The 57,671-nt window shown below is 61.9% G+C and carries 47 protein-coding genes and 1 pseudogene (1 of these 48 running past the window's edge); 24 read left to right on the top strand and 24 right to left on the bottom strand.

The window, feature by feature from the left end:
• On the bottom strand, positions 1-679 hold the 5' portion of the coding sequence (locus tag KBI52_RS30420) for an extracellular solute-binding protein (protein ID WP_371823229.1). Its footprint begins 587 nt before the window's first position; 679 of the gene's 1,266 nt are visible here — the first part of the coding sequence; it begins with the start codon at positions 677-679; its stop codon lies beyond the left edge, outside the window.
• 157 nt (positions 680-836) lie between these two features.
• Between KBI52_RS30420 and KBI52_RS30415 the strand changes: the two genes are divergently transcribed.
• Genes KBI52_RS30415 through KBI52_RS30405 form a run of 3 tightly spaced genes read left to right on the top strand, consistent with a single transcriptional unit; the run spans position 837 to position 5,382 of the window.
• Entirely contained in the window at positions 837-2,090 is a 1,254-nt protein-coding gene (locus KBI52_RS30415) for an ROK family transcriptional regulator (protein ID WP_173949352.1), read from the top strand.
• Positions 2,080-4,476 carry a PIG-L family deacetylase gene (locus KBI52_RS30410; protein WP_247654734.1) on the top strand — a complete coding sequence of 799 codons (2,397 nt, stop codon included), beginning with the start codon at positions 2,080-2,082 and terminating at the stop codon, positions 4,474-4,476. The genes KBI52_RS30415 and KBI52_RS30410 overlap by 11 nt, the downstream gene beginning before the upstream one ends.
• 6 nt (positions 4,477-4,482) lie before the next feature.
• Entirely contained in the window at positions 4,483-5,382 is a 900-nt protein-coding gene (locus KBI52_RS30405) for a DMT family transporter (protein ID WP_210812667.1), read from the top strand.
• 100 nt (positions 5,383-5,482) lie between these two features.
• Here KBI52_RS30405 and KBI52_RS30400 read toward each other — a convergent pair whose 3' ends face one another.
• Both KBI52_RS30400 and KBI52_RS30395 read right to left on the bottom strand, forming a co-directional pair.
• Complete coding sequence (locus KBI52_RS30400; protein WP_210812666.1) at positions 5,483-6,499, bottom strand: LLM class flavin-dependent oxidoreductase; 1,017 nt, start codon at positions 6,497-6,499, stop codon at positions 5,483-5,485.
• A 188-nt stretch (positions 6,500-6,687) separates the two neighbouring features.
• Positions 6,688-7,440, bottom strand: a complete 753-nt coding sequence (locus KBI52_RS30395) for an SDR family NAD(P)-dependent oxidoreductase (protein WP_210812665.1) — start codon at positions 7,438-7,440, stop codon at positions 6,688-6,690.
• Positions 7,441-7,551: 111 nt separating this feature from the next.
• Here KBI52_RS30395 and KBI52_RS30390 point away from each other — a divergent pair, with 111 nt between their 5' ends.
• The 3 genes from KBI52_RS30390 (at position 7,552) to zwf (ending at position 11,356) form a co-directional block, all read left to right on the top strand.
• A complete protein-coding gene (locus tag KBI52_RS30390) occupies positions 7,552-8,460 on the top strand; it encodes a LysR substrate-binding domain-containing protein (RefSeq protein WP_173949348.1) in 909 nt (302 codons plus the stop codon).
• Between the two features lie 389 nt (positions 8,461-8,849).
• On the top strand, positions 8,850-9,845 hold the full coding sequence (gnd, locus tag KBI52_RS30385; protein ID WP_210812664.1) for a phosphogluconate dehydrogenase (NAD(+)-dependent, decarboxylating): 996 nt from the start codon (positions 8,850-8,852) through the stop codon (positions 9,843-9,845).
• Positions 9,842-11,356 (top strand): glucose-6-phosphate dehydrogenase, encoded by a 1,515-nt coding sequence (gene zwf, locus KBI52_RS30380; protein ID WP_210812663.1) that lies wholly within the window; start codon positions 9,842-9,844, stop codon positions 11,354-11,356. Before gnd ends, zwf begins: the two co-directional genes overlap by 4 nt.
• Before the next feature lie 132 nt (positions 11,357-11,488).
• Here zwf and KBI52_RS30375 read toward each other — a convergent pair whose 3' ends face one another.
• Entirely contained in the window at positions 11,489-11,890 is a 402-nt protein-coding gene (locus KBI52_RS30375) for a hypothetical protein (protein WP_173949345.1), read from the bottom strand.
• Positions 11,891-12,024: 134 nt separating this feature from the next.
• On the bottom strand, positions 12,025-15,363 hold the full coding sequence (locus KBI52_RS30370) for a M10 family metallopeptidase C-terminal domain-containing protein (RefSeq protein ID WP_210812662.1): 3,339 nt from the start codon (positions 15,361-15,363) through the stop codon (positions 12,025-12,027).
• Positions 15,364-16,296: 933 nt separating this feature from the next.
• Here KBI52_RS30370 and KBI52_RS30365 point away from each other — a divergent pair.
• The 11 genes from KBI52_RS30365 (at position 16,297) to KBI52_RS30315 (ending at position 27,833) form a co-directional block, all read left to right on the top strand.
• A complete protein-coding gene (locus KBI52_RS30365; protein WP_173949461.1) occupies positions 16,297-16,944 on the top strand; it encodes a FadR/GntR family transcriptional regulator in 648 nt (215 codons plus the stop codon).
• Positions 16,941-18,113: a PLP-dependent transferase gene (locus KBI52_RS30360; protein ID WP_210812661.1), complete on the top strand. Its 1,173-nt coding sequence runs from the start codon at positions 16,941-16,943 to the stop codon at positions 18,111-18,113. The genes KBI52_RS30365 and KBI52_RS30360 overlap by 4 nt, the downstream gene beginning before the upstream one ends.
• Before the next feature lie 64 nt (positions 18,114-18,177).
• Positions 18,178-19,440: a sugar ABC transporter substrate-binding protein gene (locus KBI52_RS30355; protein ID WP_210812719.1), complete on the top strand. Its 1,263-nt coding sequence runs from the start codon at positions 18,178-18,180 to the stop codon at positions 19,438-19,440.
• Positions 19,441-19,503: 63 nt separating this feature from the next.
• Positions 19,504-20,436: a carbohydrate ABC transporter permease gene (locus tag KBI52_RS30350; protein WP_173949342.1), complete on the top strand. Its 933-nt coding sequence runs from the start codon at positions 19,504-19,506 to the stop codon at positions 20,434-20,436.
• A gap of 10 nt (positions 20,437-20,446) precedes the next feature.
• Complete coding sequence (locus tag KBI52_RS30345) at positions 20,447-21,286, top strand: carbohydrate ABC transporter permease (protein ID WP_173949341.1); 840 nt, start codon at positions 20,447-20,449, stop codon at positions 21,284-21,286.
• A gap of 11 nt (positions 21,287-21,297) precedes the next feature.
• A complete protein-coding gene (locus KBI52_RS30340; RefSeq protein ID WP_173949340.1) occupies positions 21,298-22,392 on the top strand; it encodes an ABC transporter ATP-binding protein in 1,095 nt (364 codons plus the stop codon).
• 77 nt (positions 22,393-22,469) lie between these two features.
• Entirely contained in the window at positions 22,470-23,576 is a 1,107-nt protein-coding gene (locus KBI52_RS30335; RefSeq protein ID WP_173949339.1) for a branched-chain amino acid ABC transporter substrate-binding protein, read from the top strand.
• A 169-nt stretch (positions 23,577-23,745) separates the two neighbouring features.
• Complete coding sequence (locus tag KBI52_RS30330; protein WP_210812660.1) at positions 23,746-24,777, top strand: proline racemase family protein; 1,032 nt, start codon at positions 23,746-23,748, stop codon at positions 24,775-24,777.
• Positions 24,778-24,905: 128 nt separating this feature from the next.
• Positions 24,906-25,304 (top strand): HigA family addiction module antitoxin, encoded by a 399-nt coding sequence (locus tag KBI52_RS30325; protein WP_210812659.1) that lies wholly within the window; start codon positions 24,906-24,908, stop codon positions 25,302-25,304.
• Positions 25,246-26,742, top strand: a complete 1,497-nt coding sequence (locus tag KBI52_RS30320; RefSeq protein WP_210812658.1) for an ATPase domain-containing protein — start codon at positions 25,246-25,248, stop codon at positions 26,740-26,742. Before KBI52_RS30325 ends, KBI52_RS30320 begins: the two co-directional genes overlap by 59 nt.
• A 2-nt stretch (positions 26,743-26,744) precedes the next feature.
• Entirely contained in the window at positions 26,745-27,833 is a 1,089-nt protein-coding gene (locus KBI52_RS30315; RefSeq protein ID WP_210812657.1) for a sensor histidine kinase, read from the top strand.
• Positions 27,834-28,368: 535 nt separating this feature from the next.
• On the opposite strand, the gene hydA is transcribed toward KBI52_RS30315, so the two are convergent.
• The 6 genes from hydA to KBI52_RS30285 form a co-directional block, all read right to left on the bottom strand.
• On the bottom strand, positions 28,369-29,787 hold the full coding sequence (gene hydA / locus KBI52_RS30310; protein WP_210812656.1) for a dihydropyrimidinase: 1,419 nt from the start codon (positions 29,785-29,787) through the stop codon (positions 28,369-28,371).
• An 11-nt stretch (positions 29,788-29,798) separates the two neighbouring features.
• Positions 29,799-31,013, bottom strand: coding sequence for a cysteine desulfurase-like protein (locus tag KBI52_RS30305; protein ID WP_210812655.1), 1,215 nt, complete (start codon positions 31,011-31,013; stop codon positions 29,799-29,801).
• Between the two features lie 8 nt (positions 31,014-31,021).
• Entirely contained in the window at positions 31,022-31,540 is a 519-nt protein-coding gene (locus tag KBI52_RS30300) for an ureidoglycolate lyase (RefSeq protein ID WP_210812654.1), read from the bottom strand.
• Positions 31,541-31,552: 12 nt separating this feature from the next.
• A complete protein-coding gene (locus tag KBI52_RS30295; protein ID WP_247654731.1) occupies positions 31,553-32,287 on the bottom strand; it encodes an amino acid ABC transporter ATP-binding protein in 735 nt (244 codons plus the stop codon).
• Positions 32,284-32,955, bottom strand: coding sequence for an amino acid ABC transporter permease (locus tag KBI52_RS30290; protein ID WP_210812717.1), 672 nt, complete (start codon positions 32,953-32,955; stop codon positions 32,284-32,286). Before KBI52_RS30290 ends, KBI52_RS30295 begins: the two co-directional genes overlap by 4 nt.
• Before the next feature lie 75 nt (positions 32,956-33,030).
• Entirely contained in the window at positions 33,031-33,834 is an 804-nt protein-coding gene (locus tag KBI52_RS30285; protein WP_173945815.1) for a transporter substrate-binding domain-containing protein, read from the bottom strand.
• A gap of 279 nt (positions 33,835-34,113) precedes the next feature.
• Between KBI52_RS30285 and KBI52_RS30280 the strand changes: the two genes are divergently transcribed.
• The gene (locus KBI52_RS30280; RefSeq protein WP_210812653.1) at positions 34,114-34,821 is read left to right on the top strand and encodes a FadR/GntR family transcriptional regulator; all 708 of its coding nucleotides are present in this window, start codon (positions 34,114-34,116) and stop codon (positions 34,819-34,821) included.
• Between the two features lie 391 nt (positions 34,822-35,212).
• Positions 35,213-35,623, top strand: coding sequence for a VOC family protein (locus KBI52_RS30275; RefSeq protein ID WP_173945797.1), 411 nt, complete (start codon positions 35,213-35,215; stop codon positions 35,621-35,623).
• Positions 35,624-35,708: 85 nt separating this feature from the next.
• On the opposite strand, the gene KBI52_RS30270 is transcribed toward KBI52_RS30275, so the two are convergent.
• Positions 35,709-35,894: a hypothetical protein gene (locus KBI52_RS30270; protein ID WP_210812652.1), complete on the bottom strand. Its 186-nt coding sequence runs from the start codon at positions 35,892-35,894 to the stop codon at positions 35,709-35,711.
• A gap of 314 nt (positions 35,895-36,208) precedes the next feature.
• On the bottom strand, positions 36,209-36,358 hold the full coding sequence (locus tag KBI52_RS30265) for a hypothetical protein (RefSeq protein WP_210812651.1): 150 nt from the start codon (positions 36,356-36,358) through the stop codon (positions 36,209-36,211).
• 476 nt (positions 36,359-36,834) lie between these two features.
• Here KBI52_RS30265 and KBI52_RS30260 point away from each other — a divergent pair, with 476 nt between their 5' ends.
• Positions 36,835-37,278, top strand: a complete 444-nt coding sequence (locus tag KBI52_RS30260) for an Lrp/AsnC family transcriptional regulator (protein WP_173945800.1) — start codon at positions 36,835-36,837, stop codon at positions 37,276-37,278.
• Positions 37,279-37,309: 31 nt separating this feature from the next.
• Here the strand turns inward: KBI52_RS30260 and KBI52_RS30255 are convergent, their stop codons facing one another.
• Positions 37,310-40,366, bottom strand: a complete 3,057-nt coding sequence (locus KBI52_RS30255) for an aminotransferase class III-fold pyridoxal phosphate-dependent enzyme (RefSeq protein ID WP_210812650.1) — start codon at positions 40,364-40,366, stop codon at positions 37,310-37,312.
• Positions 40,367-40,888: 522 nt separating this feature from the next.
• Between KBI52_RS30255 and KBI52_RS30250 the strand changes: the two are divergent.
• Positions 40,889-41,363: pseudogene (locus KBI52_RS30250) on the top strand (transposase); the annotation flags it as partial.
• Between the two features lie 565 nt (positions 41,364-41,928).
• On the opposite strand, the gene KBI52_RS30245 reads toward KBI52_RS30250, so the two are convergent.
• Genes KBI52_RS30245 through KBI52_RS30215 form a run of 7 tightly spaced genes read right to left on the bottom strand, consistent with a single transcriptional unit; the run spans position 41,929 to position 49,780 of the window.
• Positions 41,929-43,347 carry a M20 family metallopeptidase gene (locus tag KBI52_RS30245; protein ID WP_210812648.1) on the bottom strand — a complete coding sequence of 473 codons (1,419 nt, stop codon included), beginning with the start codon at positions 43,345-43,347 and terminating at the stop codon, positions 41,929-41,931.
• A gap of 47 nt (positions 43,348-43,394) precedes the next feature.
• Entirely contained in the window at positions 43,395-44,267 is an 873-nt protein-coding gene (locus KBI52_RS30240; protein WP_210812647.1) for an alpha/beta hydrolase, read from the bottom strand.
• Positions 44,264-45,268, bottom strand: a complete 1,005-nt coding sequence (locus KBI52_RS30235) for an ABC transporter ATP-binding protein (RefSeq protein WP_210812646.1) — start codon at positions 45,266-45,268, stop codon at positions 44,264-44,266. Before KBI52_RS30235 ends, KBI52_RS30240 begins: the two co-directional genes overlap by 4 nt.
• Complete coding sequence (locus tag KBI52_RS30230; RefSeq protein ID WP_173945805.1) at positions 45,265-46,248, bottom strand: ABC transporter ATP-binding protein; 984 nt, start codon at positions 46,246-46,248, stop codon at positions 45,265-45,267. Before KBI52_RS30230 ends, KBI52_RS30235 begins: the two co-directional genes overlap by 4 nt.
• Complete coding sequence (locus KBI52_RS30225; RefSeq protein ID WP_173945806.1) at positions 46,245-47,153, bottom strand: ABC transporter permease; 909 nt, start codon at positions 47,151-47,153, stop codon at positions 46,245-46,247. Before KBI52_RS30225 ends, KBI52_RS30230 begins: the two co-directional genes overlap by 4 nt.
• Positions 47,150-48,127: an ABC transporter permease gene (locus KBI52_RS30220; protein ID WP_173945807.1), complete on the bottom strand. Its 978-nt coding sequence runs from the start codon at positions 48,125-48,127 to the stop codon at positions 47,150-47,152. Before KBI52_RS30220 ends, KBI52_RS30225 begins: the two co-directional genes overlap by 4 nt.
• A gap of 42 nt (positions 48,128-48,169) precedes the next feature.
• A complete protein-coding gene (locus KBI52_RS30215; RefSeq protein WP_210812645.1) occupies positions 48,170-49,780 on the bottom strand; it encodes an ABC transporter substrate-binding protein in 1,611 nt (536 codons plus the stop codon).
• Between the two features lie 101 nt (positions 49,781-49,881).
• Here KBI52_RS30215 and KBI52_RS30210 point away from each other — a divergent pair, with 101 nt between their 5' ends.
• A complete protein-coding gene (locus KBI52_RS30210; protein WP_210812644.1) occupies positions 49,882-50,754 on the top strand; it encodes a MurR/RpiR family transcriptional regulator in 873 nt (290 codons plus the stop codon).
• A 783-nt stretch (positions 50,755-51,537) separates the two neighbouring features.
• Here the strand turns inward: KBI52_RS30210 and KBI52_RS30205 are convergent.
• The 3 genes from KBI52_RS30205 to KBI52_RS30195 form a co-directional block, all read right to left on the bottom strand.
• Positions 51,538-51,846: a hypothetical protein gene (locus KBI52_RS30205; protein WP_173945810.1), complete on the bottom strand. Its 309-nt coding sequence runs from the start codon at positions 51,844-51,846 to the stop codon at positions 51,538-51,540.
• Between the two features lie 79 nt (positions 51,847-51,925).
• Complete coding sequence (locus KBI52_RS30200) at positions 51,926-52,126, bottom strand: hypothetical protein (RefSeq protein WP_173945811.1); 201 nt, start codon at positions 52,124-52,126, stop codon at positions 51,926-51,928.
• A 1,168-nt stretch (positions 52,127-53,294) separates the two neighbouring features.
• Entirely contained in the window at positions 53,295-54,176 is an 882-nt protein-coding gene (locus KBI52_RS30195) for a calcium-binding protein (protein WP_210812643.1), read from the bottom strand.
• Between the two features lie 1,004 nt (positions 54,177-55,180).
• Between KBI52_RS30195 and KBI52_RS30190 the strand changes: the two genes are divergently transcribed.
• A complete protein-coding gene (locus tag KBI52_RS30190) occupies positions 55,181-55,669 on the top strand; it encodes a hypothetical protein (RefSeq protein WP_173945812.1) in 489 nt (162 codons plus the stop codon).
• A 135-nt stretch (positions 55,670-55,804) separates the two neighbouring features.
• Complete coding sequence (locus KBI52_RS30185) at positions 55,805-56,731, top strand: hypothetical protein (RefSeq protein ID WP_210812642.1); 927 nt, start codon at positions 55,805-55,807, stop codon at positions 56,729-56,731.
• Positions 56,732-57,671 lie beyond the last annotated feature (940 nt).

Raw genomic sequence — 57,671 nt, 5'->3', positions numbered from 1 at the left:
CGTTGTAGGCGACCTTGGTGTCGTTGTCCGTGTAGGGCACACCGCCGAACTGTCGGATCAGGACTTCCCGCCACCATTGGTGGTCCTGCCCACCCATGTCGAGAGTCATGCCCGCGGAGGTGATGTTGCCGCTGCCATCGCGCTCGGTAGTTTTCTCAGCGGCAGCAACAAGCTCCTCAAGCGTCTTGGGCGGGTTGTTGGGGTCGAGACCCGCATCCTTGAAGATCTTCTTGTTGTAGAAGAGCGCGAGGGAGCGAACGGCAGTCGGTAGGCCATAATACTCGTTGCCGCGCTTCATAGCGCTGATGATCGGGAAGAAATCACGTTCGATTTCCGCAGCCGGAAAGGCCTCGGCGCGGAGGGGACGGATCATCTTGCCGGCGATGAAGTTGTCGGTCCAACCGTAGAAGAGCTGCACGACATCCGGTCCTTGACCCGCAAGAATCGCTGCGGCGACCTTCGTCTGGTAATCGGCGTAGGGAAACGTCGTCTGCTTGACCTTTATGTCCGGATTGGCCTCCTGGAACTTCGCGATCAGCTGAGTCATCGCCTTGACACGCGTGTCGAAGACATACTGCCAATATTCGATCTCGACCGCTTTTGCCCCTGAGGCAGCCAAGGTGACGACGCCTAGAGCGACGCTCGCGAGCATGTGACGAAAACTCATATCCCTCTCCATTCTGCAGGCGCGTGGGCGCCGAAAAATCTCTGGCGGCGGCCTTCGAACGGGCCATTCCAGATTCAAGGCTCCTCCAGAGTGGTCGGCCTGTCAATAAGATAATTAACTTGAGTTATTCATTGCTTCAGGTCATCGTCCCTTTGGTGGAGTGGTCGAGATGCCGAGAAAACCAAAATCAGGTGCGCCATCGACGATCGGAAGCAATCCGGAGCGGAACCGCTTCCACAACCGACGCGTGGTGCTGGACGTGGTGCGGCAACTGGGACCGGTTGGGAGGATGGAGATCTCGCGCCATGCGCATCTGAGCACTCAAGCCGTCTCGAACATTGTTGAGGATCTTGTCGCCGACGGGCTGTTGATCAGAACAGGCCGGCTCAGAGCGGGGCGCGGCCTGCCGCCGATCCAGTTTGCCGTCAATCCGAACGGCGGGATGACGGCCGGGGTCGAAATCGCGGCCGATCATATCTGCACGCTTCTGATCGATATCGGCGGACACGTTCGAGCCCAGCGCCACATCCCCATTCCGCAGAACGACCCCGAGGCCGTGCTTCCCGTCATCAAGGCCGAGATCGACGCGGCGCAGACGCAATTACAGCCTCCCGTACCGCAACTCCTCGGTGTCGGGGTCGTGATGCCGGGTCCGTTCAACGTGGATGGCATGACATCTGTCGGACCCACGACGCTGTCCGGGTGGCTGGACTTCGATGCGGTCGCCCATATTGGCGGCATGCTGGGGGTGCCTGTCACGCTGGAGAACGATGCCACCGCTGCTGCCGTGGGCGAGCGCCTTCATGGCGTGGCCAAGGATCTGAAGAACTTCTGCCTGATATATTTCGGACAAGGACTGGGCCTCGGCATCATGATCGACGGTCGCCCGTATCGCGGGGCGAACGGCAACGCGGGCGAGATCGGGCATGTGCTGGTGGAGAAGGGAGGGCGCCTTTGCTCTTGCGGTCAGAAGGGCTGTCTTGAAGCCTATGCCTCCTTCCACGCGCTCGCTCAACAATTGGCAGCGGCCGGAGTTGACCCCATCGACGATGCGGATCTTGAGCGCCTGCACCGCGAGAGGCATCCCGTCGTTCTCGGATGGATCAGGGAAGCTGCCGGATATCTAGCTCCGCAGGTCGCAATGCTCGAAAATCTCTTCGATCCAGAAGCCATCGTCCTGGGCGGCGTTCTTCCACCCGGATTGCTGGAGGAACTCGTGGAGGCCATGCAGCCCCTGCCTCTGTCGGTCGCACGGCGCAGGAACCGGAGCGAGGCACGCCTGATCCACGGGCGGACCGGCCGCTCGACGGCGGCGCTCGGCGCAGCCGCATTGCCGCTTCTGGAGACCATGACCCCGCGTCTCGATAAGGCTCACGCTGCCCGCCGCGAACAACCGACCGAGGAGATCTCCCTTGCCGGATGACCACAGCCGTCTCGCCCGTGCCGTTCATCAGCCAGCCCTCGTTCGCCTGCACCGTGCCCTGAGCCGGCTCACCTCCGTGCTGACCGTGATGAACACGGGCGCACATCCAGACGACGAGATCAACGGGATGCTGGCGGCTTTCCGCCTTGCTTATGGGATGAGGATCGTGGTCGCATGCTCGACGCGAGGTGAGGGAGGACAGAACGCTCTCGGCCCGGAGCGGGGCGGAGCGCTCGGCGTTCTGCGGACGGCCGAGATGGAGGAAGCGGCGCGTCGCATCGATGCCGACGTGGCATGGCTGGGTCATGGACCCGACGATCCGGTTCACGATTTCGGATTCTCCAAGAATGGCGACGACACGTTACGGCGATGGGGCGAGGAGCGGATCATCGAACGGCTTGTCCGGGCCTATCGGCAGTATCGACCCGACATCGTGATCCCTACATTCCTGGATGTGCCGGGGCAGCATGGCCATCACAGGGCCATGACGCGTGCCGCCGAAGCGGCGCTGGCTATGGCCGCCGACCCGGCGGCGTTTCCCGAGCATGCCGCAATGGGGCTCGCACCGTGGCAGGTTTCCAAGTTCTATCTCCCGGCATGGTCGGGAGCGGGCTACGCCTACGACGATGAGGTGCCGCCGCCGCCTGCAACGCTCGGCGTTCAGGTCGCCAGTGGCGATCCTGTCACTGGCTTAGCCTATCGGCAACTGGGGGAGTGGTCTCGCGCCGCGCATGCGTCTCAGGGAATGGGGGTGTGGCGGAACAACCCGGTCGATCAATGGGAGCTTCATCTGAAGATCCAGGCCGGCGGCACGCCGGGTGCAGAACATGATATCCGCGATCACCTGCCTGCAAGCCTCGGTGATCTCGGCACCGTGATGGGAGCGGCGGAAGCGCTTGGCGCCGCTCTGCGGGAGGCGCAGGAGCGCATTGATGCCGCGCTGGCGGCATTCCCCGATCGCACAATGGTCGGAAGAACACTCAGCAATGCGGCAAAACTGATCGAGGACACGCGGAACCGCCTGGACGGGCCTGCGCTCGACCAATGGGGGCACCGCCTCGACCGGAAGTTGCGCGAGATCGATGCCGCGCTCTTCGAAGCCAATGTGAAAACGGCGAGAGCGACCTTCCAGGGGATGGCTCATCCGGGTGCCGAGATCGGTCTGGATGTTGCCATCGATGTGCCTGGCCTCGCGAAGCTCTCGGTCACACCGCGACTTCCGACCGGGATCCGAGCGACGGAAGTATCCCGTGAGGCGGGGCTCGTCCGCTATGCGATCAGCATTCCTGAAACAGCCCCGCACACGGGAAACTACCCGGAAGCGTTCGACCCCCTGGGCGGCAATGGTCAGGCCGGCATTCGCATCGCGGGTGAGCTTCACGATCGCATCGTCCGGATTGATCTGGATGCCGAAGAGCCATTGTCGATCAGGCCATCCCAATCCCTCTCGCTTGAGCCAGGCTTCGCGGTGGTGAGCGCCCAAAGACCGGCGTCCGGTGTACGGGTGCGGGTTGCCGGAGCGAACCCTTCAGACTGGCAGGTGCCGCCAGGCTGGAGCATTCGGCGCCACGACGATGATTGGATGATCGTGCCGCCCCATCGGGCAGAGCCCGGTCTTGTGAGTTTCATCCCGATCGTCGAGGGCAGACCAGCGAGCACGGTGAGAGCCATTGCCTATCCTCATGTGCGGCCGACCGCGTACGTGGCGCCGGCGGAGTTCAAGGTTCTGATGCTCGATGTAGCGTTGCCGAGAGATGCTCGTATTGGATATGTCGGTGGCGGAAGCGACAATGTCGGCACGCATATGCGCCGTCTCGGGCTCGATGTGACGGATCTGGCGGAAGCCGACCTGAAGGACGGTTCTCTCTCGACGTTTACCACCATCGTCATCGGCATCTTTGCATTCGGGTTGAGACGCGACCTACAGTCCGCGACTGCTCGAGTGCATCGCTTCGTGGAGGAGGGTGGTCATCTCGTGACGCTCTACCATCGTCCGACGGATGGCTGGGATCCGGATCGGACGCCGCCCCGCCGCCTGTCTATCGGTTCGCCGTCCCTGCGGTGGCGCGTGACGGACCCTGCCGCCCCTGTGACGGTTCTGCAACCGGAACATCGCCTGCTCACAGCCCCGAATAGGATTGGGCTGGAGGATTGGCAAGGCTGGGATAAGGAGAGAGGTCTCTACTTCGCCGCCCATTACGACCCGGCCTATGAAGAGCTTCTGTCCCTCCACGATCCTGGCGAGGAACCGCTCACGGGTTCTCTGATCTCGGCTCCCGTCGGCCGCGGGCGGCACACGCATGTGGCGCTGGTGTTGCACCATCAGCTCGACAGGCTCGTTCCTGGGGCCTTCCGCCTCCTGGCGAACCTGGTTCAACCAGCCTGAGAGGACATGGCGACCGAGTCGGAAGGCAGTGCGAGTACGCCTCCTGTTCCATTATGGATCAGCGCAGGGTGGCTCTTGCTCGACATGGCGCTGGTCACGACCATGCAGGCCATGGTCAAAGCCGAGGGCGCGATCTACCCAGCGGTTCAACTTGTCTTTCTGCGTTCGCTGGTCGGCTTTTTGTCGGTGACGCCGCTCGTTTGGCGCCACCGCCAGAAGCTGACCGACCTCTCGAACATTCGCGGGCATCTCGCTCGTGTGGCTTTCAACTCGGCGGCTCTGACCCTCAATTTCGCAGCCTTCGCCGTCTTGCCGCTGGCGCTGGTGACCGCCATCGGATTCACGCGACCGCTCGTACTCCTCGCGATGGCAGCCCTCATGCTGGGAGAGCATGTGAGCCGGATACGCTACGCTTTCACGGCGCTCGGATTCCTTGGCGTTATCGTCATGGTGCGGCCCGACGCGATCCCGTGGAACTTCGGTCTGCTGGCTTCTTTCGGATCGGTGTTCTTCGGCTCTCTCGCGGTCGTTCAGACGAGGCGTCTTGCCGGGGAGGACACAGTCGTTTTGATGCTCTTCTACACGGTTGGCCTGACGCTCCTGACATCCGTTCCTGCAGCCGTCGTCTGGGTGCCGATTCCGTGGGACGAAGCGCCCCGCATCATCCTCGTCGGCGTTCTGGCGCAGCTTGGCCAATATTGCTGGCTGCAGGCTTACCAGAAACAGGAGGCTCACCTCCTTGCGCCCATCGGATATCTGTCAATCCTCTTCTCGGGATCGGCAGGATGGCTCTATTTCGGCGAGATCCCGTCCCTGTCCGTGTGTGCCGGCGCCGCGATCGTGGTTCTCACCACCATCCTGGCGACACCAGCCGAGCGCTGGCTGAAGAATGCCAACAGGCCGTGAGGCCAGGGCCTCGGCGACTATCCCCATCGCCCTCTCAACTTCCTTGTCATTCAAGTCGTGAGACGCCCGTCAAGGTGCCGGTGCGGGCGTGGCGTCGGTGTCATCGCCAGCCCAGCGCCGGAGCGACGTGCTGCAGGATGGCCTCGATGACATGGGCGTTATAGTCGACACCGAGCTGGTTCGGCACCGTCAAAAGGAGCGTGTCGGCCTCGGCAATGGCCTCATCGGCCTTGAGCTCCTCCACGAGCCTGTCCGGCTCGGCTGCATAAGAGCGACCGAAGATTGCCCGCATGTCGTCGATGACGCCGATCTGATCGCTATCCTTGCCGCGACCGAAATAAGCCCGGTCACGGTCGCTCACGAGTGCGAAGATCGAGCGCGAGACGGACACGCGAGGCGCGCGGGCGTGCCCTGCCTCTGTCCATGCTTGCCTGTAACGGCGGATCTGCTTGGCCTGCTGGATGTGGAAGGGCTCGCCCGTCTCGTCCTCCTTCAGGGTCGAACTCTGGAGATTCATGCCCTGCTGCGCGGCCCATACAGCGGTCGCGTTCGAGGCGGATCCCCACCAGATGCGCTGGCGCAGGCCCTCCGAATGCGGCTCGAGGCGCAGCAGGCCGGGAGGGTTCGGAAACATCGGCCGCGGGTTCGGCTCGGCGAAGCCTTCTCCTTTGAGGACGTTCAGGAACACTTCCGTGTGGTGACGGGCCATGTCGGCATCGCTTTGACCTTCTTCGGGCGCGTATCCGAAATACCGCCAGCCATCGATCACCTGCTCGGGCGAGCCGCGGCTGATGCCGAGCTGCAGACGCCCGCCGCTGATCAGATCGGCCGCACCTGCATCCTCGGCCATGTAGAGAGGGTTCTCGTAGCGCATGTCGATCACGGCGGTGCCGATCTCGATCCGCTTCGTCCTCGCCCCGATCGCCGCCAGAAGCGGGAAGGGCGAGGCGAGCTGGCGTGCGAAATGATGGACGCGGAAGTAAGCGCCATCCGCTCCAAGCTCCTCGGCCGCTATGGTAAGATCGATGGACTGGAGGAGCGTATCGCGCGCCGAACGCGTCTGTGACTGCGGCGAGGGCGACCAGTGCCCAAACGAGAGGAATCCGATCTTCTTCATGATGCAGTCCTATGCGAGTGCCTTCGATCGATTCGCCACGATAGCAGGTCGGTCGGCTGTTCGTGCAGAGGCTTTCCCCGCAAGCCCAGCTCCGCCGGGTCGGCGATATCTGGCGAGGGGTGTGGTATGAGGGCCGAGGGCGTTTGGTGACCTCGGCCGCTCCGGTTCGGAATCAGGTCGTTCTCATCTCAGATTTGAACCTGCCCACCATCGACGAAGAGCTCGATTCCATTGACGAAGCTCGCCTCGTCGGAGGCGAGGAACAGCACGGCCCTGGCGATCTCGTCAGGCTGGCCGATCCGCCCGGCCGGAATGAGGCCGGCGAGATAGTCCTTGGTCCCCTGTGCCTGGTCACCGCCGCCGAAGAGTTCGTTCAGGCCCGCGGTCTCAGTGACGCCGGGACTGACCGCATTCACCCGGATGTGCCGGTCCTTCAAATCGAGGATCCAGTTGCGGGCGAAGTTGCGCACCGCCGCCTTGGACGCCGAATAGACGCTGAACCCTGGCGTGCCGGAAATACTGGTCGTCGACGAGGTGAGAACGACCGACCCGCCGTCCTTCAGAAGGGGCAGCGCCTTCTGAACCGTGAACAGCACGCCTTTCACGTTCGTGTCGAAGGTGCGTTCGTAGTGTTCCTCGGTGATCGCGCCGAGAGGGGCGAACTCACCACCGCCTGCATTGGCGAAGACAACGTCGATCTGCCCATGCTTCTGCTGGACCGTGTCATAGAGCCGGTCGACATCGGCCAGCCTGCTCATGTCTCCCCGGATTGCAGTCACACGGCCGCCGATCGTTTTCACGGCCTCGTCGAGCGCCTCCTGCCGGCGGCCGGTGATGAAGACCGAAGCGCCTTCCGCCGAAAACGCTTTGGCCGTCGCCAGCCCGATGCCGCTCGTCCCTCCGGTGACCACCACGACCTTGTTGTCGAACCTGTTCGTCACTGTCTTCTCCATGCTTGGCCGTGATTGGCCGCTGCCGACAGAGATGTGCCGAGAACGATGATGCGAATAGACGGATTTCATGGCACATAGCGTTTCATCAGAGGAACGATCATGCGAACTGACCTCAACGATTACGCCTATTTTGCCGAGGTAGTGGCTCATGGCGGCTTTGCTGCCGCGGGCCGGGCGCTGAAGGAGCCGAAATCGAAGCTCAGCCGCCGTATTGCCGGGCTCGAGGTACGATTGGGCGTTCGGCTCATTGAGCGCTCGAGCCGCCGGTTCCGGGTGACCGAGGTGGGGCAGGCCTTCTATGAACGGTGTCGCACCCTGCTCCTGGAGGCCGAGCAGGCCGAAGCCCTAGTCGCCGAGGCCAAGGCGGAGCCGCATGGACGCATTCGTATGAGCTGCCCAACCGGCCTCGTCGAAGTCATCTCCGGTACGATCCAAAGCTTCCTGACGCGCTACCCGAAGGTGAAGCTGCAGCTTCTCGCAGTCGATCGCCCGGTTGATCTCATCGGGGAGCGGATCGACGTAGCGCTCCGGGTGAGAACGGCCCTGACGAGCGACGCGGCGCTGACCATGCGCTCATTGGGCACCTCCCGCCGCATCCTCGTAGCCAGCCCGCAACTCGCCAGCCGGCTCCATGCGGACATTACCTCGCTCGCAGCTCTGCCGACGCTCGGAACGAGCGACGATCCTGGAGAAATCGAGTGGACGCTGGAGCGCGACGACCGTGCCATCCATGTGCTGCGGCACGAGCCGCGCATGACATGCGGGGACTTCGCGGCGGTCCGGGACGCAGCAGCCAATGGGTTGGGCATCGCGCTCCTGCCAGATCACGTGTGTGCCGAACACCTTGCTCGCGGCCGGCTTGTGCATGTTCTGCAGGATTGGAGAGGGCAGCGGGGGATCGTTCACCTGGTGTTCACGACCCGGCGTGGGCTACCCCCGGCCGTTCGAACACTCATCGACCACCTGGCGGCTGGCTTTCCCAGAATCGCCCTCGGGGCTGATGAGTGAAGACGCGCCTGCTTGTTGGCGCACGACGCACATCGATGTTCCTTTATGGCGAGAGACGATTATCGGCATTGGTGGACGTGTTCCTGTCGCGTCCACTCGTGACGGTAATGCTCGTTCAAGCTCTTGACGCTCATCCCCAAGGCTATTGCCTTCGCCGCTGGGTTGGGCAAGCCCTGCCGGGGATCTCTCCGCCTGAACCCGCGGCGAAGCGTGGAGCACCACGGAGGTCGTCTCATCCGAGGGCTGTGGTATATGGACGATCCGGCTGATGATCCTAAGTCTTGAGCTAAGCCGATAGGTGCCGGCCCATCTGCTTTGCCACGCGCTGCGTGCACCGGAGACATCAACGCGCAGCATCGCGGCCTACGACACAGAGCTGGAGACTGAAGATGCAGCTGGGAATGGTTGGCCTCGGCCGGATGGGCGGCAACATCGTCCGACGGCTCATGCAGGCAGGGCACACAGGAGTCGTGTATGACCGCGACCCGGAAGCCGTCAGCGGTCTTGTCCGTGAAGGCGCTATGGGAGGTGAGACCCTGGAGGATCTTGTGGCAAAGCTGGAGGCGCCACGGACCGTCTGGCTCATGCTGCCCGCCGGCAGGGTGACCGAAGCGACGGTCCAGCAGCTTGCCGGACTGCTCGAGGCGGGGGACACCATCATCGATGGCGGCAATACCTTCTGGCAGGACGATGTGCGTCGAGCCCGCCAACTCCGCAGCCGCGCCCTCCACTATATCGATGTGGGTACCAGTGGCGGGGTGTGGGGGCTCGAGCGCGGGTACTGCCTGATGATCGGGGGCGAGCCCGAGGCGGTCGAGCGCCTTAATCCGATCTTCGCCGCGTTGGCTCCTGGACAGGGCGACCTGCCGGTCACCCCGGGACGGGAGGGCAGAGATCCCCGGGCAGAGCAGGGCTATATCCATGCCGGGCCGAACGGCGCCGGGCACTTCGTCAAGATGATCCATAATGGCATCGAGTACGGCTTGATGCAGGCCTATGCCGAAGGCTTCGATATCCTGCGCAATGCGTCGAGCCCAGCTCTGCCTCCCGAGCATCGCTTCGACTTCAATGTCGCCGACATTGCGGAAGTGTGGCGCAGAGGAAGCGTCATCACCTCCTGGCTGCTTGATCTCACCGCCACTGCCCTGTCCGCAGACGAGCACCTCAGCACCTATTCAGGGTACGTCGAGGATTCCGGGGAGGGTCGCTGGACCGTCGAGGCTGCAATCGATGAAGCGGTCCCGGCCGAGGTTCTGACAGCCGCCCTCTATGCCCGCTTCCGCTCGCGCCAGGACCACACCTTCGCCGAAAAGATCCTCTCGGCCATGCGTAAAGGTTTCGGCGGCCATATCGAGGGGAAGAAGCCGAAAGGAGACGGGGCATGACGCAATCTCCCGCACCTGCCGCCGACCCTTGCTGTTTCGTGATCTTCGGTGCCTCCGGAGATCTGACAAGCCGCTTGCTCCTGCCGGCTCTCTACAATCTCGCCGCCACGGGCCTGCTCCCGGAGCGCTTCGCTATCGTGGGCGTAGCGCGCAGCGTCCGAACGGCCGACGAGTTCCGGGAGGATCTTCTGACGGCGTTGAAGGGGCATGCCACCCGTGAGGTGGACCCGGACCTGGCCCAAAGGCTTGTCGCCCATGTCGCCTACGTGTCCGGCAGCATCGACGACGGCGGGACCTTTCTCCAACTCAAGGCGGTCCTGGAGGAGCTTGAGGCAACGGCAGGCACGGACGGCAATCGCCTGTTCTACCTGGCCATGCCACCGGATACGTTCGAGCCGATTGCGCGCCATCTGGCGAGGGCCGGTCTGTCCGAGGAGGGTCCATCAGGTACTCCCTGGCGCCGGGTCGTGGTCGAGAAGCCCTTCGGGACGGACCTGGCCTCGGCCCGGGCTCTCAACCAAGCCCTTCTGGAAGTGCTCGTGGAAGATCAAATCTACCGCATCGACCACTATCTCGGCAAAGAGACGGTCCAGAACATCCTGCTTCTTCGCTTTGCCAATGGGCTTTTCGAGCCGATCTGGAACCGGGATCACATCGATCATGTGCAGATTACGGTGGCCGAAACCGTCAACGTCGGGAGGCGAGGGCGCTTCTACGACAGGACGGGAGCCCTGCGGGACATGGTGCCCAACCACCTGTTCCAGCTGCTGGCCCTGATCGCCATGGAGCCGCCGGCCCGGTTCGAGGCGGAGCGCGTTCGCAATGCGAAAGCTGAAGCCCTGGCGGCCATCAGGATCCCGAGCGAGGCCGAAGCGCTCGCAAACTCGGTGCGCGGTCAGTACCGCGCCGGCCGCGTCAATGACGAAGCCGTCGTGGCCTACCGGGACGCCGAGCACGTGGCGCCCGGCAGCACCACGGAAACATATGCGGCTCTCCGGCTTGAGATCGATAACTGGCGGTGGGCTGGAGTGCCGTTCTACCTGAGAACCGGCAAGGCCCTCACGGCCCGCCGGACGGAGGTGGCGATCAAGTTCAAGCAGGCGCCGATCTCGATGTTCGAGCAGACCTCCGTCGACCGATTAGGGCAGAACTTCCTCGTCCTGCGCATTCAGCCCAACGAAGGGATCACATTGCGTTTCAACGCGAAGGTGCCCGGACCTGTGCTTGCAGCGGAGAGCGTCGACATGACGTTCAAGTACAAGGATCACTTCGATGTCGCTCCGAGCACTGGATACGAGACCCTGATCTACGACTGCATGACGGGCGACGCCCTGCACTTTCAAAGGGCCGACGGAGTTGAAGCGGGATGGGCCATAGTCCAACCGTTCCTCGATGCCTGGGCGAAGGCAGGGGCCAGGGGGCTCGAATACTACCCTGCGGGCTCGTCAGGGCCGGAGGAGGCAGGATTCCTGTTGGCCCGCGATGGACGCCGCTGGAGGATCATCGAGTAGCGACGATCCTCCCTCGCGCGCCGTTGACGGCACAAACTGCGGGACAGAGATGTCCTCTCTGCACGGCGTGAAGGGCGCCGGGATTTCAGGCCTGCTTGCAGCGCTTAGGACGTCACTCCAGCCGACAGCGCTTCAGTACGTAGCGGCGTTGAGCTTGACAGAAACAGGCGGACCGGACTCGAACGGTGTGCTGCCCCGCGCGAGCAGCCAACCATCCGCACGCTCGAGGCGTGCAACGATCTGCAGCGTGGGCGAAGGAGGCAGGGTTGCCGGCGCCGATAGGGAAAAGGCGAGCGTCGTCGACTTGCCGTCGCTCTGGATGCGCGTTATGGCCGCGCGACGGCGCGCTTCGTCTCGAATCGACCGGTCCTCGAGATAAATCTTGAGCTGGCCTTGGGGAATCACCGTGCCTCCCTCGAACGTGACAGCGCCGCGGATCTCTTGCGATTGTGCTGCGGCGGGCCCTGCCGCGGCAGCGACGGCCGCAACGCCGGCGGCCATCCATAAAGTGCGGCTGTCGGTCGGGCGTTTCATCACAGACTCCATGATCGCCCCGAAGGACTGGCGCATTGGCGCTTTTGCCGCTCCGCGTGTGGTTCGGACACGAGAGACGGATTGCCATCCAACGAGAAGGCGGGGCGCCTGGAAGCGCCCCACCAGGGTATGGGTTAGATGATGACGAAGTCGGTCGCCGCAACATTCAGATTCTTGCTCAGCCGCGCAAACTGAACGGCTGCACCCTGTCCCGACCCGTCGGCGTCGTAGAACAAAGCCCCGCTATCGGTATCGTAGATGATCCGATCGTCGGCGTCATGAGCAACGCCCGCCTTGCTTTTGTGGAACGCCCCCAGGGCGAGAGCGCCATCGCCACCCACGTTCCCGAAGACGAGGTTGTCCAGCAGGAACGTATCATCGCTGACCTTGAAGTCCTTGATCCGGTCGACGTTGCCGTTCCCGAGCGCCGTCGAGAAGCGGAAGCTGTCCTCTCCCGCGCCGCCGGTGAGCGTGTCGGCTCCCAGACCGCCGTCCAGCAGATCGCTGCCGCTGCCGCCGTCGAGCCGGTCCGACCCTGCAACGCCCGGCTGAGCCGGTGCAGGGGGAAGCTCGACCGATACGTTCACCTTATAGGTCGAGCCTTGCGGCACAGATTCGGCCCAGCCGTCTCCCGGCACCGTATCTGACCAGCTGCCTTCCAGGATGTAATAGGTTCCGGTCTCTTCGACGACGTACACCAGACTCGAGTCTCGGCCGGTCGTAGAGCCGGGGTCGCTGCCGCCGTCATCGTTCTGAGCGACGATTTCGCCGTTGCTGTCGAGCAGCCTGAGCCAACTGTCATGGACATTCGGATCGGCGATTCCGTCGATGTCGATCGTGATGACGGTGCCGGCCGCCAGCTCGATCTTGTAGAATCCACCCTGGCCGTTTCCGGTCGCATTGACAGTCGTGTGGAGGGTCGTGGTCGAATCGAAGATGTCGGGATCGCTCGCGAGGGAGAAGTTGTTGGAGATGTCGAACGCGGTGGCGAACGAGTTGTTCGTCGCATCAGGTCCCAGCGTGGCGTAGCCGGTTCCGAGTCCCGGGCGAGGGGGCGCGTCGCCCTGATATGCGAAATCGCCGAGCAGTGTGTCGTCGCCCCGGCCGCCGTCGATCACGTCGTTCCCGCCCTGGCCGGTCAAGACGTTGGCCGCGCCGTTGCCGGTTAGCCGGTCGTTATGGCCGGAACCTGCGAGGTTCTCGACGGACACATAGGTATCGCCACCCGATCTGCCTCCCGCGAGGGTGAGCCTGACGCCGCTGGACGCGCCGGCGTAATCCGCCGTGTCGCTGCCGGCTCCGCCGATCAATCTGTCGGCACCGCCGCCACCGGTCAGCGTGTCGTTGCCGGCACCACCCGAGAGCTCATTGGCCTGCGCAGTGCCGATGAGATGGTCGTCGAAGGACGAGCCGACGGCATTCTCGAAGCCGGCAAGAATATCGTGCCGGATCGTCGTGCCCCGGCCGACGATCTGCACCGGACCGTCAGCGTCGCCGCCGCTGGCCGTGCCATTCGCAAGATCGATCGTGACGCCATCGGAGCTGCCTGTGTAGACGACCGTGTCGTTGCCAGAGCCGCCATCCAGGTAATCCTGACCGGCGCCGCCGATGATCGTATCGTCCCCGGCTTCTCCATACAGGATGTCACCGTCGTTGCCACCATCCAGGATGTCGTTGCCGCCGCCGCCGTTGAAGTAATCGCCGCCGCCACGTCCCCAGAAGTGGTTTGCCGCGGATGTTCCGATGAACCGATCGATGCGATCGTCGGAGCCGATCAGGTTCTCGATACTGTCGAACGTGTCACCCGACGCGGTGCCGCCGCTGGCGGTATTCGTCGCCAGATTGACGAGCAGCTGGAAAGGGCTTTCCTTGCTGTAATCGACCGTGTCGATGCCCGCGCCGCCCCTGAACACATCCACGCCGTCCTGGCCGCTCAGCATGTCGTCGCCGTCGCCGCCATCGAGGATGTCATTGCCCTGGCCACCGAGAAGGGTGTCGTTGCCGCGGCCGCCGTAAAGGGCATCGTTGCCGTCGTCGCTTTCGGTCCGGTCTTCGAGATCTTCGACATCGATCGTGTTGTTGATATCGCGGCTGGCGAGCGAATCGCGGCCGCCGATGATCAGGTCGTCGCCTCCTTGGCCAAAAATCGTGTCGTCCCCGGCGCCTCCATCGAGGGTATTGTTTCCATTGTCGCCGAAGGTAATGCTGGTCAGCGTGTTGTCGCCGGCGCCGGGCGGGGTCTCGCTGCCGCTACCGGGCTGAGTGGTCGACACGTCGGCGTAGATGATGCTTTCGACGTTGGCGATCTTCCTGATTCTCAGATCCCTGGAGAGGAGGATGACCGTGTCATTGCCTCCATTGAGCTCCTCCCGGACGATATCGTCGAGAGAATCAACGAAATAGATGTCGTCGCCTCCGTTGCCTGCCATTCGGTCGCTGCCGCCTCGTCCGTCCAGAACGTTGGCGCCGTCATTGCCGATCAAGATGTCGTCATACGCACTGCCAACGCCGTTCTCGATGTAATAGTCGGTTCTATCCGCGTTGTGCCCTGCGAAGATCGACACATTGTTGCTGTGGCCGTTGACGCTCGAGAAGTGTCCGGCACGCAAGTCGAGGATTGTCCCCGCTGTCGAGCCGGAGAAGTCGACCGTATCGGTCCCGCCAGTGTCATGGATCGCGAAGCCGATGTCATGGCGCATGCCCGAGGAGGTCAGTTGATAGGAGAGTTGCGTGCTGCCGAAGCCGTAGACGTTGTCGCCCGTGTTGAGATCGATCTGCTGGTAGGTGCGCACTCCATTGGCATCGACCGTCGAGAAAAAGCGGCGAATGACGGCTTCGATGTCAGCCATCAGCGGCGTCGAGGCGGACCAGCGGCTGGTCTCGCCGACATCGATCCCATCGAAATAGGACATGACACTGTATTGCTGGCGATCATAAGTCCAGGTCGCGTTGTTCAGATAGTTGATCTGCACGCCGCCTGGGCCGCTGTAATTGTAGAGCCCGGGATGATTGAGGCCGAATTCATGGCCGAACTCATGGATGAAGGAGTCGAAGACGTAACCGCCGACATCCGTTTTGTTGGGTTCCGTGTCATGGAAGCGCTGACCGATGCTGACATAGCGATTGCTCGAATAGGCGCTGCCTTCGTCCGGCTGTCCCAGCTCTGGACTAACGACTTCAATCCAGTCTGTGGCTCTGTTGAATGGCGCGTCGTCGACGATCTCGAATTTCAGGGGAGTGACAGAGGACCACGCTTGCAAGGCGCCGATGGCGGCAGCCTTGTAGTCAGGGTGATCATTGAGCTCGTAGACGTTGATCCTCAGCGTTCCTGCAGCGATCGCCGGCGTGAGACTGCGGTTCAATGCGCCTAGATAGCTAAGAAAGGACTCATAGTCCTCGCTCTTGCCATAGGGGTTGTCCGGTGTCTGATCGTTGACCCACCACTGATCGCTCGCTTGGCTGGGATTCGGCATCTTGGGGTTCCTCTCTCACGACTGTGCGCTGTTTCCGCGACACTGGTTTGAAGTTATCAATTCCCCCCAGGCAGGTTGGCGCCTGCCCGTCAGCGCTTTCACGCTTGGCAGATAATGTGTCCGGAATTTTTGTGTTGTCTACCCCCAAGGGGTTACACATTTTAGGCTAGCGAACGTCGGCAGACATTCATGGCATGTGACCGTCGAGATGGAACTCGGAAGCGAAAAATATCCGAACATGGAGTAAGCGACTGGACCAATTAACTTATGCTCTGCGCGAACCGGGGAGATCTTCGAAACTTGGCCGGACTGTTGCGCCGCAGGACCGCAGAAGCATGGATTTGGCGCGTTATGATCGACTGGTCAGATGTCAGCACCAACGCCCGCCGGAGTTGATGTTTGTAATCTGATGCACACCGACACCCGATCACACTTTCGATCTGCCGAGCGCCGAGCGATGTCGGCGGATCTGATTGGAAAACCCTGTTAATCCTTCGACGCGCTGCGATACACTGTTTCAATCGACAGAGCGGATCATCTGAGCCGCGGAACGTTTGGGCTCGAACGCCTGACGCGTGCCGCTCACCTGTCGAAACGAACATGCCTTCGAGGCCGGCACCCATCGTGCGCCGTCGTGTACCCGAAGCGCTTTGCCTGGCACGCGACATCGAACAATCACCGTCCCGCTCAATGTCCCTTACACCAGGTCGCGAGACGAACTCCGGATCATCCATATGTCGCCCATTGCAACGCGGAGCAGTCCCGTCACGCCTTGACAATAGGCTGGCCCTGATCCAGCTTCGAAGTTGTCAGACCAATTCCGAAGGGTATCGCCTTCGGGCAGTTCACCAGAACATGCGAGGTCGGAGCAGAATGGACTCGGAATGGGGAACTCAGGTGCGCCGCACCACATCTGCCCGCACGTCAGGCGCGATGCAGGCGATCGCCGAGTACATCGGCCATTCGGACCTGCAGCCCGGAGATTGTTTGCCTCCGGAGCGTGAGTTGATGGCTGAGCTCTCGGTCGGGCGTTCCACAATCCGAGAGGTTATCCGTCATTGGCAGGCTCTCGGAGTCGTCGAGAGCCGCAGGGGCAGTGGCACCTACCTCCTGCGTCGAATCTCACCCGAGACCATGCACCTTCCACTGGCGGTTGACAGCGGGCAGAACGGCCTTCTCCAGATGCTGGAGGTTCGCCGTGGCCTGGAAGTCGAGGCAAGCGCCCTCGCGGCGGTACGGTCTGGAGCTGCCGATCTCGAGCGGATCGAGTCTAAGCTGCTGATCATGGAGTCCGTTCACCGCGAGAAGGGCTGCGCTGGTCCCGAGGACCTGGCATTTCATCTCTCGATCTATGACGCCAGCGGCAATCCCATCTTCAACCAACTCCTGTCGCAGATGCGGGAAAGTGTGCAGATGCTGTTCGGCATGTCGCGCGTTCGTGTCGATTTCGCCGCCCGTTCCTTTCCGGTTCATCGCGAGCTGTTCGAGGCCATCGCGGCCAAGGATCCGGACGCAGCCCGCTCCAAGACGCTTTCAATCCTCGCCATCGTTGAGGAGGACATCAAGGACATGATCAGATGAACACCTCCGTGGATCCGTTGGCCCGCGCCATGGCCATCCTTGCCCATGATAGCGAGCACGCCTACGAGGCTGTCGTGCCGCCGATCGCGCAAACCTCTCTCTTCACCTTCAGCTCCTATGCCGAGATGGAAGAAACCTATCGCGGACAGAAGGTGCGCCCCACCTACACCCGTGGCCTCAATCCCACGGTTCGTCTGTTCGAGGAGAAAATGGCCGCTCTGGAATGTGGGGAGGATGCGATCGGATTCGCCAGCGGCATGGCGGCCATTGCGTCAGCCGTCCTGGCATTCGTCCAACCGGGCGACCGGATCGTATGCGTGGAGCATGTCTATCCCGACGCGTACCGGCTCTTCCAGACCTACCTCAAGCGGATGAACGTGACGGTCGACTATGTGGATGGTCGTGACCACGACGCGGTGCGACGCGCTCTGCCCGGGGCAAGGCTCTTCTACATGGAGAGCCCGACGAGTTGGCTCATGCATGTCCATGATGTGGCAACGCTTGCCAGGGTAGCCCGCGAGAACGGCGCGATCTCGATCATCGACAACAGCTGGGCGAGTCCCATCTTCCAGCAGCCGCTGACCCTCGGAGTCGACCTCGTGGTCCACTCCGCGTCGAAATACATCGGCGGCCACAGCGACGTGGTGGCAGGCGTCCTCGTGGGCTCGGGAGGGCTCATCGGAGAGATCCGATCCCGCATTTATCCCTACCTCGGCGGCAAGCTATCCCCGTTCGATGCATGGCTCCTGCTGCGTGGTCTTCGCACCTTGCCGATCCGCATGAGAGCGCATGAGGCAGCGGGTCTGCACGTGGCGCGTGAACTCGCGAAGCGATCGGACGTGGTGGCGGTCTATCATCCCGGCCTGAGCAATGGGCTGCTCGACGGACTGCAAGGCACATCCGGCCTGTTCTCTTTCGAGTTCGACGGCAGCGTCGACATCGCCCGGTTCGCGGACTCACTCCGGTTTTTCAAGCTCGGCGTGAGCTGGGGCGGACATGAGAGCCTTGTGGTGCCTGCTCAGGTGGTCCGTGCCCAGGCGGCAGGGCCCAATTCGGCGATCGATTTCGGCGTCTCCGCTCGTGTCGTGCGGCTTCATGTGGGCCTTGAAGGCCAGGATGTCCTCGTGGCCGATCTCTCACAAGCCATCAGGGAGGCGAAGATGAGCTAACCAAACTGTCGTCAGGAGCGGTCGAACACGTTCGAGACAAGATCAAAACAGAGGGAAGACCATGATCCAACGCCTACTGCTCGCTACTGCGCTCGCCACGACCTTCGCCGGCAGCGCTCTTGCCCAAACCACCCTGAAGCTCACCGAAGTCATCACGAGTCCTGAGCGGACAGAAACGCTCAAGGGTATCGTGAAGGGCTTCGAGGAAGCGAATCCCGGCGTGAAGGTGGAAATCACGTCTCTGCCCTGGAGCCAAGCCTTCGAGAAATTCGCCACCATGGTGTCCGCCGGCGATACGCCTGATGTTGTCGAGATGCCGGATCGGTGGCTTTCACTCTACGCCAACAACAGCGCCCTGGAGAGCCTCGAGCCTTACCTGAAGGCTTGGCCCCATACGGGCGGTCTGAACGAGAGAGCCCTGGAGGTCGGTCGCAGCGTCAAGAATACCGCCTACACGATACCCTACGGCTTCTATTTGAGGGCCATGTTCTACAACAAGAAGCTCTTCGAGCAGGCCGGCGTGAAGGAGCCACCGAAGACCCTCGCGGAGTTCGAAGAGGTCTCCAAGAAGGTTTCGGCCATTCCGGGCAAGTACGGGTACTGCCTGCGGGGTGGCCCCGGCGGCCTGAACGGTTGGGTGATGTTCGGCGCCACGATGGCCGGCGACAACTCGTTCTTCAAGCAGGATGGAACCTCGACCTTCGCAGATGACGGATGGGTGCAGGGCCTCGCCTATCTCACTGATCTCTACAAGAAGGGTTACGCTCCGAAGGACAGCGTGAACTGGGGCTTCAACGAGATCGTCGCAGGGTTCTATTCCAGCACCTGCGCCATGCTCGACCAGGATCCTGATGCGCTGATCGCTATTGCCGAGCGCATGAAGCCGGAGGAATATGGAGTCGCGCCTTTCCCGAAGGGCCCGGCAGGCAAGGCCTTCCCGACACTGGGTTATGCCGGTTGGTCTATGTTCGCGAACAGCAAGAACAAGGAGCTGTCCTGGAAGCTGCTTGCTGCGCTCGCTGGCCCCGAAGGCAATATCGCCTGGAACAAAAAAACGGGTGCGCTGCCGATCTACAAGTCGGCCGAGAACGATCCGTTCTATTCCGGCCCACAGTTCAAGGGGTGGTTCGAGGAACTGGCAGACAAGAACGTCGTGCCGACCATCATGCCAACCTATCTGCAGGAATTCGCCTTTTTCGCCGACTCGCTTGCGGTGAAGACCAGCCAGCAGGCTCTTCTTGGCCAACTCGCTCCAAAGGACATGGCGGCACAGTGGGCCGATTACATGACGAAGGCGCAGAAAAAACACCTCGCCTCGAGCAAGTAATCCGGATCGGCGCGGCTTCTGAGCCGCGCCGTCCACCTGATTTGTCCCGCCAAGGAGCGCCGCATGTCAACGATGCCCTTATACGAGGAGGCTGCAGGCCGCCGGCGCGCGCCTCTGAGTCGGTTCGTGGCAGGCCTCGAGCCTTACCTGTATATCGCTCCCTCCGTCATCCTGATTGCGGTCATCATGCTCGTGCCGCTGATCATCGGTTTGTCCTACGCCTTCCGGGACATGCAGCTGATCAACCCTTTCAGCGGCGGCTTCGTCGGTCTTGAGCATTTCCAAACGCTTTGGACGGATGCGGCGTTCTGGCTGTCTATGAGGAACACGCTTGTTTGGACCTTGGCTTCGGTCGTTCTGCAATTTTCTTTCGGCCTCGTATTGGCACTCCTCCTCAACAATGCTTTTCCGGGGCGTGGCGTCATCCAGGCATTGGTCTTTCTGCCCTGGGCGGTGCCGACGTTCCTATCGGGCCTGAACTGGGCCTGGCTGTTCAATCCTGTCGTCGGCCCCCTGCCGCACTGGATGGCGGCCCTCGGAGTCCTGCCTGCTCCCGAGAACATTCTGTCGGATCCCCATCTCGCGATCTGGGGACCGATCGTCGCCAATGTCTGGTGGGGTATCCCGTTCTTCGCCATCACGTTGCTCGCGGCCTTGCAGTCGATCCCGCAAGACATTTATGAAGCGGCTGCCATCGATGGCGCCGGCGCCTGGCGGCGCTTCATCGACATCACCCTGCCGTTCCTGGCGCCCACAATCGCGATTACGGTCATGTTGCGGACCATCTGGATTGCGAACTTCGCCGATCTCATCATCGTGATGACCAATGGCGGACCCGCTGATCAGACGCAGATTGTTTCGAGCTACATCTTCACACAGGCATTCCGGCGCCTCGATTTCGGCTATGCATCCGCGATCGCGATGGTGCTGCTTGGGATTCTGCTGGCCTATTCCTTCGTCATCATCCTGATGCGGCAGTCCCTGCTGAGACGATGAGGGGAGCCCTATGACATCCTCCGCCCGCAGCACTCCGTACTGGATCCTTCACTATGGGCTGCTTGCCCTCTACGTCGCTTTTGCGCTGTTTCCCCTCTACTGGCTGCTCAAGGTATCTGTCACACCGAACGATCTCCTCTACAGCGAGGGTATTCGGCTCTGGCCATCCCGTTCCTCCCTGGCACATTACACTTTCGTGCTCGCGCATAGTGACTTTCCGCTGTTCTTCAAGAACAGCCTGATCGTCTCGGGCAGCACGGCCGTCGTGGTAACGCTGATCGCTGCTCTTTCGGGCTATGCCATGTCGCGCTTCGATTTCCGCGGCAAGATGTGGCTCGTCGGGCTGATGCTCATCACCCAGATGTTCCCGCTCGTGATGCTGGTGGCTCCGATCTTCAAGCTTTTCTCGCCGTTCGGGCTCACCAACAGCCTCACCGGTCTCGTCATCGTCTACACGGCCTTCAACGTGCCGTTTGCGACCTTCCTGATGCAGTCGTTCTTCGACGGGATCCCGAAGGATCTGGAGGAGGCTGCGATGATCGACGGTGCTTCGCGCTTCCGCGCCTTCCGACAGATCATCCTCCCGCTCACCCTGCCGGGCATTGCCGCAACCCTGGGCTTCGTTTTCACGGCAGCCTGGAGCGAACTGCTCTTCGCGCTCATGCTCGTGTCGAAGGCCGATGCGAGCACGTTTCCGGTCGGTCTGCTCAGCTTCGTATCGAAGTTCTCCGTCGATTTCGGGCAGATGATGGCGGCCGGCATCCTGGCCCTGATCCCCGCATGTCTCTTCTTCCTTCTCGTTCAACGCTATCTCGTCCGGGGTCTGACAGCGGGCGCGGTCAAAGGCTGAGGGTTACCATCATGGCTTCCATCGATATCCAGGGTGTCGGCAAGTCCTATGGGGCCGTGCCTGTCCTTCACGAGGTTGACCTGTCGATCCAGGATGGGGAGTTCGTTGTGCTGGTCGGGCCTTCGGGATGCGGCAAGTCCACGCTCCTGCGCATGATCGCAGGACTGGAGGGCATCACCCGCGGGGACATCCGCATTGCCGGGAAGGTTGTCAATGAACTGGCGCCGAAGGACCGGGACATCGCCATGGTGTTCCAGTCCTATGCCCTCTACCCGCACATGACGGTTCGCGACAATATGAGCTATAGCCTCAAGTTGCGAGGAACGCCTTCGGAGCGAATGGCCGAGGTCGTGAATGCGGCCGCCTCCAAGCTGGGGCTCGAGTCCTTCCTTGATCGAAAACCTCGTACCCTGTCGGGAGGACAGCGGCAGCGCGTCGCGATGGGGCGCTCCATCGTGCGCAAGCCGAAGGCGTTCCTGTTTGATGAGCCCTTGTCCAATCTCGATGCGCGTCTTCGCGAACAGATGCGCGTGGAGATCAAGAAGCTCCACCGGGAGCTCGGCACGACATCGATCTATGTGACCCACGATCAAGTGGAGGCCATGACGCTTGCGGACCGTATCGTTGCGATGAACGCAGGCGCCGTCCAGCAGGTCGGAACGCCGCTCGATCTTTACGAGCGCCCCGCGAACCTCTTCGTTGCCAGCTTCATCGGGTCGCCTGCCATCAACGTGCTCGACGGCACCCTGCATTGCGACGGCGAACGTCGGTTCATCACCCTTGGATCAGGCGAGAAGATGCCGGTCTCCGATCATCTACAGGGTCGACATGGCCAAGCCGTGAGGGTCGGGGTGCGCCCTGAGGACGTTCAGGTTTCGACAGGGGGGGACGGCGATCACATGGGCCAAATCGAGCTGGTGGAGCCGATGGGGCTGGGGACAATCCTCCATATCAGAACCGCCTGTTCCGCTCTGAAGGCATTCGTGCTGGAGCGGGCGCATTACCAGATCGGCACGGACGTTGCCTGTAGCCTGCCCGCGGCCAAGCTCCACATTTTCGATGCTCGAACAGGTCAACGGCTTCCGGATCAGGCCGTCTCTCCTTAGAAAGCGCGGATTTCTCTGCTTTGAGTGGCGGGACCTTGCCCAGTGTCTGGCACGCAGCCCCAAGGAGGAAAGTTCCAATGGCCATCAAACACCTTCGGATGCTCCTGCTCTCTACCGCCCTGCTGATCGGCTCCGCCCCGGCTTTCGCCCAGATCAGGATCGCCGTCGCCGGTCCGATGACCGGGAGCTCGGCCACTTTCGGCGACCAGATGAAGAACGGCGCCCAGGCAGCCGCCGATGCCGTCAATGCGTCCGGCGGCGTGCTCGGACAACAGCTGGAGATCGTCGCCATGGACGACGCCTGCGATCCCAAGCAGGCGGTCTCAGTCGCCAACAAGGTCGTCGGCGAGGGCATCAAGCTCGTCTTCGGGCACTTCTGCTCCGGCTCGACCCTCCCGGCCTCGGAAGTCTATGACGAGGCCGGCATCACCAGCATCACGGTATCCAGCAACCCCAAGGTTACCGAGCGGGGCATGAAGACGATCTTCCGGATCACCGGACGCGATGATCAGCAGGGACCGACCGCAGCCGATTACGTGATCAAGAATCTGTCCGGCAAGAAGATCGCCCTTGTGCACGACAAGAGCCCGTTCGGCACCGGCCTTGTCGGAGAGGTCAAGAAGAAGCTTGCCGAGGGGAAGCAGTCGGTCGTGGTGGAGGCCGGCATCAATCCTGGCGAGAAGGACTACACCGCGCTGATCACCCGCCTGAAGACGGCCGGCGTCGAGGTGCTGTTCTTCGGCGGCTATCATGCCGAGGCCGGTTTGATCCTGCGCCAGGCGGCCGACCAGGGCCTCAAGCTCCAACTTATCGGCGGCGATCCGATCTCGACCCAGGAACTCCTCTCGATTGCCGGACCGGCCGCCGAGGGCACGTTGTTCACCTTCGGCCCCGATCCGCGCAAGGACCCGGCCGCGACCGACGTGGTGAAGGAGATGCGGGCCAAGAACATCGAGCCGGAGGGCTATGTGCTTTATGCCTATGCGGCCGTCCAGGTCCTTGCCGACGCGCTCAAGAAGGCCGGCAAGGTCGATGGCCCGGCGGTGGCCAAGGCCATTGCGGCGAACACCGTCCCAACGGTGGCTGGGCCGATCGGCTTCGATGCCAAGGGCGACAACAAGCAACCGGGTTTCGTGGTCTATCAATGGAAGGGCGGCAAGGCGGACTATGCCCCGGGAACCTAATCCCGATCGGTCGGTCCCATCAGCGGCGCCCACAAAAAGGGCGCCGCATTCCTTTCCTCATGACAGTGGAGCCGACCGTGCTCCTTTCATAGAGGCCGCACAAAACCGGAGTCCCGAAGCCCTGCTACTCAGCCCCTGAGCTTATGCCATCTTTTAAGGAAACCGAACGATGCGTTCCTCGAAAATCATCCATGTGGTCAGTTGCCATGCCGAAGGCGAGGTGGGTGACGTGATCGTCGGTGGTGTCGCGCCTCCGCCCGGAGAGACCGTGTGGGAACAGTCGCGGTGGATCGCACAGGACAAGACGCTGCGGAATTTCGTTCTCAACGAGCCGCGCGGGGGCGTCTTCCGCCACGTAAATCTGCTCGTTCCCCCAAAGAACCCCAGGGCGCAAATGGGCTGGATCATCATGGAGCCGGAGGACACGCCTCCCATGTCAGGCTCGAACTCGATCTGCGTGTCGACCGTGCTGCTGGACAGCGGCATCATTCCAATGACCGAACCGGAAACCCGCATGGTCCTGGAGGCTCCCGCTGGGTTGGTGGAGGTCGTCGCGGAGTGCCGCAATGGCAAGGCTGAGCGGATCACAGTCACGAACGTGCCGAGCTTCGCCGCCAGGCTCGACGCGACGCTCGAAGTGCCGGGGCTGGGGACGATGACGGTCGATACCGCCTATGGCGGCGACAGTTTCGTCGTCGTCGAGGCCCAGACGCTCGGCTTCAGGCTCGTTGCGGATGAGGCCCGCGCGCTGGCCGAGATCGGCATCAGGATCACCAATGCGGCCAACGAGCAACTGGGCTTCTCCCATCCTGAGGACACAGGATGGAACCACATCTCCTTCTGCGCCTTCGCGGGGCCCCTTTACCGGGAGGAGGGACGGCTGATGTCGCGCTCGGCGGTCGCCATTCAGCCGGGCAAAGTCGATCGGTCGCCGACCGGCACGGCGGTGTCGGCCCGGATGGCAATCCTGAACGCCCGCGGCCTGCTCAAGGAAGGTGAGACGCTGACCGGCGTCTCGATCATCGATACCCAATTCATCGGCAGGATCGTGCGCGAGACGACGGTGGCAGGACAGAAGGCGATCATTCCGTCGATTTCCGGACGCGCATGGATCGCCGGAACCTCCCAGCTCATGCTCGACCCGTCCGACCCATTCCCTGGAGGGTACAAGCTGTCCGACACTTGGCCGATGCTCAGGTAGGGCGACCCTGGACAGCCAGACTTATGGTCCGAGCGTTCGGTATCGCGGCCCAGTCGTGGAGGGCTTCCTCTTGCTTTCTGGACGCTGTCACCCATAACGCTACAATCCGCCTTACCGAAAGCAGGATCATGGCCTCACCCCGCGATGGCTGTCCTCAGGCCCCGCTCCATCCCGGTGGCATGCTGCGCGATCAGGTGCTGCCCGGGCTCGGCCTTTCCGTGAGCCAAGCCGCCCGCGAACTTCGCATCGCTCGCCAGACGCTCCATCGGGTTCTCGCCGGCACGGCCGCGGTCAGCCCCGAGATGGCCACCCGCTTGGCCCGCCTGTCAGGAACCGCCCCGCGGCTCTGGCTCGATCTCCAGCAGCGCTATGACCTCTGGCATGCCGAACAGGCTCTTGCCGGGGTGTTGACCATGATCCCGTCCCACATCCTGCCTCCGGCCATTCAGGCCGAGATCGGACTTTTGCATGACCGCTCCATCCAAGCCCGTCCCCAAAGCGAAGATCGGGGTCGAGGGCCTCGATGACATTCTCGTCGGCGGCCTCGCTCCAGGCCATGTCTATCTCCTGGAGGGCAGCCCCGGCACCGGCAAGACCACCATTGCCCTCCAGTTCTTGCTGGAAGGTGCCAAGGTGGGCGAGACAGGCCTCTACATCACCATGTCTGAAACCGAGCGGGAGCTGCGCGAGGGTGCCGCCTCGCATGGCTGGTCCTTGGATGATGCCATCCATGTGTTCGAGCTTGTGCCACCTGAGAGCCTGCTCGACGAGGAGCACCAGCAGAGCCTGCTCTACTCCTCCGACCTGGAACTCGGCGAGACCACCAAGGCCGTGTTCGAGGCCATCGACCGGGCCCGTCCAGTCCGGATCGTGATCGACAGCCTGTCCGAGATCCGCCTCCTGGCGCAAAGCTCGCTGCGCTATCGCCGGCAGATCCTGGCGATGAAGCACTACTTCGCCCAGCAGGGCGCAACCGTCCTGATGCTCGATGATCTGACCACCGACACGAACGACAAGACCGTGCACAGTCTCGCCCATGGGGTCATCCGCTTGGAGGAGATGACCCCGACTTATGGGGCCGAACGCCGCCGCTTGAGGGTGATCAAATATCGCGGCCAGAGCTTCCGAGGCGGCTTTCACGACTTCACGATTGTTGAGGGTGGAGTCCAGGTGTTCCCGCGCTTGGTGTCAGGCGAGCACAAGACGGGCTTTGCCCGCACCGTGCTGACGAGCGGGATCAGGGAACTCGACGCTTTGCTCGGCGGTGGCATCGAGCGGGGCTCCAGCACTCTGATCATGGGTCCAGCCGGCAGCGGCAAGTCGCTTCTCGTGGTGCAGTTTGCAGTCTCTGCCGTTCAGCGGGGTGAGAAGGCGGCATTGTTCGTTTTTGACGAAGAGCTCGGTCTCCTGCTCGATCGTACCAGGCTGATGGGCATCGACCTGGAGGCGATGTGCGTGGCCGGCAACCTGTTCATCGAGCAGCTCGACGCCGCCGAACTCTCGCCGGGCGAGTTCACGCACCGGGTGCGGACCCAGGTGGCTGAGCATGGGGTCAAGACCATCGTAATCGACAGCCTCAACGGCTATCAGGCCGCCATGCCGGAGGAGCAGTTTCTGATCCTGCACATGCATGAGCTGCTGCAATACCTCAACCGGCAGGGCGCTTCGACCTTCCTGCTCGTAGCGCAGCACGGGCTTGTCGGCGACATGAAGGCACCGGTCGACGTCACCTATCTGGCCGATACGGTGATCCTGCTGCGCTACTTCGAGGCCTTCGGCCAGGTGCGGCGGGCTCTGTCTGTTATCAAGAAGCGATTCGGTTCGCATGAGAGCACTATCCGGGAGATCCGGGTCGACAGCAGCGGGATTGCCATCGGCGCACCGCTCAGGAGCTTCCAGGGTGTGCTGCGGGGCGTGCCGGTGATGGCAGAGGAGGATCGCGCCTCTCTGCTCGAAGACCGCTGAGCATGGACGCCGTGTCTCATCTCCACTCCATGCGGGCTCTCATCCTTGCCCCACATGGTCGGGATTCTGCTGTTGCCGCCGATCTTCTGCGCGCGGTGGGGATCGCCACCGAGGTCTGCCCCGACCTGCCGGGGCTGGTCCGAGAGCTCGAACGGGGAGCAGGCTTCGCGCTCATCACCGACGAGACGTTCCGCACGGCGGATTTGAGCGATCTGTCCCGCTGGTTGGCGGACCAGCCGCCCTGGTCCGACTTTGCCTTCGTGTTGCTGACCCAGCGCGGAGGAGGCGTCGAACGCAATCCTGCCCTCGCTCGCCTGACTGAGATTCTCGGCAATGTGACTTTCCTGGAGCGTCCCTTTCACGCGGGGACGCTGATCAGTGTGGCGCGGACGGCCCTGCGCGGCCGGGAGCGGCAATACGAGGCGAGGGCGCGCCTGGAGGAGATGCATACGGCGGAAAAGCGTCTCACGGCCGCGCTCGACCAAGCCAGGCGCGCCGCCGAGCACCAGACCTTGCTCATCGGCGAATTGAACCACCGCGTGAAGAACACCCTTGCGACCGTACAGTCCATCGTCATGCAGACCTTGCGCACGAACGTCACGTCCGCTGACGCAAAAGAGGCCATTCAGATGCGGCTGCTGGCCCTGTCACGGGCGCACGACGTGCTCACCCGCGAGAGCTGGGAGGGCGCCGACCTGATCGAGGTCGTCACGCGAGCGCTTGAGCCATACGAGACCGTGAACGGGAGCCGGCTTCACATTGCCGGGCCGCATGTGCGGCTCACGCCCCGCATGTCGTTGGCCCTGGCAATGGCCCTGCATGAGCTGGCGACCAACGCGGTCAAATATGGTGCCCTCTCGAACAAGGTCGGCATCGTGGAAGTCTCATGGACGGTGCAGAACCGGGTAGCGCCACCCCGGCTGAACCTGCACTGGACGGAACGTGGTGGGCCGCCCGTAAAGGCGCCGTCTCGCCGCGGCTTCGGATCCCGCCTCATTGAGCGCAGCCTGGCGCAGGATCTGGACGGTCAGGTGGAGATCGCTTTCGAGCCGACAGGGGTTGTGTGCACGGTCGATGCCCCAGTCGCGTAAGGCGTGGCTCCACGCCGATCAACCGTCTTCAGCGACATCGCATCTCGACAGCCGTGATCTCTCGAGAGGATCCCTGTAGCACTGAGGGGAAGAAGAGCGAACGTCCGAGTCTGCAAGGGGAATGGGCCCGGAGCCGGGCCGCCGTGCAAAGGCGTGGTCGGCGGCTCCCGGCTGGTGCCAACCCTCGAGCCCCATCTCATGAGCGACGTCATTCCGGAACTCGCCAGCCACCACAGACTGTCAAGAGCGGCCGGTGTCTTCGAATGGACCCGAATTTTATCGTGCCGGCCAAGTGTGAAAGCGGCCGCCTCAGCAGGGCTGCGGGCATGGTCTATTGCGGCATCCTAGAATTCTGCCTCTCGTAAGACATCCGCCAGATCAGCGTTGCTTCCGAGGCTTATTGGATCCCTCGCCTGCTAGCCTTGGGCTGAAAAATGACGAACTTGATCACCGTGGGCTGTGCCGATTTGAGCCTGCGGGCAGCGACACCCGCACACATGCGTTCCCATCAAGGAGGCGGATTTCAGCGGCACCTTCAGGTGCCGCTCGGTGCTGCATAGGCCGATACGTCCCGAGCCAAGATGCGGCCGGCTCCTTTGGCGCCGACGATACGTCCGCCTTCGGCGACGATTTGGCCTCGCAGCAGCGTCATCACCGGCCATCCTGTGACCTCGAATCCCTCCCAGGGTGTATAGTCGGCACCATGGTGGAGGATCTCCTGGCGGATGACCTCGCGTCGGTTCGGATCCCAGAGCACGATATCGGCGTCGAACCCGACGCCGATGGAACCCTTGCGTGGATAGAGGCCGTAGATCTTCGCGTGGTTCATGGCGGTCAGTTCCACGAAGCGGTTGAGGGAGATCCGCCCCTTGGAAACTCCCTCCGAGAACAGAATGGGCAGCCGTGTCTCGACACCAGGGATGCCATTCGGCACCCACCGGAAGGAGCTCCTGCCGTTCGGGTGGAGCTTTCCGGACGGACTGTCGTAGCGGAATGGGCAGTGATCTGACGAAAAAGTCTGGAACACGCCGCTGCGCAATCCCTCCCAAATGGCCGCCTGGCTCTCCTCATCCCGCGGCGGAGGCGAGCAGACGTATTTCGCACCACTCATGTCCATGTCCGGACCTTGCAGGTCCTCGGCGGTGAGCGTGATGTATTGCGGGCAGGTCTCGGCATAGATTTTGAGGCCGCGGGACTGTGCCCAGCGGATCTGCTCCATCGCTTCGCGACCGGACACATGCACGATCATGATCGGCACATCGACGAGCTCCGCATGGCTGATCGCCCGATGCGTGGCCTCCCGCTCCACAATTTCCGGGCGCGAAACAGCATGGTAATAGGGAGCAGTACGACCCTCGCGCTCAAGACGCTCGGTCATGTAGCGGATCGCGTCATACCCCTCCGCGTGCACCATCACAAGGGCGCGCTCCCGACGCGCCACCTCGAACACGTCGAGAAGCTCGCGGTCCTTCAGCACGAGATCATCGTAGGTCATGAAAACCTTGAACGACGTGTAGCCGTCCTTGAGCAGCGCGGGAAGCTCCTGCCCCAGAACCTCGGGCGTCGGATCCGAGACGATCAGGTGGAAGGCCGTGTCGACGTAGCACTCGTTCTCGGCCTTCCTCCTGTAGTCCTCGACGCAGGCGCGCAGGGACGTGCCCCGTTGCTGGAGTGCGAAGGGAAGAACCATCGTGTTGCCGCCAGCCGCAGCCGAAGCCGTGGCCGAGGCGAAATCATCCGCCATCACCACGCCGGGCCCTGAGGGTTGAGCGATGTGAACATGGCTGTCGATGCCCCCGGGCAGCACGAGGAGCCCGGAAGCATCGACTTCCCGCTGAGCGCGAAGATTCTCACCGAGCGCAACAATGCGCTCACCCCTGACACCCACGTCGCAGCGGATCGTGTCGGATGCGGTGACGACAGTGCCGCCCTTGATCGCGAGATCGAGCTCCATCGACGTCCTCCTCAGGCGAGCGAGCGGTCGAGGCTTCCGATCAGCCGGTCGACCTCCTCTGGTGTATTGTAGTGCACCATGGAGACGCGTACCACACCATTGCCATCGGCGAGGCCGAGGTGTTCGATCAGGCGGCGGGAGTGAAAGTCCCCGAAGCGGATGCCGATCCTGTCGGCTTCGACGGAACGTACGATCTCGGCCGAGTCGCGCCCGTCCACCTTGAAAGCGATGGTCGGCACGCGACGATCCGTAGCGCTGTCGCGGCGCCCGACAATGCGCACGTCGTTGCGGTCTCTCAAGTAGGCGAGCAGCTTTTCTCCCAAAAGGGTCTCGTGCGCCGCGATCCTGTCGAAGGCGCGGTCGATGGCGGCCCGGTCGCCGGTGCCGCCGCCGAGGGAGCCAATATAGTCCACGATGCCGGCCGAACCCCAGGCAAGCTCGTAATTGGTGTTGCCTGGCTCAAGCTTCATCGGCACCTTCTCGCGACCGTAGAAGTAGTGATAGAGCCCGTCGAGTTCGAGCAGCTTGTCGTATTTGCCGTACATCACGGCGAAGTGGGGGCCGTAGGTCTTGTAGAAGCTGAAGATATAGTAATCGACATCGAGATCGCTCACATTCACGGCCCGGTGGGGCGCATAGGCAACGGCGTCGACGACGATTTCGGCGCCACGCTCGTGCACACGGCGCGCGATCTCCTTGACCGGGTTGATCGTGCCCAGAATATTCGAGGCATGGGTCACAGCCACGAGCCGGGTCCGTCCGCTCATCAGGCGATCGAGTTCATCCAGGTCGATCTCGTAGCTGTCGCGGTCGATGGACCACTCCCTGATGACGATGCCGCGCTTCTCCAGGGAGCGCCATGGCCCAATATTCGACTCGTGGTCGAAATTCGTAACGACGATCTCGTCACCCGGCTTGAGGCGCCCTTCCATGGCTCGTGACAGAAACTGGGCCAGAACAGTGGTCGAGGGTCCCAGCACGATTTCTTCCGGTCGCGCTGCGCCGAGCAGACGTGCAATCTTGGCGCGGGCTTCCATGAGCCGGCTCGTGGCCCGTTGCGAGTGCTCGTAGCTGGCGCCGGTCTGCACGCTCGTGGTCAGAAGATACTCCGAGATACGTTCGGCAACATTGCGCAGGACGAGGGAGCCGCCAGCATTGTCGAAATAGGCGAAGCCGTCCGCCAGAGCAGGAAACTGGGAGCGGACGAAGGCGAGATCAAGAGACATGGATGAACCTATTCTGCGGGCGGTTGAAACGAGCTGACGACAAGCGGCTCTAGGAGGTGGTGGAAAACGCAGTCTTCAGGGGAGCCGCTTTCCCACATGAACATGAGAAAATCGCCGTCTGGGCCGATCGCCGCGATCGGAGCGTGCCAGAGGTTGCGGGCGTAGTTGATGCCTTCGTTTCGATGGCCGACGAACGCTTCGGCGCGTCTGAGATCAGGCAGCCCAGCCCGATCCTCGGGAGCGACAACGATCAGGAATCGTTCAGCAGAAAGAGCCACGAACGTTTGCGAAGACAGAGGGTGCCGTTCGAAGGTCAGGAGCCGCATCGGCAGCGGCCCGCCGCTCGCCCGATACACGGCGAGCACAGGCTCTCCGTCGGGCGATGCGCGGTCGAAGCGCGTGTCCGTGTCGAAGCGCAGTGCCCGTCCGTCATTGACCAGCCGACTGCGTTCCGGGTCGAAAGACAGCACCTCGCCAAATGGGCGAAAGGCTGAAGGCGTCAAGCGTTTTGGAAACAGGGTCTGCACGGTTGTGTAAGCCTAGTGTGACAAGACGGCCTGGAGGAAGCTTCCGAGGCGCGGATCGCGTGGCGAACTGAAAATCTCGTCGGGAGGCCCTTCCTCGATGAGTCGTCCTCCATCCATGAAGACAACCCGGTCGGCGACTCTACGCGCAAAGCCCATCTCGTGAGTCACGACGACCATGGTAACCCCTGTCTTTGCAAGTTGCTGCATCACATCCAAGACCTCGCCCACCATTTCTGGATCCAGCGCGGAGGTCGGCTCGTCGAAGAGCAGGACCTTCGGCTCCATGGCCAGAGCTCTGGCTATTCCGACGCGCTGCTGTTGCCCGCCGGAGAGTTGCGCTGGATATTTCCCCACGTGACCTTCGAGCCCGACGCGGGCTAGCAGGCGCTGAGCGCGCTCCTCGGCCGCTGCCCACGACAGGCCGCGCACGCGGACAGGGCCGAGCGCGACATTACGAAGAACGGTCATATGCGGAAAGAGGTTGAAGCTCTGGAACACCATTCCAACCTCAGTGAGAACGGTGCTCTTGCGTCCGTGGCCGACCTGCGCCCCGTCGACGATGATCTCGCCGCCGTTGTGCTCCTCAAGTTGGTTGATGCAGCGGATCAACGTGGACTTGCCAGACCCGGACGGACCGATGACGACGACGATCTCGCCTTCTCTGACCTGGAGATCGACGCCATGCAGTGCCGTGAATAGGCCGAACGACTTGACGACGTTCTTCATCTCGATAATCGGGCGCGTCATCGTCCCCTCACCGCAAGTCTCTTCTCGAAAACCCCCACGAGCCGCACGAGCGGCATCAGGAGCAGGATGTAGATGACGGCCGCGCTGATGAGAGGCGTCGGGTTCGCCGCCAGCGCCTGGGCCTGCGTTGCCTGCTTGAGCAGGTCCGGCATCGCCACTACGGATGCGAGAGCCGTGTCCTTCATCACGTTGATGGAGTTGGATGTGATCGGTGGGATCACGATCCGAAGCGCCTGCGGCAGCACCACGTCGCTCATTCGCCGCCAGGGGCTGAGACCCAAGGCACGGGCAGCCTCAAACTGGCCCTTCGGCACGGCCTCGATGCCGGCCCGGAAGATCTCAGCGGAATACGCAGCGGACACGAGGCTCAGGGCAGAGGCGGCAGCTCCAAAGGGGGAGAGCCGCAGCCCGATGAAAGGCAGGGCATAGTAGATAACGACGAGCAGGACCAAGATCGGGATGGAGCGGAAGACATCGATATAGGCGATGGCGATCTGCCTGAGGGGTGATCTGGCATAGAGCCTGAGCAGGGCGAGAACCAAGCCGCCGATGAAGCCCAGGACGATGGCTGTGCCTCCCAGGGTTAGCGTGGTGGTCAAACCCGATAACAGGAGCGGGAGCGTTTGAACGAAAACCTTCCAGTTCAGGAAGGTGTCGAAGATGGACATGACGGGCAGCACCTCAATTTTCGTGGCCATGCCGAGCGCCCGGCACGGATGCCAGACGCTCGGGGAGAGCTGCGGTCAGAGCTTGGGCATCTCCATGACCTTGACGGTTGCCGAGTTCGGCTCGGCCTTGGCGCCGAACCACTGCTCGTGGATCTTTGCCAGCGTTCCGTCCTGCTTCATTTTCGTGATCTCGGCATTGACCTTTTCTGCCAACGGGCTGTTCTTCGCGAACATCATCGAATACTGCTCGCCGGTCGGGATGCGCTCCACCACCTGATAGATCGGCTTGTCCTTGATGTAATACTGGACGGCCGGGATGTCGCTGACATAGCCGTCGATGCGGCCTGCTGCGAGGTCGAGCATCGCCGGAGCCAAGCCCTCGTAGCGGCGGATGTCCGAGAATTTGTACTTCTGCTGGTTCTCAGTCGACCACATGTCGCCGGTCGAACCCGTATCGACTGCGGCCACCTTGGTCGCCATACCTTCCAGGTTCTTGATGCCCGAGTTGGCTCGCACCGCCAGCGACTGGTCGCTATCGTAATATGGCTGGGCGAAGGATACCGACTCGAGACGCTTCTTAGTGATGGTGATTGAGGATACGGCGGCATCAACCTGACCCGACTGCACCGCAGCAAACAATCCGTTGAACGGGATGTTCACGAAGGACACGTTCATGTTCAGGCGCTTGCCGACTTCTTTAGCAAGGTCGATTTCGAAGCCGACGATCTCGCCCTTCTCGTTCTGGAACTCCCACGGAACGTTGCCGACGTTCGCTCCGACCTTCATGTCGGCGGCAAAGGCCATCGTTCCTCCCGATATGACGAACACGGCCGTTAAACCTGCGACGAATGTGCTGCGTCGTGTGAATTTCGCTGACATCTGGTCCTCCATCTTGCACGCCGGCTCCATGGCCGGCGACCGATTCTCTGCTGCCATCTGGTAGCCGGCTCCCTGAACGCTTGCGTTGGCCGGACGTATTGGCCAAACTGGTCTTACCAATCTGACCAGTTGATCGTGCAGCCATCCTGGCGCATGGTCAAGGCCAATCCGGAGTCCGCGGCGATTAAAATGCGGTCCAGAGATGATCAAAAATGAGGCTCATGAGCTAAGCCCGACGCGCCATGAGCGCTCGATGCGAGACCGAGATGAGGGTGCCTGATGACGAGTGCTGCAGTGAGTCTGTCTGAATTGGAACTCGCCGATCGCACGCCTGTGCCACGCGGCATCGTCGATCATATTCAGCGCCTGATCCTGAAGGGCGGCCTCAAGGCCGGTCAGCGGCTTCCTTCTCAGCGGGAACTCGCGGAGCAGCTGGGCGTCAGCCGTCCGTCCGTGCGGGAGGCCCTGACCGTCCTGGAGACCATGGGTCTCGTGACCGTACGGGCGGGCAGCGGAGTCTTCGTCGCAAAAGCCGATGCGCGCCGGCCGCTGTGGCGCTACTCGGATCGTTGCACGCCGGCCGATGTTTACGAGGCACGCCTGGGGCTGGAAGGGTACGCTGCGAGGCTCGCAGCCGCGCGCATCGACAAACCCGCCGAGGAGCGCCTGAGACGGTGCACCGATGCGATGCGAACCGCTTTCGAGGCGGGCGACGTGATCAGCCTCGCCGTAAACGACACGGAATTCCACGACATGATCTTTGAGCTCTCTGGAAACCCGGTTCTCGCCGCCATGTATCGGCCGGTCCGCGAAATGCTCGTCGAAAGTCAACGCCTTCCCATGGCGCAATTCGATCGCCTGAATGAAACCGTGTCTGAGCATGAGGCCATTCTGGAGGGTATAGCCAGCCAAGATCCTGACGCGGCAGAATCGGCCATGCAAAGCCATATCCGCTCGGCTGCAGGCCGGTTTGGCGTTTCCCTCTGAGGAGTGCGTCCATAACGAAGGTGACCGTCGATATGCTCGACGGCAGTGCCCGCGCGGACGCTCAAGGAGTTCGCAGATGCTCCCAAAGAGACCCTTTTCCAAGACAATGCATAGAGGTCTAATGGCCAATTCAGGCGCTATCGATGAGTGGGTAAGCCATTGACTTCCACGGAGGCATGCTCAGGAAGGTCGCCTTTGGATTAGGTTCTGAACATCCCTCACCCTTCACGAAGGTGGCTTCAGCCGGATGCGAGGACCCAAGCCGAGGCTTAGGCTCTGTAGTTACCTCCCAAGGTGAATTGCCGGGGCGGGCTAAGGCTCGCCATAGTGACACGAATGCGCTCCAGCCGTTGCTCAATGTGAACTAACGACCGTCAGCCAGGAGAGGATCATGGAGATACACGGCCTCCATCATGTGGCTCTCCCATGTGCGGACCTGGAGCGCTCCCGCCGCTTCTACCGGGAGATCCTCGGCCTGACGGAAATCCCCCGGCCCGCCTTGCCTGTAGCCGGCGCGTGGTTCCAGGTCGGCGCTAACCAGGAACTGCATCTGGTCGTCGGGGATGCTCAGGCAACATTCCGGATTTCCAAAGGACTGGACACCAACGACATCCACTTCGCCCTTCGGGTTACCAGCTACAGGCAAGCTCTGGAAGCGCTCAAAGCCCAAGGCTATCGCGAGGACATGAGCCCAGATGATCCGATGGGCATCAGGACTTCGATGCGGGTCGGATACCCGCAGATCTATGTTCTCGACCCTGACCGCAATGTCATCGAGATCAATGCCGTAGGCGCCGACTGACGGGCCGCGATTCAGACAGCTCAGGCGGAGACATTCTGCCTGTGATCTCCATCACAGATGCTGGATGGAGCACGTCGTAAGCTCCTCACGTGTCGAAGAGGAGCCTTCCATGAAAGCTGATATCAGGACGTTGACCCGCGTTGCCATTGCGCTCTCTGCCAGTCTCGCTTTTGTTGCTGTTCACGATGGAGCCACAGCCCGCGACCGCGGCTATGATGGCAGCGGCTTCGTGGTTCGCGATCATCGCATGCCACCCGTGGTGCGTGATCATCGAACCCCCGTGATCGTCAGAGACCATCGGGACGAGCCCGTGATCAGAGACCATCGCACGACTCCGATCGTGCGGGATCACCGAGTCCCACGAGGACCTCAGGGCGGGGTGACGGTCACATCCTCGGGAAGCAGGCGCGGCGGATCACCCTGCATCCGCTCGGTATTCGGCGGCCCTTGCTTCGGCCTTTGAAGGGAAGTTTGGGGGACAAGCGCGGATGTTCGGCCGCCCCCGTTCCCAATGTAAGAGCTTCAAAGGCGCGGCTTTCGGGCCGCGCCTTCCGGCCTTTCGGTAGGCGATGTTGAAGCGGCGCGTCATCCGATCTGGAAGCTGGCAGCGCTCGGCTGCAGATGATTGGCGACGACCACGAACTTGATTTGGGCGGCTGCGCCTGTCCCATCGGGACCGTAGAACACATCGCCGGTCGCCTGATCGCAGACGATGTCGTACATCCTGATTGACAATCGTCCGCGATCCAGGAAGCTTGGTTCCATGAATGTCAAGCAAGCAGCCAAGGAGCTTGAGGCGCTTGGGGATATCACCCGTCTCTAGGGCTACTAGGCCCTTGTTCGCGCGGGAGAGGCAGGCCTGCCCGTTGGGCAGGTCCAGGAGCGGCAGGCCACAACCATGATCGGCAGAACCAATTGTCCGGTGTGAATGGTGTGGTCGGCGTCCTGGCCAGCGTACGCTGCGCCGACACCAGATGCTCGACCCAGGCGGAGAACGCCGCATGCCTCATGCGCCGGCGTTTTCCATGCTGCCGGAGATATCAAAAGGGGAGGGAACGTCCTCCTTCTCCCCACCCTCCCGCTCCCGACCATAGGACTCCTCTCATGGCTTCGTCTCGCGTGTTCCCCGCAGCCGTCATCGGCGTCGGCCTCCTGCACTTGGCACTTGGACTGAAAGCCTCCCGTACGATTACGAGAGCCAGGGCAACATCATGATGTCTCTCGACGAAACAGACCGCCAGATCCTCAAGATCCTGACGCGCTCCGGTCGCGAACCCTTGAAGCAACTGGCGAGTGCCGTTGGCCTGTCCCGCAGCACCTTGACGGCTCGTCTTCGACGGCTGGAGAAGAATGGCTTCATTCAAGGCTATTGTGCCGTCCTGTCATCCGGCCTCTTGCCGAGGCCGAACCAAGCCGTCCTGCTCGTGAAGCTCGACAAGACGCCCGCTTACGACATCGTCGATGCCATTCGGCAGATCGACGAGGTCATTCAATGCCGGTCAGTGGCTGGCGACATCGACCTCGTGCTGGATGTTGCCGCCGACGCGGTCGAAACCCTCAACAAGGTTCGGGACCGGGTTTCGACACTGTCCGGGGTCGCCGATGTGCGAACCCACATGGTTCTAGCAACGAACTTCAGAACCGTATTCTCCTGAAACGCTCATCCCTGCTGGCAGCACCACGCCGCTACATGCGGCAGGGTTCTTCTCTGAGCACGGTGGACAAGCGGCCCAGGAGATGAGACGCGTCCTCGCGGGTGAAGCAGAGGGGCGGCCTGATCTTCAGAACGTTGTCGAGCGGCCCGTCGGTGCCGATCAGGATGCGGTGCTCGCGAAGGCGGTTCACGATGTACGACGCCTGCCTTTGCGCCGGCTCGAGGGTGTCATGGTCCTTGATCAACTCCACGCCGATGAAGAGGCCAGATCCCCGGACGTCGCCGATCACCGCGTGTTCCTTCTGAAGCTCGCGCAGTCCATCCAGCATGAACGTGCCGACGTCCAGAGCCTGTTCCTGGAGGGCCTCCTCATCGACGACGCGAAGGACCTCGCGGCCGATCACGCAAGCAAGCGTGCTCCCGCCGAAGGTGCTGAAGAATTCCATCCCGTTTGCGAATGATGCGGCAATTGCCGGGGTCGTGACGACGGCCCCGATGGGATGTCCATTCCCCATGGGCTTGCCCAGGACGACGATGTCGGGCACAACCCCTTGAGTCTCAAAGCCCCATTGGTGGGTGCCGATGCGTCCGAGACCGGTTTGCACCTCGTCCGCGATGCATACGCCCCCGACGGACCGGATAGCCGAGTATGCCTGACGGTAATAGTCCGGGGGCGGAATGATCTGCCCGCCGACGCTTGGGAATATCTCACAAATGAAGGCGGCGACCCTCCGGTTCCGAGCTTGAATTCGTTCGACGGCCGCGCGGACGTGATCGGCATACTTCCGCCCTGCCTCTGGGTCGCTCCCCTTGTATGGACCCCTGTAAGGATCGGCGACGGGCACCACGTCAACCCAGTCCGGTGCTCCCCGCCCTCCGGGACCATTGAACTTGTAGGGACTGATGTCGATTGCCGTGTTGGTGTTGCCGTGGTAGCCGGAATCCATCACGATCGTGTCGACGGCTCCGGTGTGGGCGCGCGCAAGCCGCAGGGCGAGTTCGTTCGCCTCGCTTCCCGAGTTGACGAAGAAGCAGACGCTCAGCTCATCCGGAAGCCGCAACGTCAGCGCATCCGCATATTCAACCTGCGCTGGGTGCAGATACCGCGTGTTGGTATTGAGCAGTCGGTTCTGCCGCTCTGCCGCAGCGACGATCCGTGGGTGGCAGTGACCCACGTGCGGTACATTGTTGTACCCGTCGAGGTAGGTTCGGCCATCTTGATCGAACAGGAACTGCTTGTAGCCCCGGAGCAAGGTGATAGGCCTGCGATAGGAGAGCTTCAGGTTGCCGGCGAAGCGCTTCCTGCGCTGAGGCAGGACGGTGTCTGTCGTGATGGTGACGGCGGCGGTATCCTCATCGGCCAGGTTCAGGAGTGCCGCACCATTGGGGTACAGTGCCATCCATCCGGCGGACTCGTCAGGATCGGCGACGCCGGGCCAATCCGCCCCGCGACCCAGTGTGGTCAGGCCGAGCTGAAAATGGACATGAGGAGTCCAGCCGCCGTTCTCCGTCCGATCACCGATGAGAGCGATGACCTCCCCGGCGATCACGGTCTGCCCGGGCGCAAGGCGTGTGACGACGTCTGCGGCCAAGTGACCGTAGAGCGTATAGAACCTGTCGCCGTCCGGCGTCGTGTGTTCCAGGACTGCCACGCCACCATAGTCGAGCGGCGAGGTGCGGAGCTCGACGGCATGCACGACGCCGTCGAGGGGTGCCCGGACCTCGATGCCGGCATCGACGAACACGTCCACGGCGATGTGGACCGTGCGTCTGTGGGATCCCGCATAGGGGGCCTTCCGGAACTCAGGCCCCGTGTAGATGAGACGCGGCTCGCCATAGCGGCCGAGCGCGATGTCGGCACCCCCCATCGCTTCGGCGACCGCGTCGTCCAGGTCGTCGGCGTCAAGATCGAATGGGTTGCGGGGGGATGCGGGACCGGCGACGCTCAGGTCGATGACCGGAATTCCGTCGAGATTCCGGCCGAACATCGAGGCGAACCGGCCTCTATGGCTTTCGATCCAGCCCATCACCGCATCGGAACGGGGATGTCCGGCCCGTCCGCACGCGACTCGAAGGCACGCGAGGACCAAGTCGGGCGCAAGGCTGGAATTCGCCTCCAGGAAAGCCCAGGCCGGCTGCTCGGATATCGTGACATACGGGTCGTCGGGCTTCTCCCGTTTGACGATTGCGGAGTTCGTGACGCTCACGGCAAGTCGCGTCAGGACAAGGGGAAAGAGCAGGGCTAGTTCTTCGTCGCTCAACGGCCGGACGCTGTCGTACCCGGCGACAAGCGCCGCAAGAGCCGCAACGGGGCGCTCCTGACCGAGAACCGCGTAGGCTCCGGCGATTGCGAGTTCCGCGATCACGGGAGCGTCGATCATGTCGCCGAAGTCGATGATTCCCGACAGCCGCGACTCCCCCGTGCTCGCATCCACGAGCATGTTGTAGTCGTTGATGTCGTTGTGAATCGCCGTGGTGGGAAGGGCGTTGAGGCGGCCCAGCAGGCCATCGTCGAATGCGGCGACAATCCGCTCGACGATCTCCCGCCTGCCGGCGCCATCGATCAGGTCGGTCGCATCTCGGATCCATCCGGATCGGCGCAGATCCCATTTGATGTCTCGCCCAAGGGCAGGGTGTGTGAAGCCCTCGAGAGCGCGATCCATCATCGCCAGGGTGGCGCCGATTTCGCGCAGCAGGGAATGGGTCTGCGGGCTCGTTTGCGCATAGACGCGGCCGGGGAGGTTCGTGATGAGCCAGACCAACCGTTCCTCACCATCTTGATCGGGTGTCGACACGAACCGGGATCCGTCACGCGCCTTCACGACACGGGGCACGACCACCTCCGGGCCATGCTGCGCGATATGGTCGAGCGCTTGGCATTGCACCTCGATGAGCGAGGTCTCGCATCCCGGCCGCATCACCTTCAGGACATGGGTTCTCCTTCCATCCTGGTGAACGGCGAAATTCAGATCGTATTCCCCGTCCAGGGGAGTGAGAGAGGCCTGGATGCCGTAGTGCTCCAGGAGCACGTTTTCCCACCATGTTTGGTTGGCCACCTGGACGGGACACATCGGCGATGCCTCTCGCATATCTATTTCCTTCTTCACGGACCTGATGTCACACCGCGGGCGAGGTCACATTAGCCTCATTCATAACGCCAGTCGCCACGCAGGACTCGGCGATGGGCCGTCACTTTGCTCAAGTCGACCGCCATTTTGTCTGATGAACGATCCCCAATGCTGACGTTCCCTCGGAGAGATGGCCATCGACCTGCGGCTGAAAGCTCTGCGAGCCCTTCAGATAGACGGCGTTCTCGGACGCTTCACGAACGAACCCCTGTTAGCGCTTGGCCCTTTCTGGGTGGAGGGGGTCGCTCGTCCTGATTGAGGATAATCCATGCTCAATCGCCTTGCGCCCGGTCAGGCGCCTGACCGGGCGCAAGCCCTTCCGCGACTGGACAGCCTAGCAGACGCGCCCTGCCAGAATCAGCGAACGTCAGGAGCCGACTAGACAGCTGACCCTATTACGGTCGCGCTGAATGCTTGAGATTGACCCTGGGTGTGTCAAAACGCGGCCGATGATATGATCTCCCAGCCATGTTTGGAGGTCAGATGAGGCGCATTGTTGAAGGCGTGGATCGCAGCCAGACCACCCTGTCTTGAAAGCCTGGACGACTGGGTTGATGAGAACAACCCGGTGCGCGTCATCGACTCTTTTGTCGACTCGCTCGATCTGCGGGCACTTGGCTTTGACGGTGTTGTGCCCGAAGCCACCGGGCACCTATCGTACTATCCCGCTATCCTGCTCAAGCTGTACATCTATGGCTATCTCAACCGGGTGCGATCGAGCCGGCGCTTGGAACGCAAGGCCAGTCGCAATGTCGCGCTGATGTGGCTCACCGGCCGCCTGGCCCCTGATCACAAGACCATCGCCAAATCCCGCAGAGACAGCGGCCGCACAATCCGGCAGGTCTGCACCCAGTTCGTTACCCTGAGCCGCGGGCTGGGGCTGCTGAACACCGCCAGCGTATCCATCGACGGTGCTGAACATTCTAGGCATCCAGCCGTTGATGGCCGCCCTCAAGACCTAGGGCCGGGCTGTGCCCGCGTCTTGAAGCTCAGAACGCACAGGACACCCGCTTCTTAAGGAGTTCGAGCCTCATTCCATCGGCGACTGGCGGAATGGCGCTCACTGATGATGGCGGAGTTCTCTGGCTCGTTGGGAGCTGCAAACCAACTTCTGCCAAAGCGCCTTTAAACGACCAAGACCCACCCCGGACTTCCAGAAACCTTGGTTCCGAGCAAGTGACCGCCCAATTTTGTGGTAGGATCATAAGCCAAGACAGTACGGGCTGGGGTCGACCATTTTAGCCCATGTTGCCCGGTTCAACGGTTAAGCGAGGCTATAGTTCAATCGACTATCGGACGGACGGGGCATTGAGTTCTCTCCTGAATGCTCTTCTGCAGGGTGTCTGGGGCAGAGCTCAGCTTTTCCGGTCTTATACGTCGAAACACAGCCGAGCTGCTTTCCGCGTTTCACGTTCGTGAGAGCGTATGAGTGCCGTACTCGAGGCCTTGACTTCCGCCCGTGCGAGACTTTCCCCGATAAGGAGAGGGCGATATTCGCCGCTCATGTAGCATCCGCGCTTCAATCAGATACGCGACATATCCAAGGGTGGCTCGACGCCTTCGCGAAGCGGGCTCACATATGGGGTTTCCCGTGTCCTCTGGGCGAGATCGTCCTTGGCGGCGGTTATCAGGGATCGATCGGTTATCGCGGCCATCCCGGTGGCTGCCATGGCCTTGGCAACATGCACCATCGCCTTGTGCGCCGCCGGCATCTTGCCCTGGGCTACGACCTGCCATGTGTGAAACGGTGTGCCGATAGCGACCGTCGGCGCGTGCGCCTGGACGGTCGGCACCACCCAGCTCACGTCGCCGATATCGGTCGAACCGATCATCGGCTTGCGCGGCGAGTCGAGCGGCGTCAGGAAATCGGCGAGAGGGGCATCGGTCCTCGGCTGGCCGATGGCTCGGTAGACCGATGCAATCTCCTGGTCCGACAGGGTTGCGCGGATCTTCCGGGCAAAGTCACGGTCGGCCTCGTCGAAGGGTGGAGCTCCGAGTTCCTCCATGGCATTATGCAGAGCATGTTCGAGCGGCGTGTTTCCAAGCGTGTTCGAGACGGCGCTGACGATCCGCATCTCGACACTGGTTTCCGTCATGAGGGCGGCGCCCTGCGCGATCTTATGCACGCGCTCGACGAGGTCGAGCATACCCTGAAGGTCCATGGCACGGATCGAATAGCGCACGCGGGCATAGGCCTGCACCACGTTCGGCGCGATGCCGCCCGTGTCGAGCAGGGCGTAATGCACGCGCGCGTCGGACGGCATGTGCTCGCGCATGTAGTTCACGCCTACGCTCATCAACTCGACCGCATCGAGCGCGCTTCGCCCCAGATGGGGCGAAGCGGCCGCGTGAGCGGCTCGGCCCGTAAAGGCGAAATCGGCGCGCGTGTTGGCAAGAGACAGTGCGGGCGCGACCTCCCAGAAACTGTAGGGATGCCATGATATCGCGATATCGGCGTCGTCGAAGGCTCCGGCGCGAACCATGAAGGTCTTGGCCGCGCCACCTTCCTCAGCCGGGCAGCCGTAATACCGGACGCGGCCTGGAATGCCCTTCTCCGCAAGCCAGTTCTTCAAGGCAATCGCGGCCAGCATCGCGCCCGATCCGAGGAGATTGTGACCGCATCCATGTCCATGGCCGCCGGGCTCGATGGGACGATGCTCCGCAACGCCCGATTCCTGGCTGAGCCCCGGAAGCGCGTCGTACTCGCCGAGGAATGCGATGACCGGGCCGCCTTCACCGGCTTCGCCGATGATCGCGGTCGGGATGCCAGCGACACCCTCGGTGACACGAAAGCCCTGGTGGCGCAGTTCCGCGGCATGTTCGGCGGCCGAGCACACCTCGGTGTAGCAGACCTCCGGCATCCCCCAGATGCGGTCGCTCAAGGCAATGAGGCGGCTCTTCGCGGCATCCACATGCTGCCAGATGTCATTTCGGACGTTCATGTCTTGCTCCAGAATCGGTCGTGGACGGTCGGCGAGGCGACGTTGCTTTACAAGGCGCCCACTTCAGCCGTGATCAGCTCTTCAGCCGGTGGAATACGCCCTTCGAACCAGTAAGCGGCGGCCGCGCGGGACATGGCGGCACCGTCATGGCCCACGCCTTCGACGCGGATCAGCTTCCAACGGAAGGGAAGTCCGAGGCGTTCGGCTTCGCGGCGGGCGAAATCGTAGACGAATTGCGCACGCCCGTAGCGATGTGGCCCCTGCCTAAGGGCCTCCGCCTGCGCCGGCAGGTTCGGATCGTCGGTGCTGATGTCCTGATCGCCCGCGAAGATGTGCATCGGATAAGCGAACCAGCGCGCTATACTGGTTTCATCGAAGCCGAGGCCGCCGAGTCCTTCAGGGAAGCTGCGCTCCAGGGTTGGCAATGTGTACCAGCCCGGATTGCCCGCGATGACGGCCTCGAAGGAGCCATGATCCTGCGTTGCAAGCATCCGGTGCGCGAACTGTCCTCCGGCTGAGTGACCGAAGAGCCACGCCTTCGCGCGACGCGTCACGCCACCTTCCTGCAGGGCGGCCAGGACGCGGGCCGGAATGCCATAGAGCCACTTCTCGACAGGACCCACGCTTCCGCCGTCCTGGATCACCAAGCCGTTGTTGTACGATTCCGGTCCTGGGAAGGACGCGTCGGAGAAGGTGGGTGCGGCAATCAGGACGCGATGCTTCTCCGCGGCTGGAATCCAGAAATCCCGATACTCGTCGCCGTTGCGAAGCATGCCATGCTGGACGATGACGACCGGATCGTCGGGACCGTGGCCGGCCGGGCGATAGAAGTTGACCTCGATCAGCCTGTCAGGGTGATGAGAATCGACGAAGGGAAGCGAGCTGCGGCCGATTTCAGGGCTAAGAGTCGTTGTCGTCATGTGTTGTCCAAATTGTGGAGATGGCAGGCTGCGCTACGTCCGGGGGCGATCTCTTTCAGAGCCGGGCGAACGTCACGGCATATTGCCATCGCGTGCTCGCAGCGAGGGTGGAACGGGCACCCGCCGGGCGGCGCCAGAGGGGAGGGCAGCTCGCCTTTGAGTGGTTGGAAAACGCGCTTGCGCTGCGCCGTGGAGGGGCTCGCCGCAATGAGCGCCGCGCTGTAGGGATGGGCCGGTTCAGCGAAGATGGCTGAGGCCGGCCCGATCTCGACGATGCGCCCGAGATACATGACCGCAACGCGGTCGCTGATATGCCGGACGACTCCGAGATCGTGGCTGACGAACAGATAAGTCAGGCCATGCTTCTCGCGAATGTCCATGAACAGGTTGATGACCTGGGCCTGGATCGAAACGTCCAGCGCAGAAACCGGTTCGTCGCAGACCAGGAACCCAGGCTTCACTGCGAGCGCGCGGGCAATGCCGATACGCTGGCGCTGTCCGCCGGAGAACTGATGCGGATAACGGTTGCGATAAGCGGCATCGAGGCCGACTTCGGTCAAAGCCTTGTCGACGGCGGCGTCGATATCGCTCTTCGGCAAAAGGCCGTGAACCCGCAAGGCCTCTCCGACGATGGTGCGCACCTGCATTCGCGGATTGAGCGATGCATAGGGGTCCTGAAACACCATCTGGACCTTGAGCAGATAATCCAGCCGGTCCTTGCCGCGCAGTTCGGCGACGCGCCGTCCTTCGTAAATGATGTCTCCGGCGGTGGGTTTTGTGATCCCGGTCGCGGCCCGCGCCAGCGTGGACTTCCCGCAGCCGGATTCGCCGACGAGGCCAAGCACCTCGCCCCGCTTGACGCTGAGATCGACACCATCGACCGCTTTCAGCAAGGGAGGTGGCGGGACGCTTCCGGTTGCAGCCAGGATGCGCTGGGCGATGGTCGCCTTGCCGCGAAAGTACTTCCTGAGGCCGCGCAGCTCGAAGAAGGGCTCGGTCATGGGGCAACGCCTTCGGGCACGGGATTGTGGCAGCGATAGCTCTGCCCGTTGCTCATGACCCGCGACGGAGGATCGATCTGCGCGCAGACGGGCATGGCGCGCTCGCATCGCGGCCGGAACGGGCATCCGCTCGGGCGCGCGTCGATGCTGGGCGCAGCGCCGTTGATCTGCCTCAGGCGCTCGCCGGGGGCGACCATCGCGGCCGAGGAGCCGAGTAGGCCAAGCGTGTAGGGGTGGCGGGGGCGATCAAGAACGTCGTCAACGGTTCCCGTCTCGACGATCCGCCCGGCATACATGACGGCAACCCGGTCGGCGAGCTCGGCGACGACGGCAAGATCGTGCGTGATCCACAGGATCGCCGTGCCGGTCTCCTGGCTGAGCTTCTGAACTTCGAACAGGATCTGGCTCTGAATCGTGACATCCAGCGCCGTCGTCGGCTCATCGGCGATGATCAGGTCGGGCCTGTTCAGAAGGGCGGTGGCAATCGCCACGCGCTGGCGCATGCCGCCGGAGAACTCGTGCGGATACTGTTTCAATCGCGTCTCGGGAGAGGAAATGCCTACCCGGGACAAGGTCCGGGACGCCTCTTCCAAGGCCTCGTGCGTGCCGCAGGGGCGGTGCTCCTGGATCGCCTCGCACATCTGCTCGCCGATGGTGAGGACCGGGTTAAGGGTCATCAGCGGATCCTGAAAGATCATCGCGATGCGGTCGCCCCGCAGACCGCGCAGGCGTTCTTCGGACGCCTGGCGTAAATCCTCTCCCTTGAACAGGATGTCGCCGGAAACAATCTCGCCAGGAGCGTCGATCAATTGGACCAGGGAGAACCCGGTCACCGACTTCCCGGAGCCGGACTCGCCCACGAGCCCCACGATCTCGCCGGGCTGCACCACGAGATCGACGCCGTCGACGGCCGGCCATGCACCGGCGAGATCGTGGAAGACGGTTCTCAGTCCACGCACTTCGAGCAACGGGGAGGTCATTGGCCCCTCACATTGAAGCTGCGGCGCAGGCGCTCGCCCACGAGGTTGAGGGACATGATCAAGAGCACGAGAGCGATGCCCGGGAAGGCTGCGATCCAGTATTCTCCGGAGAGCAGGAACTCGAACCCGTTGGCGATCAGAAGGCCGAGGGACGGCTGCGTCACCGGAACGCCGACTCCCAGAAAGGACAGGGTGGCTTCCAGCGTGATCGCGCCCGCGATGCTGATCGTCGAGACGACCAGGACGGCGCTGATGGAGTTCGGCAGGAGATGGGCCAGCATGATGTGGCGGGTAGGCAGGCCGAAATTGACCGCGGCTTCAATGTATTCCTTGCGCCGCTCGACGAGGGCCGCCGCGCGCATGAGGCGGGCATATTGCGCCCATTGCACCAGAATGATGGCGATGATCACCTTGTCGACGCCGCGCCCGATCGAGGCGAGGAGCACGAGGGCGATCAGGATCGACGGGAAGCCGAGCATGAAGTCGACGACGCGCATGATCGCCGCATCGATGGCTCCGCCGAACTGTGCCGCGACAAGGCCCGCGAGAATGCCGATGGCGAGCGCGCCTGCGGTGGATGTGAGGCCGACCAGAAGGCTGGTCCGCAGACCGTAGAGAATGGCGCTGAGCATGTCGCGGCCCTGCGCGTCGGTGCCGAGCCAGTAGGTGATGCCGGTCATCCCCCGCGCTCCGGGCTCAAGGCGGTTGTCCATCACGCTCAGCGACGCGAGGTCGTGCGGGTTCTGCGGCGCGATGAAGGGAGCCAGCAGCGCGAGCAGCAGGAGGATTCCCAAGAGGACGACCGCGCCCCGCGTCGTCGGGCGGCTCTTGATCCGGCGCAGGACCTTGTGGCGCAGCGCCGTATCGGCCTCGGCCGTCACGGCCGCCGTCTTCGAAGCGGTCATGCCATTTCTCCCGTCAGCTTCACGCGGGGATCGAGTGCCGCGTAGAGAATGTCGACGAGGAAGTTCACGGCGACGAAGAGGAACGTTGCGAGCATCACATAGGCGACGACTACGGGGCGGTCGAGCTGGTAGATGCTGTCGATGAGGAGCTTGCCCATGCCCGGCCAGGCGAACACGGTCTCGGTGATGGTCGAGAAGGCCACGAGGCTGCCGAATTCCATGCCGGCCACCGTCACGACGGGAATGAGGATGTTACGCAGCACATGCCGCCCGACGATGCGCTTGCGGCGCACGCCCTTGGCGCGGGCATATTTCACGTAATCCTGCGTCATCGCTTCCGTGGTGCCCGCCGCCACGAGGCGGATCATCAGGGCCATGTTCGGAATGGCGAGGTTCAGGGCGGGCAGGGCAAGATGCTTCAGGCCATCGAGGGTCAGCAGGCTCGTCGGAATGCCGAACACGGAAACCGTCTCTCCGCGCCCCGCCGTCGGCAGCCAACCGAGGAAGACGCTGAAGAGCAGGATGAGCATCATGCCCTTCCAGAAGCTCGGAAGGGAGAAACCGAGGATCGTTCCAGCCATGATGGCGCGGCTCGGACGGCTCTCGGGATTGAGCCCGGCCAGGAGACCGAGCGGAATGCCGATGATTGCGGCAAGGCTCATGGCCAGGAGGACGAGCTCGAAGGTGGCCGGCAGCCGCGCCAGGATCAGATCGACCGCCGGAACGCCATGGACGAAGGAGAAGCCGAGATCGCCTTTCAGGGCCTTGCCCAGGAAGCCGAGATATTGCTGCCAGACCGGCAGATCGAGCCCGAGGCGCTGGATCATGACCATGCGTTCGGCGGCGCTGACCTGTGGCGGCACCAGGAGCTCGATCGGGTCTCCGATGCCATAGACGGCGAGGAAGACCACGATGGAAACCGCGAGCAGAACCAGGACGCTCTGGATTAGGCGTTGCAGGATGTAGGCCGTCATGGGAGGCGTTCCGATCTGCTCGCGGGTTCGTTCACGGCTTGCTTACTTCGCGGGCTTGACCTGCATGGCCATCGTGAATTGGTCCGCGCGGCCGATGTAGTTCAGGTTCGCCTTGTAGGCCCAGATGGTGCTCTCGAAGTGCAGCGGGATGAACGCGCCGCCTTCGATGGCCTTCGTTCCGGCCTGCTTGAGAAGCTCGGCCCGCTTGGCGTCATCGAGGGTGGTGATCGCCGTGCGGATCAGCTTGTCGAATTCCGGATCGGCATAGCCGCCGTAGTTCGAGCCGCCGATGGTCTTCGCTTCGTCCGGGGTCGCGGCCCACTGCTTCAGGAAGGACGAAGCCTCGCCGCTCGTGGAGCCCCAGCCGCCGAGAGCCACGCTGAATTCCTTCTTGGCGCGACGTGGGAAGTAGATGGCGCGGGCCATGGCGTCCACTTCGGAGCGGATGCCGACCTGCGTGAGATACTGGGCAACGGCCTGCGTGATCTGGCTGTCGTTGATGTAACGGTCGTTGGTAGTCGAGAGCGTGACCTGGAAGCCGTTCGGATAGCCGGCCTCCGCCAGGAGCTTCTTGGCCGCGGCCGGATCGTAGGCGAGCTTCGGCGGGTTCTCCAGCGCGCCGAACATGCCGTTGGGCAGGAACTGATAGGCCGGCTCGGCGGCCCCGTCCATGATGCGCTTGATGATGGCGTCGCGGTCGATTGCGAGCGACATCGCCTTGCGCACGCGCGCATCCTTGAGCGGGTTCTTGCCGTTCTCCGCCTTCACGAACGGGCTCGGCTCGCGCTCCACGTCGAGCTGGAAGTAGATGACGCGGGTCGAGGGCGTGATCACATGGCCGAAGCGCTTGTCGTCCTTGATGCGGGACACGTCGCGCGCAGCCGGGTTCTCGATCACGTCGTAGTCGCCGGCGAGCAGGCCCGCCAGGCGCGGACCGGCATTGGGGACCGGCACGAAGGTCACGCTGGCCCAAGGCTCCGCCGGGCCCCAGTACTTGTCGTTGCGCTCGAGCTCGACGCTCGTGCCCTTGGTGTAGCTCTTGAACTTGTAGGGCCCCGTGCCGATGGCGAGCTTGCCGTCGTTGAAGTCGCCGACGACGGGCCATGCTCCGGTGACGCCGCAGTTCTTCGCGACATCGAAGGTCAGCTTGTCATGCGGAAGGATGGACGAGTTCAGGATGGCGAGGCCGGAAAGGAAGTTCGGCAGCAGCGGGTCCGGCGCCTTCGTGGTGATGACGATGGTGTGCGGATCCGGCGCCTCGACGGCCGTGAAGTTGCCCGTGATGTCGGCGAACGAACCTGCGATCGCCGTCTCGTTCTTCAGGGTACGGCAGAAGCTGAAGATCACGTCGTCAGCGGTGAAAGGCTGGCCGTTCGAGAACGTCACGCCTTGGCGGAGCTTGAAGGTCCAACGATTCTGGCCGTCGTTCTCCCACGACGTCGCGAGATTGGGCAGGACTTTCTGCTTCTCGTCCTGTTTGGTCAATCCGTCGAAGATATGAGCCGCCAGGGCATTGTTCGGTGTCAGATCATGGTAGTGTGGGTCGATCGCTGTCGGCTCGGAGCTGAGCGCGATCTTGAGGGATTGAGCCCATGCGGGAGCGCTGAGCAGGCAGGTGCTGGCGACGAAGGCAAATATGAGTGGACGGCGCATCGAGTATCTCTCCGGTTCCCTTGGCGACTGCTTTTGACAGATTTATTTTCTCAGATTAAAGATCATGAAAATATCCTGACGTCAATCAGTCTGGAGTGCCCGTGTCTCAAGTCCTGAAGCCGACGACGGATCTGGCTCACCGCATTGCCCTCGTGTATGCCGCGCTCAGTGACGCACATCGGCGCGCGGCGGACTTCGTGCTGCAGAACCCTCTCGAGACGGCGACGATGACGATCGAGGGTTTCGCGGAGCGCAGCGGCGCCTCCACGGCGACGGTGACACGCTTCGTCCGCTCTCTGGGTTACGCCGGCTACGGCGAGTTCCGGGCGGCGCTCTCCGAGGCGCTGCGACTGGCGATGGCTCCCGTCGACAGTTTCGCCGATGCCCACAGCACGAAAAGTTCCGCCTTCGCGACCTTCGTGACAGCTCTCAAGGATCAGGCCGCCAACCTGGACGAGACCCTCGCGGCCGTCGATGAGGAAACCTGCTCCCGGGCCATGGACGTTCTGTTGCGCGCCCGTCGTATCTTCATCGTCGGATCCGGGGCAAGCCACCATGTGGCGGCGCATCTGGATGAAGGATTGACGCTCTATCTCGATTCGAACGTAATCTTCGCATCGTCCCGCGGAGGCGCTGAAAAAGCGGTCCGGCACCTGATGAATGTGGGACCGGATGACCTCGTGCTGGCCATCTCGCTTCCGCGTTATTCACGGGGAACCGTCGATCTAGCGAAACTCGCCAAGAACCGTGGGGCGACGATCATGGCCCTGACGGACGGGCCGAGTTCGCCCCTTGTCCCCATCGCCGACATCACCCTCTTCGCTCCGGCGAGGAACCGGCTGCTGCCGAATTCGCCGACCGCTGCCTTCGCGCTTGCCGATGCCATCGTTGCTGCGGTGGCCCGGGAGCGACCCGATGCCGTCGAGGCCTTGAAAGAACTCAGTGAAAGTCTTCTCTGGACGTTCTATCAGTGACAATCTGGCGTGTAGCCGCTCAGATGCATCGTTCCATCATCGAGTGCCGCTCCTGTAATGCTCTCCGTCTGAACGTCGACTTCTCTGGGAACTCGCTGACGAATCCGGATAGACTTGAAGACCTGCGACAAAGGGCTGCTCCTGGCATTCCTGAGACGTAAGCGAATGCTCCGCTTCCACACTCGAGGGCCGACGTTCGTTGGGACCGATCCTCAGCGGCGATGCAGCACTCGACGCAGGAGGACATCGACGATGAGGCCCTGCACGCTAGGCGGCCGGTAGTGCCCCGGGTGGCGGTATCCATGCTCGTAGGGAGGATACCCGCCGTGATCCCGGTGGCGTCCGCCCTTGTATCCCTTCCACTTCTTGTACTTCCACGGCTTGCCATGGCCGTATCCCAAATTCTGGTTGCCGGCTCTGCCAGAGGAAGAAGATGAGCTTGGCGGTTTTCCTGAACATTCGAGATCCCATGTGCGGTCGTCGTGCTGACAGCCCTGGATGACCATGACGTCCGGCCGAGAGGCCATCGTCGCGCACATCCGGCATACTCTGCGTCGGTTTGTGAGAAGGGCGAGCGAGGAAGCTCGCCGTCAGGCCGATGTCATCGAATGGAATCTGTATGGGTATCTCCCAAGTTCGGAGCACGGCACACGCGCTCGTCAGGTGAGAGAGTCCGACATCGCAACCTCCTGGGAGATTGTCAGAGGGGCTCGGACCCCAATGACATTGATCTGGTGGCAGGATCGCTCTTTTGCAGGCCTGCCTTGCACGGCTCGGCCGCGGTCACTCCGCGCGTGACGCGTCGCGGATCAAAGTGTCCGCAATCGCTTGCCGCTCCTGGGTGAGGGAACCGGTCGCGACGGGCTGGCCCGCTCGCCTGTACCAGTAGGCTGCATTCGAGAGATCGCCTTCCTTCCGATGCAGATAGGCATGGACCCAGGCGCATTGACGGTCAGCCTCGTCCATCTGGACAAGGCCGTGAGCCCTTTCCCAATCTTCGCGGGCGTCCCACCAGAGGGCCTGCAATGCTCGGCTCCAGCCTTCAGGGGGACTGGAATAAGACAAGGACGCCTCGAACGTGTCGAAACTCATGATCCACCTTGCAACAGCATTCACGCAGGACACCGTGTATGTGTCAGCGATATAGTCCGATCCGCGTCGACGGAAAGCTTCAGGACCGCTTGTCGAGTTCCAAGGCCCTTACCGTGCGACAGGTCCCGTCCGGCGCATCGGGTGGATGACCGTCGCGGTAGTAATAGGTCGCATCGCCCGTCAGGATCCTCGCCAGTCCGTCGATTTCGGTTGCCACACGGTCGGACTGTTTGTACTCGGGGCACCCGATCGGGATATCGGCCAGCGATCTCGTGAGCAAGCGCCGGGTCCGGCGTAGGGATGCCAGCAGAGCCGGCCGGCAATCTCGGGGGACATCATGCGCCGGGACCATTTCGAACGACCATGCCGCATGTGAGCGGACCTCCGGAGCCGGGCGGCGCGTCAGCCGGACTGTCTTGGCGCGACCCTGGTGCGGCCGCGGACGTATCCGAACGAAAGCGCCGATGCCGGACGACCGATCCGCTGCTCCAGTATCTCCTGCTTGGTAAGGAGAGCCCTGATCGCCAGATTGGGACATCCCTACAAGCCTCGATCACCGCTATGACGTGAGCATTCGTTTCGTTCGGGTCGGATACGGTGTGGGTCTGGCCAGTCATCGTCACCTTCATCAAGAAGAGCGAGGTTATTGGTTCCAAGGCTGGGATACTATGGAAATGTTCTTGATTTGTTCGCTAGTTGTGGAATCCGGAACGCTTGCCAGACGGCATAACCATATCCGAGCATCTGGCGTTCATGTGTCTCTCGAGTGGATTGGATTTGCCAACTGTTGAAAGTCTGGAAATGGCACTGGGCCGACCTTGGCCGTATTTCCGCAATAGAACGGCATTGGAATTTTCGTAAAATCTCGCGCAAGAACTCAGATTGAACCATTCCAGCCTTTCGCGATTGAACTATCCTATCGAAAATTTTCCTGCCACTCGGCTTAATACTGTGTATTTGGTTTCCGCGATTTGTCTGGTTCTCACGCGGTTTCATTTCTATTGGACAAGTTGCTTCTCTAGCAGATTTGGATTTGACCAAGAGATTGCGTTTCAGAAGTCCAGAATTCGGCAGTAGACGCCCGCTCCGACGCTTTTGGATTAGTAGAACCGTAGCCAAGCAACTGTGAAAGACATTCTGCAACCTGGCCATGCCTTTTTGGACTGACGTTTAGGCCGTGTTTTCCTATTCCTCTAGGACCCGCGATCAAGCTCTAACTTGAGTGACCTTTTGAGAGCGCGAGTACGCACCGAGGCCCAGACCGCCCTGAAGATGTCCAGCAGGAGCAGGACGTCGTTTAGCGCCGGAAGGACGTCGACCGGAAGAGCATCGATCATGTATGGGATGGGACGTGAATGGTTCAAGGCTCATCAGATGACCGCTGCGAATAGGGGCGGCTCAACCGCCGCCCTTTGAATTTCCCGCCATCACGTAATTGGGTCTGAGCTTTAGACCAATAGGAAGTTGTCGCTCGTCAATGCCAAGCCGCTGCTGAGCTGTGCAAACTTCACCTGGTTTGATGAACCGCTACCGTCTCGATCATAATAGAGTGCGCCGGTCGTCGAGTCATAGATAACTCGATCATCAGCATCTTGCGCTCTTGCCCCGACTTGGAAGGCTTCGGCAGATAACGTGCCGGTTGGTCCTGCACGGTTGAAGATCCTGTCCTCCAGACGGATCGTATCTTCGGCTACATTGAAGTCGACAATCCGATCAACGTTCGATGGAGACAATGCATCGCCGAAGTGGAATGCGTCGCTTCCCGGTCCACCGACAAGCCTATCGTCTCCAGCATCGCCGTTTAGGACGTCATTTCCGGCTTGGCCGTAGAGCAGGTCGTTTCCGAGATCTCCGTCGACGAGATCACGTCCGGTTCCGCCTAGAACACGGTCGTCGCCATCTCCACCAGCGACAAAGTCATTGCCGGAATCGCCACGGACAACATAATTGCCTGCCTCTCCAACGAAGAAATCGTCGCCTGCCCCGCCAGCGATCGAATCATCCCCTGGATTTCCCGCCGCATAGTCGTCGCCGCGGCCACCGAAGATGGTGTCATTTCCCGCTTCGCCTATAAGCTGGTCGTTTGCGTCATCACCGTAAATGCGATCATTATCGCGACCACCGGCGATATAGTCGAGCTGGCTTCCCCCCCCTCTGATTACATCATTGCCATCTTGTCCGTCGATACGATCAAACCCACCGTCTCCGTAGATGGTATCATTACCGAGCAACCCGAGTAGTATGTCGTCTCCATCAAATCCAATGATCCGATCCGATAAGATTGTGCCTATGAGGTCGTTGGGACGGGCTTTCCCGAGAATGTCAGCCATTGATCATGCTTTCAGTGTTTTGAATAACTCACGGCGCTCGTCGATAGGAATGCTCACCTTATGACGAGCTACCACATGGGAAATACTCAATGTTTCGTTTGCACCTGCGAAATCTACAAACAACTCGTTGGTACACAACTTCAAGAGAGCCAACCAACAACGATGGAGCCGAAGTTGCTCCAGCTTGGCTAGATGTCGCTGAGCAGGTCATGGAGACGATGGGCAATTGCAGAAAGAACGTAGGCCAATGCGGTAGACCCACCTCTATCCATTATTTCCACATTCACTAATCAACTTCGCGCGCCGAGATTCGATTTCCCAACCGGTCAGGAGCGATATGGCTCAGATAACTCCACAAGAGCCCGCTGAGAGGCTGTGTGAAACATTTCATATGTATATCGACTTAGTTGAAGGCGACAGTGCAAGTCCTTCCTGGCAACTGACAGATAAGGCCTTTGCCAGGATTGCTTCCGTCATTCGTTAATCCGAGAACGACGCATTGGAGAGCTGCAGAAGTATGTGAGGCAGTGCATCTTGGGACCCGAACCCGCTATAGCGTACTTCTTGGCCCGGATTTGTCTGGTGACGAGAAGCCTGTTGTCACGAGAGCTTGCCACGACATAAGTGCGCTGAAGCACAAGGGCGAGAGTTGATCCTGTCTGGCTGGTTGCAGGATATCCAGAACGGCAGCGCTAAGCGGTTGAAAGACCGCTCAGCAACTAAGAACCGGCCTGAACGTTGTTTTCCTGAGCGTAGCCATCTCGGCTGGGGACTCGTTACGAACCAAGCAGCTTGGCCTTAGGCTGGGTTGGGGACGTTCTTCCTGATGTCAGGAGGAAGGAGCCATGGTGCGAGTTTTCCCGTTAGCTGTCGCTTGTGTTCTTGCCTTCTCTGCTGGCGCGGAGGGCGCACCATCCCGGAAACGCAACCCTCCTCCCCAGGCCAAGTCAGAGCCTCGGCAAGCTGTGCAGGAACCGGATGAGTTCCGGTCCTGCGATGTGGCCGTGCGCGAGTTTGTCCAGGGGCGTAAAGAAGCTGCAGCGCTTCCCGTCACCGAGGTTAAGGCTGACAGCTTGCGGATGACGTTGAACTTCGTTCATCCCTACGGCGAAAGCGGAGACACGCCCCCCAATCTCGCCTTCACACGGGGTGAGTCCATTGAAGAGCGTCGCAAGGCGTTGAACGAGACTAAGCAACGAGCGCGGTTATTGGCCGAAGCGGCGAAAACCGGAAACGTCTGGTACGTCATCGCTGTGACGAAGGAGGGTAGTCCGGACGAGGCCCGTCGAAGTTCAACGAGCGCCCCAGCAGGCGAAAGCCAACAGCTTTCTGCCAACGCCGTGGTGATGGCAAGCATTGAGGGACGATGCATAACGGTCTCGCAGTATGAGTTCGTCCCTCTCAACAGCCTCAGCTCGAATTTGCAACAGGCTCTTGGCTTACGAGGGCAGGAAGCCTCGCCCAATGCCAGTTCCCCGCCGCCCCCGTCTTGATCGGTCGGCGCGAGATTTAAGCGTTCTAAGCTGCGGCTGCCGCCGCTTGGACATTGATCCATCGCGTGAAGGCCCTTGGCTCATCATCGAGCCAAGGGCCCATCTCGCCTCAAGCAGGTCAGCTTACACAGGACAGTGAAGCGACTGAACAAGGGATGTTTTCATCCCCATGGGTTTTCAACCCCTACCGCCGCGTCCACCGCCGTTGCCGCCATTCCCGTTTCCACCCGCGTTGCCCCCTTTGTCGCCCGCATCGCTGCGGCCCTGCGTTCCACCGCCGAAGTCACCACCGTTCGGGCTCTCGCCAGCCCCGCCGACGCTCCGGTCATTGCCGGGGTTGCCGGCTCCGCCAGCGTGGCCGCCGCCATGGCCGTTGGAGCCATTGCCGCCCGCGTCGCTCCGGCCTTGCGTGCCACCACCAAAGTCGCGGCCATTGGGGCTCTCGCCCGCATTGCCAACGCCTTTGTCGTTGCCCGGATTGCCCGGACCTCCAACGTTGCTGCTACCGCCGGCGGTAGAGCTACCAGAGCCTCTTGTGCTGCCGTTCCCACCGGTGCCGCTATTGCCGGCAACAGCGCCGCTGCTTCCAGTGGTGCTGCCAGTTCCGACGGCGCTGCCAGCCCCCACGCCTCCGACGGTGCCAGCCGCGCCACTGGTTCCAACGCCAGCACCTGCGCCTGTACTGCCGATCCCACTGACAGAGCCACTGACACCAGTGTTGCTGACTGCGCCTCCGTTGCTCACTGGACCAGCGGCTCCACGTACGCCAACATTACCGGGCGCACCGACGCTGCTTGCTCCGCTGGCTGCAATGCCGGTCCCGGCTGTGCTCTGAGTGCCAATATTCCCGAGGGTTCCGTTCGGGCCTGCATTGCGGCCCCCACCGGCTGTTCCGATGCTGCCCACCGCGCCATTCACTCTAGGGGAACTGATGGAGCCGGTGCTCAGATCATCAGGCTCATTCTGCCGGTCCATGCGCTGGCGGAGCGCTTGGGGGGCAATGGCGCAGCGGCAAACTTCATTACCCTGGACAATATGCAGACGGCAGTTGCGATACATTGAGGGGTTGGCAACCGCAGGCACGCATTGTTGGCCTGTTCTGATGATTTGGGCAGAAGCGGTAAAAGAGGAAGCCAAGAACAGGGCTACGCTGGACACAACAAGAGCGTACGAACGCTTCATAGTTCACCTACACTGATCTACGTTTAATATGGCACTGCGGAATTGCAGTGTTGTTGTTAGAAATACGTTCACACGTAGAATGCCGTTCCCTAATCCAAAGGAGAGTAACCCTTTATAGGTAGGATGCAAAACTGTGCAGGCAAAAATAATTGAGCGTACTTGTACACCAAGTAGAGACTTATGCTTGTGCTAATCATGGCGCGAAAAATTTAGCCGGTGACTGTAAACCAGTCATCGGGGCTTGTTCGATGGATTTTGCTAAGTTGACGGGTGAACACCGTCACAGTGTAAATCGCTTCGGCGGCGAAAGTGTTCCACTTGGGATTTGGGACAACTCCCGTCTCTGTCTCTCTTCGCGCCGATGCTCGAAACGCATGAGAGTAAGGGAGCAAATGAAAGAGCCGCTTTAGCCAGGAGATTTCGATTCAGAAATCAAGAATATGGAGATAGTCACCCCAATCTCTCTCGCCCTCTACTTGGCAATCTGCGCCCGCAGAGCCCGGCTCGGGTGCTCAGGCTGAGCGGGGTCTCCTTGCCCCTTGGCGTCGGGGTTTTCTCTGGAAAACTCGGTTTTGGGCCTGCTCCTACACTGTTCTAGGGTTCAGCCGTAGGACACCAATTTCGTCGTCGAGTCGCCTCATTGCGTTGCGGGCGTACTCACGGAAGCGCTCCTGACAGATAGCAGGCCCGTTGTCCCAATGGTCCTAATGGTCCTTGTGTTCCGCTCGATGGAGTGCTTGGCCCCCGAGTTCGACTTTGTAATCCATCTCCAGCATCTCCGTTGAGCGCTGTTCAGACCCACATGCGACCGGTCGTAAGG

The organism is Microvirga sp. HBU67558 (assembly GCF_018069605.1).
Lineage (GTDB): Bacteria > Pseudomonadota > Alphaproteobacteria > Rhizobiales > Beijerinckiaceae > Microvirga > Microvirga terrae.
The sequence above is the reverse complement of the archived record's forward strand: the minus strand, read 5'-3'. Positions and strand labels throughout refer to the sequence as shown.

Coding starts and splice junctions, on each gene's coding strand:
- KBI52_RS30415 (WP_173949352.1), top strand. CDS start 837: ATGCCGAGAAAACCAAAATCAGGTGCGCCATCGACGATCGGAAGCAAT.
- KBI52_RS30405 (WP_210812667.1), top strand. CDS start 4,483: ATGGCGACCGAGTCGGAAGGCAGTGCGAGTACGCCTCCTGTTCCATTA.
- KBI52_RS30400 (WP_210812666.1), bottom strand. CDS start 6,499: ATGAAGAAGATCGGATTCCTCTCGTTTGGGCACTGGTCGCCCTCGCCG.
- KBI52_RS30390 (WP_173949348.1), top strand. CDS start 7,552: ATGCGAACTGACCTCAACGATTACGCCTATTTTGCCGAGGTAGTGGCT.
- gnd (WP_210812664.1), top strand. CDS start 8,850: ATGCAGCTGGGAATGGTTGGCCTCGGCCGGATGGGCGGCAACATCGTC.
- zwf (WP_210812663.1), top strand. CDS start 9,842: ATGACGCAATCTCCCGCACCTGCCGCCGACCCTTGCTGTTTCGTGATC.
- KBI52_RS30375 (WP_173949345.1), bottom strand. CDS start 11,890: ATGAAACGCCCGACCGACAGCCGCACTTTATGGATGGCCGCCGGCGTT.
- KBI52_RS30370 (WP_210812662.1), bottom strand. CDS start 15,363: ATGCCGAATCCCAGCCAAGCGAGCGATCAGTGGTGGGTCAACGATCAG.
- KBI52_RS30365 (WP_173949461.1), top strand. CDS start 16,297: ATGCAGGCGATCGCCGAGTACATCGGCCATTCGGACCTGCAGCCCGGA.
- KBI52_RS30360 (WP_210812661.1), top strand. CDS start 16,941: ATGAACACCTCCGTGGATCCGTTGGCCCGCGCCATGGCCATCCTTGCC.
- KBI52_RS30350 (WP_173949342.1), top strand. CDS start 19,504: ATGTCAACGATGCCCTTATACGAGGAGGCTGCAGGCCGCCGGCGCGCG.
- KBI52_RS30345 (WP_173949341.1), top strand. CDS start 20,447: ATGACATCCTCCGCCCGCAGCACTCCGTACTGGATCCTTCACTATGGG.
- KBI52_RS30340 (WP_173949340.1), top strand. CDS start 21,298: ATGGCTTCCATCGATATCCAGGGTGTCGGCAAGTCCTATGGGGCCGTG.
- KBI52_RS30335 (WP_173949339.1), top strand. CDS start 22,470: ATGGCCATCAAACACCTTCGGATGCTCCTGCTCTCTACCGCCCTGCTG.
- KBI52_RS30330 (WP_210812660.1), top strand. CDS start 23,746: ATGCGTTCCTCGAAAATCATCCATGTGGTCAGTTGCCATGCCGAAGGC.
- KBI52_RS30325 (WP_210812659.1), top strand. CDS start 24,906: ATGGCCTCACCCCGCGATGGCTGTCCTCAGGCCCCGCTCCATCCCGGT.
- KBI52_RS30320 (WP_210812658.1), top strand. CDS start 25,246: ATGACCGCTCCATCCAAGCCCGTCCCCAAAGCGAAGATCGGGGTCGAG.
- KBI52_RS30315 (WP_210812657.1), top strand. CDS start 26,745: ATGGACGCCGTGTCTCATCTCCACTCCATGCGGGCTCTCATCCTTGCC.
- hydA (WP_210812656.1), bottom strand. CDS start 29,787: ATGGAGCTCGATCTCGCGATCAAGGGCGGCACTGTCGTCACCGCATCC.
- KBI52_RS30305 (WP_210812655.1), bottom strand. CDS start 31,013: ATGTCTCTTGATCTCGCCTTCGTCCGCTCCCAGTTTCCTGCTCTGGCG.
- KBI52_RS30295 (WP_247654731.1), bottom strand. CDS start 32,287: ATGACGCGCCCGATTATCGAGATGAAGAACGTCGTCAAGTCGTTCGGC.
- KBI52_RS30290 (WP_210812717.1), bottom strand. CDS start 32,955: ATGTCCATCTTCGACACCTTCCTGAACTGGAAGGTTTTCGTTCAAACG.
- KBI52_RS30285 (WP_173945815.1), bottom strand. CDS start 33,834: ATGTCAGCGAAATTCACACGACGCAGCACATTCGTCGCAGGTTTAACG.
- KBI52_RS30280 (WP_210812653.1), top strand. CDS start 34,114: ATGACGAGTGCTGCAGTGAGTCTGTCTGAATTGGAACTCGCCGATCGC.
- KBI52_RS30275 (WP_173945797.1), top strand. CDS start 35,213: ATGGAGATACACGGCCTCCATCATGTGGCTCTCCCATGTGCGGACCTG.
- KBI52_RS30270 (WP_210812652.1), bottom strand. CDS start 35,894: ATGATCACGCACCACGGGTGGCATGCGATGATCGCGAACCACGAAGCC.
- KBI52_RS30260 (WP_173945800.1), top strand. CDS start 36,835: ATGATGTCTCTCGACGAAACAGACCGCCAGATCCTCAAGATCCTGACG.
- KBI52_RS30255 (WP_210812650.1), bottom strand. CDS start 40,366: ATGCGAGAGGCATCGCCGATGTGTCCCGTCCAGGTGGCCAACCAAACA.
- KBI52_RS30245 (WP_210812648.1), bottom strand. CDS start 43,347: ATGAACGTCCGAAATGACATCTGGCAGCATGTGGATGCCGCGAAGAGC.
- KBI52_RS30240 (WP_210812647.1), bottom strand. CDS start 44,267: ATGACGACAACGACTCTTAGCCCTGAAATCGGCCGCAGCTCGCTTCCC.
- KBI52_RS30235 (WP_210812646.1), bottom strand. CDS start 45,268: ATGACCGAGCCCTTCTTCGAGCTGCGCGGCCTCAGGAAGTACTTTCGC.
- KBI52_RS30230 (WP_173945805.1), bottom strand. CDS start 46,248: ATGACCTCCCCGTTGCTCGAAGTGCGTGGACTGAGAACCGTCTTCCAC.
- KBI52_RS30225 (WP_173945806.1), bottom strand. CDS start 47,153: ATGACCGCTTCGAAGACGGCGGCCGTGACGGCCGAGGCCGATACGGCG.
- KBI52_RS30220 (WP_173945807.1), bottom strand. CDS start 48,127: ATGACGGCCTACATCCTGCAACGCCTAATCCAGAGCGTCCTGGTTCTG.
- KBI52_RS30215 (WP_210812645.1), bottom strand. CDS start 49,780: ATGCGCCGTCCACTCATATTTGCCTTCGTCGCCAGCACCTGCCTGCTC.
- KBI52_RS30205 (WP_173945810.1), bottom strand. CDS start 51,846: ATGAGTTTCGACACGTTCGAGGCGTCCTTGTCTTATTCCAGTCCCCCT.
- KBI52_RS30195 (WP_210812643.1), bottom strand. CDS start 54,176: ATGGCTGACATTCTCGGGAAAGCCCGTCCCAACGACCTCATAGGCACA.